This window comes from Wenzhouxiangella sp. 15190 (assembly GCF_003417465.1).
Lineage (GTDB): Bacteria > Pseudomonadota > Gammaproteobacteria > Xanthomonadales > Wenzhouxiangellaceae > Wenzhouxiangella.
This window is the reverse complement of the sequence record NZ_QVMV01000007.1, coordinates 113,196-170,866: the sequence shown is the minus strand read 5'-3', so window position 1 is coordinate 170,866 and position 57,671 is coordinate 113,196. Positions and strand designations below refer to the sequence as shown.

Here is a 57,671-nt window from a genome sequence, read left to right as displayed (position 1 = left end):
TCGATCAGCGCCGAACTGGCGCGGCTGCATGTGCCACGATCGAGTACCGCCGAGTCGCCCGAAACCCTGCGCCAGGCTCGCGACGCCCTGGTGGATTGGCTGGAGCACGCCCGCCTGAGCGGCCTGGAAGGTCTACTCTGGGGCGGGCTGACGCTGGCCGGCGCGATGGCCGGCTGGCGCCTGCTCGGACCCCGGGCGATCGAACCTTTTGGCGAACTGGTTCTGCTGGTCCTGCTGGCCGTCGGCGTACCGGCCTTCATGCTCGGTCGCTTCGTCATGCGCTTCAGGTATCTGGGCACCGCACGGACCCGTTTTCTGGAGACCGAGGCGGAGCCACCCCTGGGCTGGAGCGAGGAAGAAGTCGAAACCCGACTCGAGCGGCTCGAGCAGGAACTCGAGTCAGCCAACAGCCGGCAGGTGCAGCACAACCACGCCAGTGAGCTCCGGGAACGGCTCAACGAGGAACGCACACGGCTCGAAGAAGCGCGCGCGAAGCTGCAGGCAACCGCCGATTCCCTGGGCCTGAGGCCGGAAGCGCGGCTGGAGACGAGCTTCCTGCTCTGGGTCCGGCAACTTCACGACTGGCAACAGGCCGACCGCGCGGTGGCGCAATACCAGCACGAACTCGAACACGACCGCGCGGCCCATGCCAAGAGCCGCAACCAGGCGGCTGAACTGCTCAAGCGCTACGGCTTCGACGAAATCGAGAATCTATCGAGTCGCAACCTGGCGAGCGTGCTGCACCAGCTCGCCCCGCGCATGCGCACAAATGCCGAGCTGCACAACGAAATCCAGGGGCACCGCAATCGTCTGGGCGAACTGGAAGCCGACATCGAAATGCTGCAGCAGCGCCACGACCAGGTGTTCGAGCAAGCCGGCATCGAGCCTGGCGCCCGCGACACGCTGATTCAGCGCATCGAACAGCACGAGGAATGGCGTCAACTCGAGCAGCAGCGCCGCGATCGCTCGCTGGAAGTGTCCCGTCTCGAGCAGAAACTCGACGCCGACAAGGAACTGCTCAATCAGGCCCGGGAACAGCAGCGGGAAGCCCTGGCCCAGCGCCGCGAGGCGCTGGCCGAGAAAGCCGAGCGCCGCGACGAACTCAACCGGCATATCGCCACCATCCATACCCGGCACGAGGACCTGGTTCGCCGTCGGGAACTGCAGTCGCTGACCGGCGAATTCGAGCAACAGCGCAAAGCCCTGGCCGACGAGTTCGACCAGCACATGCTTGCCGCCGCCGGGCAGACGCTGATCGAGGACGTGCGCATCGCGCACCAGGCCGACAATGAACCGGCCGCCCTGAGGCGCGCCGCCCACTGGTTCGAGCGCTTCACCCACCACCGGTATCAACTGCGATTTCGCGGCGAACGGTTCGAGGCCTTCGATGCCCGCGCCGATCAGCCGCGCTCGCTGGCCGAGCTTTCCACCGCCACCCGCACCCAACTGCTGCTGGCCGTCAGGCTGGCCTGGATCGAGCAGGCCGAGCGCAATCGAGAACCGCTACCGGTATTCATGGACGAGGTGCTGACCACCTCCGACCCGGACCGTTACCAACTGGTCGTCCAATCGGTACAGGAGATCGCCGCCGGCGGGCGCCAGATGTTCTACCTGACGGCGCAAAGCGACGAGGCCACGGCCTGGGCGGCCTGGGTCGACAAGGGCCCACAGCCGCACACCGTCGACATGGCGGAAGTCCGCCGCGGCCAGATCGAACCGCTGAGGCTGTCCATGCCGGCCGGCGAACGCCGCAAGCGCGAAGTGCCCGAGCCGGGTAAGCGTTCTCCGGAGGATTGGGCGCGCGAGGCCGGCATCGGACCGATCAGGCCCTGGCTGGGAACGGGCATGATCGAGGTGTTCCACCTGCTTCACGACGACCTGGCGCTGGCCGCGCGCCTGATGCGTCTGGAACTGTCGCGCGTGGGCGAGCTGACGGGCTTTCTCGACAGCAGTGACGACAACGAAATGCTCAACGCCGGCGAACATGACATGCTCGAGCGTCGCTGCAACGCCGCGGCCCTGATTCTCGACGACTGGCGCACCCGCCATCACCGACCGGTGGACGCCGGCGCCCTGGCCGCCTTCGGGCAGATCACCGACACTTTCATGCCGCGGGTGCTCGACCTGCTCGAAGAAGTCGATGGCCACCCGCAGGCACTGATCGAAGGCCTGCGCCAGGGCCGCGTCAGCCGATTCCGTACCGACACGACCGACTCACTGGAACAGTGGCTTTCCGACAATCGCTATCTCGCCAGCCGAAGCGAAGCCCCCTCGATCACCGCCGCCGAACTGGCCAGCCGCACTGGCCTGAGCCCGGAAGAAGCCGCCGAATTGCGCGAGTGGATCGTCAGCGCCATCGACGATCCGCTCCCAAACAATACCTAACTAACCGGTAGCGATCGGGGCGAGGTCTGTTGTCGCGACTTCGACGCAGCCGAGGAGCGCAGGGCCAGTCGGAAAAAGCTCCGCCGATGTTTGAGCACTGGGCCGGCAGGCCCAGTGTGAGTTGAGGCGGAGCCCGACTGGCCCGAGCACCACAGGGAACTCAGCCGCGAATCGTTCGCGGCTGAGCAAGTCGCACGAGCGACAACAGGCCTCGCCCCGATCGCGGCCCTACAAATTCCTCCCATAGAACAACTCCTGCATCTCCTTGCGCATGCGCTTTTCAATGCCATTGCGCTCGCGCCTTTCGAGGTCCTCGGCGTTGATGCCGAAAAGGTAGTTGTCCAGGTCGAAGTCCTTCAGCCGCATCTTGGTGTGAAAGAGGTTTTCCTGGTAGACATTGACGTCGATCATCTCGTAGGCCTTCTTCGTGTCCCGGCTGAAGTAGTCCTGGATGGAGGTGATCTTGTGGTCGATGAAATGCTTGCGGCCGCGTACGTCACGGGTAAAACCACGCACCCGGTAATCGACCGTGACGATGTCCGATTCGAAGCTGTGGATGAGGTAGTTGAGCGCCTTCAGCGGCGAGATCACGCCGCAGGTCGCCACGTCGATGTCGGCCCGGAACGTGCAAATGCCGTCGTGTGGATGGCTTTCCGGGTAGGTGTGGACCGTGATGTGAGACTTGTCGAGATGCCCGACCACCGACTCGGGCAACGGACCCGGTACCGCCGAAGCGGCGTCGCCGGCATCGTCGACCGGCTCCTCGGCGATCAACATGGTCACGCTTGCGCCCTGGGGCTCGTAGTCCTGGCGGGCAATGTTGAGAATGTCGGCGCCGATGATGTTCGAGACGTCAGTCAGGATCTGCGTGAGTCGCTCGGCATTGTAGGCCTCGTCGATGTAGGCGATGTAGTCCTCACGCTGTCCCGCCGAGGTTGCGAAACACAGATCGTAGATATTGAAGCTGAGCGCCTTGGTCAGATTGTTGAATCCGTGCAGCTTGATGCGGCGTGAAACCATATTCTAGATATCCTGTACCCGGCGCCGTTTGAAGGGCCGCAATTATCAACCATCGACCAGCCCCGTTTCCACCCCGAAATCCGCTACACTGCCCGACAAGCCGGCACCGCGGGTTTGACGTCCGTCACGAGCCGAGGGCAGAATTGCTGACACGACACCGCGCAGCGGCCCCCAAGTCGGCGCATGAAGCGCGGTCGCTGGAAAGGGAAGCATTCATTACCAAATACCACAAGAAGACGCGATGAGAGATTTCCAGTTCTACCCGATTGACCGAGAGGCCATGGACCGCTTTCTCGCCATCTGTCAGCGCCAGCACTTCCCGGCCAAGACAACCATCATGCGACCGGGCGATGCCAGCGATACCCTGCTGTACATCATCGAGGGATCGGTATCGGTCTCCACCGAAGGCGAGGACGGTCGAGAACTCATTCTCAGCTATCTCAATCCCGGTGACTTCATCGGCGAAATGGGGCTGTTCATGAAGCCGGCGAAGCGCGAGTCGCTGGTGCGGACCCGTAGCAAGTGCGAAGTCGCCGAAGTCTCCTACGAACGTCTCCGCCAGGCCCTGGAAGGCGATTTGCGCGAGCACGCCATCGACATCCTCACGGCCATCGGCTCGAAACTGGCGCAGCGCCTGCTCTACGCCCGCCGCAAGGTTTACCACCTGGCATTTCTCGATACCCAGGGACGGGTCGCAAAAACCCTGATCGATCTGTGCAGCGAGCCGGACGCGATTTCGCACCCGGAGGGTACGCAGATCAAGATCACGCGTCAGGAACTGAGCCGGATCGTGGGTTGCTCACGGGAGATGGCCGGGCGCGTCATGAAGAACCTCGAGGAAGAGGGCATGATTCGGGCTTCCGGCAAGACGGTGGTCGTTATCGGCACTTACAAGGGTGCGCCCGGCTGATTGATGGCGGCTCGCCGCGAAACCACCTGTCGCCGGGCAGGTAGCTTTTTTACTGAATCACCCACACAACAGCGGCTGCAACCGCCGCAACGGCAACGGCCACAGCCACCCAGGGCAACCAGCTGGACTTTCCGCTTTCCGTCGAAGCGGCCTCGTCGGGATCATAGAGACGGAATTCGACGCGGCCGAAGCGGATTCGATCTCCGTTCGAAATGCCCGAACTCGAAATCTTTCGGTCATTGACGAAGGTGCCGTTGGTCGACAGCAGGTTGACGACCCGCCAGCCCGCCGAATCCTTCACAAGGCGGGCATGTTCGGAAGAGACGCTGGAATCCTCGAGGCGGAGATCGCAGTTGTCAGCCCGGCCGACAATGAGGCGTGTTGTGCTCAGCGCGAATGACTGGCCGCTGACAGCGCTGCTCACTCCGGTCAGTTCCGCACGGGAACCCGAACTCGGCTCATCGGAAGTCTCCTGGAGAAGCTGGTTGACTTCATCGCGGCTGAAGACCTGGGTGCCCTGGGGGCCTTGATCCTTGTGGCTTGATCGACCACTTTCACGACTCATGACTGTTCCCTCCGTGTCGTCACCATTCTACCCGGAGCGTCGTCCGAATGGCCACTTCCAACGCGGGCGTTGGGGATGGATCGCTTCCTGCGGTGCCGCCACCACAACGACCGACACGTTATCGTGGGCACCCGAGGCCAGGGCGTCCTGAAGCAGGGTATCGACGAGGCCCTGGGCATCGGTCTCACCCGCCGATCGCACGATGCGTTCCATCTCACCGTCTCCGAGCTCCCCCGACAGCCCGTCGGAGCAAAGAAGAATCATGTCGCCGGGCCGCCACTCGCCTTCGACGATATCGACACGCGGCGCCTCTTCACCGGCCAGTCCGAGGCAATCGGTCAACACATGCCGCTGCGGATGACGGGTTGCCTCATCGGGCGTGAGCGCACCGGAAGCGACCAGGACACCGGCAACATTATGATCGCTCGTGAGCATTTCGAAGCGGTTCTGGCGGGGAGAGATTCTGTACGCGCGGCTATCGCCGACCCAGCAGATCTCGTAATGACGCTTCTGTTCGGCCAGGGCGACAATGGTCGTACCCATGTCGTTGTATTCGGGGTTGTCGAGCTGCTCGGAACGAATCGCCTCGTGAGCCGCCAGGACCGCACCGGCCAGATCGGCACCGCTCGAGATTCGCTCGCGAACCGTATCGCGGGCAATGGTGCTGGCACGTGCACCGCCGGCATGTCCGCCCATGCCGTCTGCCACCAACCACAGACCCAGTTCATCGTCGGCCAGGACGGCATCCTGGTTTTCCCTGCGGACGCGCCCGATATCGCTGACCGAAGCCGAACGCCTGCTCCCCGTCTCTTGCGTGACGCTGCTCATTATGGCTCTATCGCGTAAAATCCCGGGGAATCACGCCCCGTACGCGGGCCGGCCCCTACCGTGTTTTTGGTCAGAATAGCTGATTTTTTCGGGCACGGCGAATCTCCCCTTAATTGGATCAGAGCTTTATTAACGGCATATCCTAATGAATCCGGCCAACAGCGTCCAAGCCAGCGAATGGCGCATCCTCAAATTCGGCGGCAGTTCAGTCGCGCGCCCCGACAACTGGCCCCACATCGTTGAGCAGGTCAGGCTGGCGACCGAGCAGGGGCTCAACGTGGCCGTGGTGGTCTCCGCACTGCGCGGCATTACCGATTTGCTGCAGGCCCATATCGAGACCGCGCAGGCAGGCAACCACGGCGAGTTGTTTGCTGAAGTCGACCGACGCCACCACGACATGCTCACCGCCTGCGGCCTGCCCGAGACGACGCTCGATAAACCGCTGGCCGACCTGCGCCATTTTCTGGCACAGGAATTCGACATCCATTCACCGGCCGACCAGGCCCGGCTGCTTGCCTTCGGAGAGGTGCTCTCCAGCCGCCTGGCGATTGCCCGACTCGGCCTGGACGATGTACCGGCGGCCTGGCTCGACAGCCGCAAGGTCCTGATTACGGACGAACCCAAGGATCGCGGCCGGCGCGCGCGCTATCTTTCCGCACGTTGCCGACCGACAGCCAATCCGGAGCTCGCCGGCGAACTCGCGCAAGAATCGCGGGTATGGGTCATGCCGGGATTCGTGGCCGCCAACCCCGCCGGCGAGACCGTGCTGCTCGGCCGCGGCGGTTCGGATACTTCGGCGACCGTACTCGCCGCGGTGCTGGGCGCGCGCCGGGTGGACATCTTCTCCGACGTGCCCGGCCTGTTTTCAGCCGATCCGCGGCGCGTGTCCGGTGCGCGGCTGCTCAAGCAGGTCGGTTTCCGCGAAGCCCAGGAGCTGGCCGCCATGGGCGCGAAGGCGCTGCATCCGGCGGCGCTGATCCCGGCCCACGAGCAGGGCATCGAGATTCACATGCGCCAGACTGGCCGGCCGGATATCGAGGGGACCGTCATCACGTCGACAGCGCAAGAGCACGGTGCACAGGTCAAGGCCATCGTGCAGCGCAAACCGATCACGCTGATTTCGCTCGAGGACATCGGCATGTGGCAGCAGGTCGGCTTTCTGGCAGCCGTCTTCGATGTCTTCCGGCAGCTCGGGCTGTCCGTCGACCAGGTCTCGACGTCGGAATCCAACGTCACACTCACCCTCGACCCCGGCGCCAACGTGGCCGACCAGGCCGTCCTGGACGAACTGGTGCGGGAGCTCGGCAAGCTGTGCCGAGTCGAAGTCCTGACCGACTGCGCCACTGTCAGCCTGGTGGGGCTGGGTATTCGCACCATCCTGCATCGGCTCGGACCGGCGCTGGAGGTCTTCGAACAACGGCGCATCTTCCAGGTCAGCCAGGCCGCCAACGACCTCAACCTCACGTTCGTGGTCGAATCGCGCCACGCCGAGCGCCTGGTACAGCAGCTTCACCAACAGGTCATCCCCGGCGGCGTCGGCGGCGACTCGGTGTTCGGACCCACCTTCGAACAACTCTTCCGCGACGAAACCGCACCGGTCTACGTTCCGCCCTGGTGGCAACATCGGCGCGACGAACTCCTGCAACTCATGGCCGGACACGGCAGCGCCTACGTCTACGATCTGCCCACAGTGCGCGAAGCCTGCCGCAGGCTCTCCGGACTGCAATCGGTCGATCGCGTGCTCTACTCCATGAAAGCCAATTCGCATCCTCAACTGCTGCGCACCGCCGTAGCCGGCGGACTAGGCGTTGAATGCGTATCCCTGGCGGAAGCCCGCCACGCCCTCGAGCAGGTGCCCGATCTCGAACCCGGCGACATGTTGTTCACGCCCAATTTCGCGCCTCGCGAGGAATACCGCCAGGCGGTCGCGATGGGCCTGCCGCTGACCGTCGACAACATGCACGTACTCGAACACTGGGGACGCGACCTGGCCGGCCAGTCGATCTTCCTGCGCCTGGACCCGGGCTCCGGGCTGGGCCACCACAAGCTGGTGCGCACCGCCGGCAGCAACTCCAAGTTCGGCATCCCGTTGAGCGAACTCGAGCGCGCACAGACCCTGTGCCGCGCCCACGACATCCGCATCCGCGGCCTGCACGCGCACACCGGCTCGGGCATCATGCATCCCGACAACTGGCACCGCAGTCTCGAGACCCTGGGCGAGGCCGCACGCCGCATCGACACCGTCGAAATCATCAATCTCGGCGGCGGCCTGGGCGTACCCGATCGGTCCGACGAACTGCCGCTGGACACGACCGCCATGGACGGCGGCCTGGCCGAACTCAAAAAGCAGTTACCCCGCTCAGTGCAGGTCTGGATCGAGCCGGGTCGCTATGTCGTCTCGCCGGCCGGCGTGCTGCTGGCGCGCGTGACACAGACCAAGGACAAGGACAGCGTGCGCTACGTCGGCGTGGCCACGGGCATGAACTCGCTCATCCGCCCGGCGCTCTACGGCGCATGGCACGAGATCGTCAATCTGAGCCGCTTCGATGAGCCCGGCAGCCACGTCTACAACGTGGTCGGCCCGATCTGCGAGTCGGGCGATATCCTGGGCCTGGACCGCCTGCTGCCGCATTCGAGCGAGGGCGACGTGCTGCTGATCGCCAACACCGGCGCCTACGGGGCGGCCATGGCCTCGCGCTACAACCTGCGCGAACCGGCCGGGGAAATCGTACTCGACTGACGCCGGCTTCAGTCGGCGGGCGTAACCAGCACGGGCATTCGCCAGTAGGTAAGCAGGCGGTCGGCCGCCGGCGAGTTCAGCCAGGCGCCGCCACGCCCGACCACCAGTTCGACGGCTCGCTCCTCGGCCAGAACTCGCAACAATTCCCCGGTACCCGTGGTCTGAAGTGCCCGCAGGCAGCACCTGGGATCTTCCTTTCCGAACAGCCTGGACAAGATCTCGGCGGCGGTCTCTCGAACCTGGGGTGCAAAAAGCGCAACCAGTTCGCGCCCACTCATTCGGGCTCGACCGGCTGCTGCCGTGAGCACCGCCCGGGCCGAATCGCCATCCTCGATAAGGACCGCGATTCGCCCTCGTTGGCGCACGGGGTCGGCGGAACAGATATGCACGGTGCCGACCGATTGACGAGCCAGCTTCATCGCTGTACCACCAAGCCTGCGCCCAAGACGTGCCGACCATCCCACTCTTCCGAGCATCAGCAGGTCTCCGGGACCGGACAATGCAAGCACCTCCTCGACCAGGTGCCCGTGTACCACGACCAGCTCCCAGGCAACGCCAGCCTGGTCGGCCGCGGTCTCGATGGTGCGGCGAATGGAAAGCGGACCACTCTCGCGCCGCCGGTTCAACAGGGTTTCGTCGATGCGCCGAATCGCACCGGAGAGCGCGCCTACCTCGTGGGCGAAGGGAAACCCCGCGCTCCGGGCGCGCTCGGGCTCCTCGACCGAAACCGCCAACAGCGGCGCCTCGTGACGGGCGGCCAGTTCCACTGCCGCTTCCAACGCGTACAGGGCATCGGGGGAGGCATCGATCAGGACGACGACACGGGAAGGCCGGAGCCCGTCGGTCCTGGCGCTATCCGTTCTCTTCCCCATCGCCTTCCCCGTTCGCATCACCCTTGCCGCGGGATTTGCGGGCAATACGTGCAAACTCTTTCAGTCGATCGGCCACCCGACGATTGAAGCTGTCTTCCGGGAAACTGCCATCCTTGTCGAGTTCCCCGGCAGCAAGACCGGTCAAAAGTTCGAGTGCCTCGTCGACGTTGTCGACCGGGTAGATCCGGAACCGACCGTCGGCCACGGCCTCACGCACTTCGGGCTTTACCATCAGGTGCTCCACGTTGGCCGCCGGCACCAGTACGCCGTGACCATCGAGCTCGCCGGCCTGGCAGCAGACGTCGAAGAAACCTTCGACCTTCTCGCTGATGCCGCCAACGGCCTGGACAAGGCCGTGCTGATTGACCGAACCGGTCACCGACAGATGTTGCCGGAGCGGCACGCCGGAAATGGCTGACAGCAACACGCAGCACTCGGCCAGGGAGGCCGAATCACCGTCGACGCCGCCATAGGACTGCTCGAAAACGATGCTACCCGAAAGGGACAACTCGCTCTCGGCCGCATAACGGCTGGCGATAAAGCGCGACAGGATCAGCACACCCTTGCTGTGAATGGGCCCGCCGAGTTCGACCTCGCGCTCGATGTCCACCACCTGCCCGTGACCGGGCCGCGCGGTTGCCGTGATGCGCGACGGGCGGCCGAAACGGAAATCGCCGAGCTGGATAACCGACAACCCGTTGATCTGGGCGACCGTTTCACCACTGGTCGAGACCATGACGGTGCCGCGGCCGATCTGCTCGAGGCTGGCCTGCCGCAGGCGCCCGGCGCGGACGTTTCGCTCATCGATGGCGCGCTGGACGTGTTCGGAAGTGACCACTTGCGACTTCGCTTCATCGGCCCAGTAACCGGCTTCCATGAGTACGTCGCGCAACACCCGGTCGTCGGCGGTGAGCTTGCGCTGGTCGTCCGCCAGGCGGCTGGCATGTTCGATCATCCGCGCCACCGCCGAGCGATCGAGTGGCGACGTTTCCGTCCTTTTGGCCAGCGAGGCGAGCATGCGCGCGTAGAGCATGTGATTGTCCTCGCTGCGCTCGATGTCATCGGCGAAATCCGCTTCCACCTTGAACAGTTCGAGGAAATCCGGATCGTAATGAGCCAGCAGGTAATACAGAAGCCGCTCGCCCACCAGCACGACCTTGACCGAAACCGGCATGTTCTCCGGCTGCAGACTTGCGGTGCTGACCAGACCGTAGAGCCGCTCAAGCGATTCGATGCGCACGTCACCGGAAAACAGGACACGCTTGATGCTTTCCCAGGCCATCGGATGCGAGAGCACCCGCCGGGCGTCGAGAATCAGGTAACCGCCGTTGGCCCGATGCAAGGCACCCGGACGAATCATCGACACGTCGGTATAAAGGGCACCGTTGCGCATCTGGTGTTCGATCCAGCCCACGAGATGATGGTGCGTGGGCAGGTCTTCGTAGATCACCGGTGCGCCCTCGGCCTCAGCATTGTCGACAAGCAGGTTGACGCGAAACCGCTCGAGCAACTCTTCGGGCGGGCCGCTGCCGCGGCGTCCACGCAGCGCTTCGGCATTTTCCACGACGTGCTCGCGGGCCGCATCGAGGTGGGCGATCACGTCGGGCTCGTGCGACCAGTGGTCCTTGAGCTCACGCACCGGCCCGCCCAGGGCGAACAGGATCATTTCCTCATTGAGCTCACGAATGCGGTTGCGAAGCTCCTTGCGCAGTGCGGGTACACGCTGGATTTCCTGCTGGAGCTTCTTCTGCAGTTCGGCCACCTTCTCTTCGATCTTCTCGCGCTCGTCATCCGGCAGCTTTTCGTATTCATCCGGCTCCAGCACCTCCCCGTCTTGCATGGGCGCCAACGTGAATCCACCGGGCGTGGAAATCAGCGCGATGCCGGACTCGTTGGCCTCCTCGCCGATGGAACTGAGACCCTTCTGCTGACGCTGCTCGAACTCGTCCTGGATGTCCTGCATCCGGCTCTGGTATTCCTCGCTTTCGAACACCGCCGCGACACCTGTACGCAATTCCTCGATGAAACCGTCCATGTCACGGCGCAGGCGCCGGCCGTCACCGGCCTTTAGACGGAGGGCGCGTGGGCAGTCCGGCTCCGAGAAGTTGTAGACATAACACCAGTCCGGCGGCGCCGGCTCGTCGGCGGCACGGTTTTCCAGGAATCGACGCACCAGGGCATGCCGGTCGACGCCGCGAGGGCCGAGCACAAACAGATTGAAGCCGTGGTTCCGGATGCCTGTGCCGAAACGCAACGCCTGGAGCAGTCGGTCTTGCCCGACCGGCTCTCCGAGTGGGTCCAGTGCATCGGTGGTTTCGAATTCAAGACTCTTCTCGGAACAACGCCGATAAACCTGGTCAACGCCGAGCGGCTCGATATCAGCCATGCACTATCCCCTGTCTCTGCTTCGAATAGGCCTACTTTAACGTCCCGGCGGCACCGGTGCGCGAAGAAAGATCAAAAACCGGGCACTGAAATTGCTGCTATATTTATTTATAGTATTGGCATGAGATATCACAGGAAGACAAAAGGCCGGGGTGCCGCGACCAACCCGAAATCCCGTTTCTCGATGCACCGAGTCGAATCCCTCGACGATGGCTGGACGCGGGAGCTGGAAGAGCTGCCCGCCCTCCGGACCACGGTAAGGGCCGAACGAGCCCGCTCGATCATCTCGCGCAACGGCTCGCCCGACGTCCCATTCGAGCAATCGATCAACCCCTATCGCGGCTGCGAGCACGGCTGCGTGTACTGCTTCGCCCGACCCTCGCACAGCTACCTGGATCTCTCCCCCGGGCTGGACTTCGAAACCCGGCTGTTTCACAAGGAAAACGCGGTCGAACTGCTCGAGGCCGAGCTCAGGAAACCCGGCTACCACTGCCGCCCGATCGTGCTCGGCATCAATACCGACGCCTACCAGCCGATCGAGCGCGAGTTGCGCCTGACCCGCCGGCTGCTGGAGCTGCTGGTCGAATACCGCCACCCGGTCAGCATCCTGACCAAGGGCGTGACCATCTTGCGCGACCTCGACGTGCTGTCCGATCTCGCCCGCGACAACCTCGTATCGGTCTCGGTCAGCATCACTACCCTGGACAACGACCTCAAGCGAACGCTCGAACCGCGCACGGCCTCGCCGAACGCAAGACTTCGAATCCTTTCGGAGTTGCGCGACATCGATATCCATCCGGGCGTGATGTTTGCGCCCGTGATTCCTGCCATCAACGACCGCGAGATCGAGGCCATCCTGAAAGCTTCGGCCGACGCCGGGGCGACAAGAGCCGGCTACGTGGTGCTGCGCCTGCCGCACGAACTCAAGGACTTGTTCCGCGAGTGGCTAGGCGCTCATTACCCGGAGCGCGCCGACCACGTCATGAGCCTGGTAAGGCAACTGCACGGCGGACATGACTACGACCCGACCTGGGGCCGGCGCCAGACGGGAGCCGGCCAGGTCGCCGAACTGATCGCCAACCGTTTCCGGGTCGCGCGCAGGCGCCACGGCCTGGACCGCGACGACCGGCCGCCGCTGAATACCGAACTGTTCCGAGCGCCCACGAGAAGCGGCGATCAGATGGGTCTATGGACGGAGTGAGCGGCTACCAGTCGATCGGCCGGCGCTTGCGAAAGAAACCGCCGGTCGGGCCGTCATCGGGCAGCGTGGCCAGCCAGATCGGGGTATCGGCGCCCTGCTGGACCGAATTCGGCGCCTGATCCCCGCCCATATCGGTGCGCACCCAGCCGGGGCAAGCGGAATTGACCTTCACTTTCTCGCCCAGGGCCTGCGCTGCCTTGACCGTCAGGGCATTGAGCCCGGCCTTGCTGATGGCGTAAGCCGGCGGGCCTTCCAGGTTCTCCGCGAAGGCGCCCCAGCCAGAGGTCATGTTGACGATGCGCCCACAACCACGCTCCTTCATGGGCACGCCCAACACCTGGATCAATTCGAATGCGGCGATAAGGTGCACCTGCAGTGAGTGGACGAAGTCGGCCAGCCCCAGCTGCTCGAAGTCGTCCTTGACCAGCACACCGGCATTGTTGACCAGGATATCGATCGGTCCGTAATGATCGGCCAGCTGGTTCGCCGTTTCACTGATCACGCCGGGCTCGCTCAGATCCAGCGCAACCCCGGTCGCCGAGCCATCGATCTGGCCGACAGCCTCCTGCGCTTTGTCGACGCTACGGGCGCCGGCCAGCACGTGGATGTCGCGTTCGGCCAGACCGCGGGCAATAGCGAGGCCAATGCCCCGATTGGCCCCGGTCACCAGTGCGGTTCGTCGCTGCTCGGTCATGCGATTCTCCAGGTTCAAGCCGCCTTTATTAACCCGGCGGCAATATAGATTGCATTCAGGGCTTCAAGAATGGCTCGAATCAAGGCGTCGCTCGCCGGGAAGGGTGATTTCCTTGGCAAGAGCGACAACGCCGAGTCGGGCCATTATTGAAGCCCCTAACTTATTGATGTTGCATGACAGGCCGCGCTGTGCCTCCCGACAGACGGCGTTAGCGAAACTTGCTGTAGGAGTGCTACAGCGGCGTTTCGCTGCCTTGCTGTCGAAAGGCACAGCGCGGCTGAATGTAATCTACATTGCCGCCGGGTTAATAGTGTCCGACCAGCGCCGACAGGTAATCGTTCGGCTCGACCAGCTCGAAGCCCGGGGTTGCGGTCACGAAATGCCGCAGCCAGTAGCTGTGACCCGAACCGTAGACGACCAACACGCGCTCACCCGGCTCCACCACCGTCATAAGCTTGGCAAAAATGCGGGCATTGCGTTCGTAGTAGCGGGCATTGAGCAGGGCCCCGGGCTGGCGGTCCGCATCGCCGACGTCGAGCATGCCGTAGTAGCCGATACCCTGCATCTGCTCGATCATCGCGGGCTGGTTGATCCAGTGCAGGGCGTTGCCGATATGTCCTTCGGCATGCAGCCGACCGACGGTCTGCACATAGGACGACCCCATGCGGTTCATCGCCTCGATGGCGGCCATCTGGTCGTTTGCCTCGGCGAACTCGGCGACCTGGTCGAAGGGATAGTAATCCTTCTCCTCGTCCTTCTCGTCGATCCCGTAGACGTGCTCATGATCCAGCCTGTGCGCCAGGCGAAAGCCGATCTGCACGCGCTCGTTGCGAGTCTCCTCGAGTACTTCCGGCTCGAATTCCGAATACGCCGCAAGCGAAAGATCCTCGCGTTGGGACACAGCCTCGACGGCGACCCGGTCGGGGCCGAAGGCGGCGAGCATCGTCGCGATATCCTCGAGCTGGCGCTGCCGCGACTCGGAAGTGACGTCGTCGACTTCAACGTTGTGCAGGTCCAGCCCGGGATTGGCGAGGTGGTAAGTACCCAGAACCATGATTTGCACATCGCGGGCAAGCGCCGAAGCAGCCACGGCCAAGAGAAGTCCCCCCAGCACGGGCATCCATGATTTTCGAATGAGTTGCATGTATAACCTCCAAAAATTCGAGTTGTGCCCATCTCATGGGCAACCTTGCCTGGTCCAGCTTGCGCGCTTCATCTTGCTTCTCGGGCCAGGCACGCCGGTCCGGGCGTACCGCTATGCCAATTCCGGCAGCCAGTGCCCGAGTCAAGATCATTGCGGATTCCCCAGATAGGGGGCGCGATTGGCTGCCACTTCAGCGACCATCTCCGCCGGCAGAGGAAGATTCCTGGCCAAGGTGCTGGCCCTCGGCTTCAACTTGCCCGGCGACACCCAGTCGCTGCCGAAAACCACGCGGTCTACACCCAACCGCTTGATTGCCCGGGCGGAGCGCCGATTGATCTTGCGAACCTGTTCGAGATATTCATCCTTGCCATTGGCGCGCGACTCAGGGATGACGGTCTCGGACATATCGAAAAGCAGACCGTCAAACGAACCATCATCGTCCTGCTCCATCGCCGCCGCAAAGGTGTCGACCACCTCTAGGGTAGCTTCATCCATACCACTCCAGCCGGCCAAATGGGCTACCTGGATCACGACATCCGGTGCGCGTGCAAGGACCTGCTCAATGAAGATGCGGGCATCGTGCGCGCCATACGCACCATTCCGGGTACGCAGATGGATAATAATCGGCTGGCCCAAATCGTTGGCCCTGGCAAAAACTCGCCCGAGCTGCACGACATGCTCCGGATTGCGGAGGTCCACGTCAGAGTTGGCCAAGTGCAGTTTCAAACCGGTGAGGTGCTCACTCTCGGCACATCGCGAGATCTCGTCGAGCGCATATTCCGCGAGTGGGTTGACGCTGTAAAACCCGGCAAGCCGTTCGGGATAGCGGGCCACCTGGCTCGCCACGTAATCGTTTTCCGCCCGGACCCGACCGTACTCGTCATCTAAATCCAGCTCCGGCATGCCGAACATGTAGGCATTGGACAGGATGGTCGCCTGCTCCAGCCCAGCACGGTCCATTGATTCGACGACTTGATCGGCCGTTACCGGGCTGGCTTCATCGGACGGTTTACCAGCCACTTCGCGAGCCTGCTGTAAAACTCTGCCGCCGTCAGCGCTGTGTATGTGCATGTGGTGGTCTGCAGCCGGCGTCGGCAAAGCAAGCGCCTGGCCGCCACAAAGCAAAATGGGAAGTAGCAAGAAATTGATGATTTTTTTCATTTCCCTGAAAGTTCCGATTGAAGCGCATGTACGAGGCTAGAGGTCAGCAATTCCCGCATCAATGCCCCAATAGTCATGCATCGAAAATCGTTGTGCTTGTGCGGTGTTCTGTTCTGCAATCAAGAACTGGAATTGGCAGCCAGTTTAGCGCTCGTCCCGCTTGTGCCCTTGAACCGCGCCTTCGATCAAGGCTATTCTCCACGGGTAGATTCCGTTTCCAATCTGTCGTCAAGAAGCAGCCAAGAGGGAGCGCTTCATGAACCAGCCTGAATCAGCCGGCCAGATGTCGGCGACTTCAACCACCATTGAATTCCGCGGCGGCAAGGCGCTGAGCGCCCTGCCCATCGTCTTCTTCATTGCCTGGGCCATTTTCCAGTCGGGCGTTCTCGCCATCGGCGACACCGCCGGACTGATCGCCGGCATGCTGATCGGCCTGATCATCGGCATGCTGTTCGTCAAGGGGCCGTGGAAAACCTACGCCGACGCCATTTTCGAAGGCATGGCACAACCGGTCGCGGTCACCGCCATCGTGGCCTGGCTGTGGGCCGGCATGTTTTCGGCCACGCTACAGGTCGGCGGCTTCGTCGACGGACTGGGCTGGCTCGCCCAGGTGACCGGCGTCGGACCGACGCTGTTTCCGGCCATCACCTTCATCCTGGCCGGCCTGCTGGCCACCGGCATCGGCACCGGCTACGGCACCGTCATCGCATTCGTGGCCCTGTTCTTCCCGGCCGGCGTCGCACTGGGAGCGGATCCGGTGTTGATGCTCGGCGCCATCCTTTCGGGGGCGGTCTTCGGCGATAACCTGGCGCCGGTTTCCGACACCACCATCGTCAGCGCCGTCACCCAGGATTCGGACGTCGGCGGCGTGGTCGCCAGCCGTTTCAAGTACGCCATTACCGCGGCAATTCTTGCCCTGATCGCCTACATCGTGGCCGCCGGCATGACGCCCGCAAGCAATATCGACGCCAGTGCGCGCGCGCTGTTCGCCGAAACCAGCAATCCCGTCGGCCTGCTCCACCTGCTATCGATGGGCACGGTGATCTTCACCGCCATCGCCGGGCGCCACATCATCGAGGCCATTTCCTGGGGCCTGATCGTGGCGGTCGTGCTCAACGTGGTCTTCGGCCTGGCGCCGGGCAGCGACATGCTGGTATTCAACGTACCCGAAGGCAGCTGGGCGGCCGAGACGTTCTCCGGCTGGCCGCTGATCGCCACGGCCGAGTCGGCCAGCGTGGGCGGCAGCATCTACGACGGCGCCTTCGGTTTCGTGACATTGAGCGTGCTGATCCTGCTGGTGATCGCCGGGGCACAGATCATGATTCGCGGCGGCGGCTTCCAGGCCATGCAGGACTGGCTGCTGCGCTCGGTGGCCAAAACCGTGCGCTCGGCCGAGCTCACCATGGTCACCGTCACCGCCGGCATCAACGCCGCCGTGACCATCAACACCGCGGCCGAGATCGCGATCGCGCCCTACATCGCCAAGATCGGCAAGAAGTTCAATATCAACGGCTACCGGCGCGCCAATATCCTCGACGCCAACACCTCGGCCCTGGGCTACATCTTCCCGTGGTCGGGTGGTGTCCTCGTCGCCTTCACCCAGATGAACGAGCTGGTCGACGTCTACCCGTGGTTCACGCAGGAAATGGTCGTCAGCCCCGTGGCCGCATGGCCGTGGGTGTTCCATGGCTGGCTGCTGGTGTTCATCTTCCTGTTCGCCGCCATCACCGGTTTCGGCCGTGAATACACCTCCGACCGCCTCAGCAAGGGAGCGAACACGATATGAGCCTGTTCAAGACCTGGAGATTCCGCAGCAACCACCCGACCTTCGAGGCGGGCGAGGAAATCAACGCCTACCTGACCACCCTCGACGCCGACACCGGCCGGGCCGAGGCGCGCATCGGCGACTCCGTCCTGGAAGTCAGTGGCGCCAAACCGGAGCAGCTCGACAAGCTCGTGATGCTCAAGGTGCAATCGTTCGATGCACAAAGCCATCGAGGGCAGGCGCAGATCATCGATTGAGGCGCAGCTGAAACGACTATGCGTGCACCTGACGACGTATGAGGCCGCCCAGCCAGGCCACGGACGCCGGGTAGTCCCGCGTCGACAAGACGAACTCCTGGCCCCGAAAGGCGGACTGTAGCTGTGTTATGCCTTGGTGGGTCTGCCAACGGCCGGGATGCTCGTGGTAGCTCAGCGCGGCGCGGCCGGGCCCCGGGTGCAGCCAGGTGGGAACGCGCCACAGCGTTGGCCGCGGAGAGCCTCGGCGCGTGAGCCTTAATGCGCGACGATAGCGACTGAAGACGCCGCTGCCCGGCAACGGTGCCTTTGTCCCAAACCCGGTCAGTCGATCGCGCGCCAGGTAGAGCACGTTGTTGCGGTTACCGTCATGGTGCAAGTGCGGATGATCCGCGGCCCAGCCTCGAATGTCATCCGGGCAATCAGCCACCGGCACCACCCGGTCGACCTGCATCCATCCCCAGATCAGATGCTGGCGCGGCGCCCGAGAGTCGAACACCAGCCGGCCGCGGTGCCAGCGGGTCTGCTGAAACAGCCCGAAGAACACGAACACGTCACCCGGCCCCACGCCCCGGTTGCGCAAATGCCCCTGGGCCGCGCCCTCCTGGCCGAATATCGGCTGCCAGGCCGGCGGCCTCGGGCGGTCGGCTGCAATCAGATCGGGATCGAGATGACCACGCGAATTGCGCCGGATACGTCCACCGGTCAGATTCGAGACGAGCGTGCCGATATCCCGCTCCTCGCCACCGATCTCGCCATAGCGCACCGGCGAAAGCGGATCGGGAATCGGCAGCGATACGATGCGCCCGTCCGGCAGGATCGGGCTGGGCACGCCGCCGGCCGTCGAATCAAAACCCTTGCGGCTGAGGATGATCTTCATCTGACTGGCCGGTACTGGATTGAATGCCATATTGGACATGCGGAAATTGTATTCAATGAAGATGCAACGAAGCTTCCAGGATTACTCCGACCGAATCCAAACGATTGCGCCATAATGGTGCGCCAGTGATTTTCACGAGGAAGCACCGTCCATGAGCAACGCCTACCAGGCGTCCGATATCGAAGTCCTCCAGGGCCTGGAGCCGGTCCGGCGCCGGCCCGGCATGTACACCGACACCACCCGGCCCAACCACCTGGTCGCCGAGGTGGTCGACAACGCCGTCGACGAGGCCCTGGCCGGCTACGCGAAGCTCATCGAGGTCGTTCTCCACGAGGACGGCTCGGTCGAGGTCACCGACGATGGCCGCGGCATGCCGGTCGACCCACACCCGGAGCACAAGCTGCCGGGCGTGGAACTGATCCTCAGCCGCCTGCACGCCGGCGGCAAGTTCTCGGGCAAGAACTACAAATTCTCCGGCGGCCTGCACGGCGTGGGCGTATCGGTGGTCAACGCCCTGTCGAAGAAGCTGGTCTGCCGCATCAAGCGCAATGGCGAGGAACACGAGATCGTCTTTGCAGGCGGCGAAACCGAAACGCCGCTGACCGTGATCAATTCGGTCGGGAAGCGCAACACCGGCACGAAAGTTCATTTCTGGCCCGACCCGCAATACTTCGACTCGCCCAACATCTCGCGCCCGCGGCTCAAGCACCTGCTCAAGGCCAAGGCCATTCTCTGCCCCGGGCTGGAAGTCCGGCTCGACGACCGTGCCAATGATGAAACCGAGACCTGGCAGTTCGAAGACGGCCTGACCGACTACCTGACCGAAAGCCTCGAGGGCCTCGAGTGCGTGCCCGAAAAGCCCTTCACGGGCGAGTTCTCCGGTGCCGACCAGGAAGCCGAGTGGGCGCTGACCTGGGTGCCCGAGGGCGAGCTGACCCAGGAGTCCTACGTCAACCTGATTCCCACGCCCGCCGGCGGCACGCATACCAACGGCCTGCGCACGGGGTTGATCGAGGCACTGCGCGAGTTCTGCGAGATCCGCAGTCTAATGCCGCGCGGCGTCAAGCTTGCGCCCGAGGATATCTGGGAACGGCTGAACTTCCTGCTGTCGATCAAGCTCGACGACCCGCAGTTCTCCGGCCAGACCAAGGAGCGGCTGAGTTCGCGTTCGGCCGCCAGCTTCGTCTCCGGCGTGGTCAAGGACGCTTTCGCGCTGTGGCTGAACAAGCACGTGACCGACGGCGAGGCGATCGCCAAGCTGGCCATCGACAACGCCCTCAAACGCCAGAAAGCGCGCAAGAAGGTCGCGCGGCGCAAGGTGACCCAGGGGCCCGCCCTGCCCGGCAAACTGGCCGACTGTGCTTCCACCGACCTGGAAGAAACCGAACTGTTTCTCGTCGAGGGCGACTCGGCCGGCGGCAGCGCCAAGCAGGCACGCAACCGAGAGTACCAGGCGATCATGCCGCTCCGGGGCAAGATCCTCAACACCTGGGAGACCGACCCGGCCCAGGTGCTGCAGTCGCAGGAAGTCCATGACCTGGCGATTGCGATCGGCGTCGATCCCAGCTCAGACGACCTGAGCAAGCTCCGTTACGGCAAGGTCATTATCCTGGCCGACGCCGACTCGGACGGCCTGCATATCGCCACCCTGCTTTCGGCCCTGTTCCTCAAGCACTTCCGCCCGCTGGTCGACGCAGGTCGCGTGTTCGTGGCCATGCCGCCGCTGTTTCGCATCGACGTCGGCAAGCAGACCCACTACGCGCTCGACCACGAAGAACGCCAGGGCATCTTCGCCCTGATCGAGGCCGAAAAGCTCAAGGGCAAGGTCACCGAAACCCGCTTCAAGGGCCTGGGCGAGATGAGCCCCCTGCAGCTGCGCGAAACCACCATCGATCCCGACACCCGCCGCCTCCTGCAATTGACCGTCGACGACCCGGCCGTAACCGACGCGCTGATGGACATGCTGCTGGGCAAGAAGCGCGCGTCAGACCGCCGTGCCTGGCTGGAGGAAAAGGGCAACCTGGCCGAGATCGAAGTCTGAGCCTTGACGAACTACTGACGCCGGATCTGATCCAATGCGGATATGAAGTCTCGGATCCGCAATCGTTCGCGCAGGCGCCTGCTGGGTTTGGCGGCCGGTTCGCTGCCGCTGTTCTGGCTGGGCGGCCTGCCCACTCGCAGTTTCGCAGGAGAGACCATGACTTCGATGCCAATGTCGTTCGAACCGCTCGATTTGGGTGACGCGCGCTGGCGCGAGATTCTCGACAACGATGAGTACCGCGTTTTGCGCCGCGAAAGCACCGAACGCGCCGGGAGCAGCCCGCTCAACGAAGAGAAACGCGCCGGCACCTACATTTGCGCCGGCTGTTTCCTGCCGCTGTTCTCCAGCGAGCACAAGTACGAGTCCGGCACCGGCTGGCCCAGTTTCTACCAGCCGATCCACCCCGACCATATCGATACCAGGAAGGACTTCCGGCTGATCTGGCCGCGCACCGAGTACCACTGCGCCCGCTGCGGCGGCCACCAGGGCCATGTCTTCGACGACGGCCCCGAGCCGACCGGACAGCGCTGGTGCAACAACGGCGCGGCGCTGGAATTCGTGCCGGAAGGTGAAGATCTTCCGGACCTGAGGAGATCATGAACCTCGCCCGCTTCCCCGCCCTGACCGCGATCATCATCGCTGGAGCGCTTTACGCCGGCTCGGCCTTCACTCAGCAAGACGACGAGCTCGAGCATGCCACCTTCGCCGGCGGTTGTTTCTGGTGCATGGAACCGCCTTACGACCAGGTCGACGGCGTCGTCGAGACGATCTCGGGGTTTAGCGGCGGACACGTCGCCGACCCCAGCTACCAGCAGGTCGTACAGGGCGGCACCGGGCATCTGGAGGTCGTCCAGGTGATCTACGACCCGAAGCAGGTCGATTACCAACAGCTGCTGGACATCTACTGGCCCAACGTCGATCCCTTCGACGGCGGCGGCCAGTTCTGCGACCGTGGCGAGAGCTATCGCCCGGCCATCTTCGTGCACGACGAGCGCCAGGAGCGGCTTGCGCGGCAGAGTCTCGAAACTCAGCAGGCGCGGTTCGACCGGCCCATCGAGGTCACCATCGAACCGTTCGAGGCCTTCTACCCGGCCGAGGACTACCACCAGAACTACTACCGGGAAAACGCCGTCCGCTACAAGTACTATCGCTGGCGCTGCGGGCGCGACGAGCGGCTCGAGGAAGTCTGGGGCGACGAGGCCGACGGCTGAAGCACTCGACTCGAAGAGCCAGAGCGCAACCGTGACTTTTGTCACACTCGATTCCCCGGCCCTTGCGGCATGATGGTCGACCAGGCGTTACAACCCTTAATTGACGGAGCATCCCCATGCAGCAACTTGCGTGTCACTGCAGACGAATTCTTTTTGCCCTGATCCTGGCCCTGCCTGTACTTGCCGCCGCCCAGGCGGTAGACATCGAGCGCGCAGCCAGCGTCGAAGGCATCACCGAGTACCGCCTCGACAACGGTATGAAGGTTCTGTTGATGCCCGATCGGAGTCGTTCCACGGCGACCATCAACATCACCTACTTCGTCGGCTCCAAGCACGAAAGCTACGGCGAGACCGGTATGGCCCACCTGCTCGAGCACATGCTGTTCTACGGCACCCCCGACCACGAGGACATCAAGGCCGAAATCTCCGAGCGCGGCGGCCAGGCCAACGGCACCACCTCGTTCGATCGCACCAATTACTTCCAGACCCTGCCAGCCGGCGAGGAGAACCTCGAGTGGGCGATCACCATGGAAGCCGACCGCATGGTCAACTCGACCATCTCCGCAGAGGATCTGGAGTCGGAAATGACGGTGGTGCGCAACGAGTTCGAGATCGGCGAAACCAACCCGATCGGCGTACTGTTCCAGCGCGTACTAGCCGCCGCCTACCAGTGGCACGGCTATGGCCGCTCGACCATCGGCGCGCGCGCCGATATCGAGAACGTGCCGGTCGAGCGCCTGCAGGACTTCTACCGTCGCTACTACCAGCCCGACAATGCCGTGCTCATCCTGTCGGGCAATTACGACACTGACCGCGCACTCGAACTCATCAATCGGGAGTTCGGGCAGATCGCAGCGCCGGAGCGCACCGGCGACATGAAGCTCTGGCCGACCTACACCCGCGAACCCGTACAGGACGGCCAGCGCACGGTCACCGTGCGGCGTTCGGGCGAATTCCAGGCCCTGCTCGGCAGCTGGCACGTGCCCGCGGCCTCGCACGAGGACTTCGCCGCCGTCCAGGTACTGGCGCATCTGCTCGGTGACTCGCCTTCGGGTCGCCTGCACAAGGCCCTGGTGGACAACAAGCTGGCCAGCCAGGTGGGCGCCTTCTCCCGCGCGCTCGGCGAACCCTCGTTCCTGGCCCTGTTCGCCCAGGTCGACAAGGAACAGGATCTGGACGAAACCCGCCGCGAAATGCTGGCGGCTGTAGAGGCCCTCGAGGAATCGCCGCCCACGCAGGAGGAAGTCGATCGGGCCATCAACGCCCTGACCCGCAACATCGAGCAGACGCTCAACGATACCAATCGTGTGGGCATCCAGCTCAGCGAGTGGGAAGCCGCCGGCGACTGGCGCCTGATGTTTCTCAACCGCGACCGCATCGAGGCGGTCACCGTCGCCGACGTCATTCGCGTCGCCAACCGTTATCTCACACGCGACAACCGCACCATCGGCCAATTCATTCCCGAAAGCGAACCCGAACGCGCCGTGATCCCGGCCGAGCCCGATCCGCAAGTCCTGCTGGCCGACTACACCGGCCGCGAGGACCGCGAAGCGGGCGAGGCCTTCGATCCCACGCCCGAGAATATCGAGGATCGCGTCGTGCGTTTCGAGCTGGCCAACGGCGCGAAAGTCGCCCTGCTGCCCAAAGAGACACGCGGCGACCGCGTCCAGGGGCAGATCTCCATGCGCCTGGGCACGCTCGAATCACTCTCTGGTCTCGGCGGCGTACCGGCCTTCACGGGCAGCATGCTCATGCGCGGCACCGCCAATCGCACGCGCCAGGAAATCCGCGACCGGGTCAATGCCCTGCAATCGAGCTTGAGCGTCAGTGGCAGCAATCTGGTGAATGCCCGGATGGAAACCCGGCGCGACAATCTCGACGAGATACTCGACATCGTCGCCGACGTGCTGCAGAACCCGAGCTTCGACGATTCCGAGATCGATGAACTGCGTCGCCAGCAGCTCACGCAGCTCGACCAGCAGCGCGATCAGCCGATCGCCGTTGCATCGCGCATGCTCAACCGCCACAACACGCCGTTGCCGCCGGAGCATCCCGACTACGTGCCCGACTTCGATGAATCCGAGGCTCGCCTGCGTGCCATCGAGCGCGAGCAGCTGGTCAATTTCCATGCCGCCCACTACGGCTTCGGCCCGGGCACGACAATCAGCCTGGTCGGGGATTTCGATCCGCAGGCAGTACGCGAACGCCTCGAAGTCCTGTTCAACGACTTCACGCCCGAAATCGGATTCGAACGCATCGCGCGCGACTATCGCGACATCGAACCAGCCAGCATGGAATACCAGCTCGACGACAAGGCCAATGCCGGCCTGATCGGAGGCCACCCGATCCGGATGCGTGACGACCACCCCGACTATCCGGCCGTCTCCCTGGCCGGTCATCTGCTCGGCGGCGGTTTCCTGAGCTCGCGCCTGGCCGATCGCATCCGCGATACCGAGGGCCTGAGCTACGGCGTGGGCGGCGGGTTCAACGCCCACAGCATCGACGAGCGCGGCAGCTTCTTCGTCTACGCCATGTATGCGCCGGAAAACCGGAAGCGGCTGGTCGAAGTGTTGTTCGAGGAATTCGACGACGCCGTCGAGAACGGCTTCGGTGAAGAGGAAGTGGCCCAGGGTCGCCGCGGCTACCTTCAGCAGCTCGAGCTGAAACGCAGCGAGGACGCCCAGTTGATGTCACTGCTCAACAATTACCTCTACCTCGATCGCGACATGTATCACCGCGCCGAGTTCGAGCAGGCCGTCAGCGAGCTCACCGCCGAGGACGTGACCGAGGCCGTACGCGAGCATCTCCGGCCGGATCGGCTCAGCCATGTCGTGGCCGGTGATTTCGAAGACGAATCTGAAGACGAACCGACGTCCGACGCGGACAATTGACCCCGGCCCCGCCGGTGCCCGCTCCTCCAGCAGGCGCCGGCGGGGTATGATGCGCGGCATCATGTTTCGCCGCACGATTCTTCCGCGCCTGATCTACGGCGTTTATCGCATCTGGAGCGCGACCTGGCGGTTGCGTCGCCACGAACCGCGGGCTCTGACCGAACGCCTCGAGAGCGGGCAACCCTTCGTGGTCGCCATGTGGCACGGCGACGAACTGGGCCTCGTGTGCTTCGGCCGCTTCTACCATCTCGCCGTGATGGCATCCCGGAGCAAGGACGGCGAACTGCTCGATTACGTCCTGCGCAAGTCCGGCTTCGCCACGACCCGGGGCTCTTCCAGCCGCGGCGGCTCGCGCGCCCTGCGTGGCCTGATGCGCCTGGCACGCCAGGGCTGGTCGCCGGTGATTGCCGTCGACGGACCGCGCGGGCCGGTGCACAAGGCCAAACCCGGTGTGCTGGAGCTCGCCCGGGTCACCGGCCTGCCGGTCTTTCCCTGCGCCATGGCTTGCAGCCGGCATATTCCGCTGCACCGGTCCTGGGACCTGACGGACCTGCCGATCCCGTTCGCGAAGGTTCTCATCTACTGGGGTGACCCGATCGTCGTCGACCGCGAAGGCGACGCCCGTTCGCCACAGATGACGCAATACCTCGAAGATGCCATCAACCGCTGCCGGCGCGAATCGCGGGAAATGCTGCCGGACATTGATTGACCGGCCATGGGGCGCCTGTTTCTCCAATCGCAATGGCGGCTTCTGCGCCTGGGCGCACACGCGCTCTGGCCACCGGCCAACGGCATGGGGCGTCGTTCGCTTCGCCGTGCCCTGATCATTCTGGCGCTCATCCCCGGACTATTCCTGCTCAATCTCTATCACTGGCTCGGCCTGGCGCTCGACGAGATCCTGTTTCGCGGCTACCGGAAGGTATCGGTGGAGCGACCGCTGTTCGTCGTGGGCGTACCCCGCAGCGGCACGACCTTTCTTCACGGTGTGCTGGCCGAAGACGAACGCACCACCACTTTTTCGACCTGGGAGTGCTTCTTCGCCCTGTCGGTGACGTGGCGCAAACTGTGGCGCGGGGTCGGCCGCCTCGACGCGGGCGTGGGCCGCCCTCTGGGCCGGCTGGTCGGCTTCCTCATCCGCCGACTGACGGGCGGCTTCGAGGACACCCACCCGGTGCGCCTCGACCAGCCCGAGGAAGATTTCTTCTGCCTGCTGCCGCCGATGACCTGTTTCGTGCTGGTCGTGCTGTTTCCGGACAGTCCGGACCTGTGGCGCATGGCCCGGCTTGATATCGATGACGATGCCCACTTTCGGCGAAGACAGCTCGACTACTACCACCGCGCCGTTCAACGTCACCTGTATGTACACGGGCAGGAACACCGTTTCCTGTCGAAGAACGCATCCTTCGCCGGCATGGTCGGCAGCCTGTCGCAAACCTTTCCCGATGCTCGATTCATCGTCTGCCTGCGCGAACCCGAACGCGCGCTTTCCTCGCAACTGAGCACCCTGTCCGACTCACTGCGGTTGTTCGCCAGCGATGGCGCGCCGCAGCGCTTTAACGAGCATTTCGTCGAACTGTTCGCCTTCTACTTCGACAACCTGTTCGAGCAGGCCGAGCGCCTGCCGGCCGAGCGTATCGTCCTGCTCAACAACGTCGAAATCCGGTCGCATCTTGAAGCGGCCGTCACGCAGACCCTGGATCGGCTCCAGCTCGACCCCGCTCCGTCGTTTGCAAAAAGGCTGCAAGACCGTGCGCACGAGTCGCGGCAGCACCGCTCAGCGCACAAACACGAGCTCAGCGACAGCAACCTGGACCCGGCATGGCTGAAAGAGCGGTTTGCCGATATCCTTGCCCGTCATGACTTCAGCCGTGACCGATTCGCCTCCCGTGACTGACGCCCGCCGACTGCGCGTGCTGATCTGCTGCGACGCGGCGATCGAGCGCAACGGCGTGGGTTCCTACTACGGCGACCTGATCGAGCAAATCAGCGACTCGGTCGAAGCCATCGAACTGATCGCACCCGAGCACGGCCCGAAACCCCTGGTGAGCTTTCCGTTGCCGGGCGACAGAACCCAGCGCGCCGCGCTTCCGGCCGGCTGGCGAATGGCCCGCGTCTTCGACGAGCTCGAACCCCATGTCGTCATCATCGCCACGCCCGGCCCCTACGGCATGACCGGGGCCCGCCTGGCGCGACGCCGCGGCATTCCGTTCATCTACGGCTTTCACACGCATTTCGAGGCGCTCAGCGAACTCTACTGGGGCCGGCTGATGACGGCCGTGGCCACCCGCTACCTTGAATCGCGCAACCGCAAGCTGTTTGAACGCGCCGCCCTGACGCTGGCCCATTCCGACAGCATGGTGGCGCTTGCCAGGAAGCTGGGCGCGCGCCGTGCCGAACTGGCGGCCACCCTGTTGCCCGGGCGCTTCGACCGCTCGCCGGAACCGAAGTCCGGCCCGGTGGAAAGGATCATCTTCGTCGGCCGCCTGGCCGCCGAAAAACGCATCGATCGCCTGCTCGATGCCGCGGCCAGGCGTCCCGGCCTCACGTTCGGCTTCGCCGGCCAGGGCCCGCTCACCGAGACTGTCGCAGCCGCCGCGCGCGATTACGAAAACATCCGCCACCTTGGCTGGGTCCGGCGAGAATCGATACCGGACTTGCTGGCCGAACACGACGCACTGGTCCTGCCGTCGGACGTCGAATCCTTTGGCACGGTGGCGCTGGAAGCCATCGCCTGCGCCCGGCCCGCGCTGGTTTCGACGCACTGCGGCATCGGCGAATGGCCACAACTCGATCCGGTGCTGTATCGCTTCGACCCGGACGAGCCCGACGCCATGGTGCATGCCCTGGATGCCCTGATCGAATTGCCGGAGGAAGCGCGGCGCGCGCGGGCCGAACAAGGCGTGGCCGCCTACGCCGCCATCCGTGACGAAGGGCGGCGGGCGTGGCTCGAGACCCTTGTCGAGGTGGCCCGTGCGGCCTGATATCTCCATACACGACGTCATGCCCGAAACCCTCGACCGGGTGGCCGAGCAGCTCGACCTCATCGAGCGTCACTGTCCGGGCCCGGTGACGCTGCTGGTCGTGCCCGGTAAGGAATGGACAGATTCGGACCTGGATCGCTTGCGTGCCTGGGCAGCGGATGGTCATCCGCTCGCCGGCCACGGCTGGACACACCGCGCACGCCACATCCGCGGACTCAAACACCGCCTGCACAGCCTGTTCATCTCGCGCGACTGTGCCGAGCACCTGGCCTTGTCTCCCTCCGAAATCGTCGACCTGATGACGCGCAACCGACAGTGGTTCACTGACCACCACCTGCCGGCACCGGAACTCTACGTGCCCCCGGCCTGGGCGCTCGGCCCGGTGAGCGCGACGGAGCTACGCCCGACGGGATTCGAGCGGGTGGAAACGATCAGCGGCCATCTGGACCTTGCCACGGGCCGATTCCAGCGCAGCGCCCTGATCGGCTTCGAGGCCGCCAGCGCCTGGCAGATGCCGGCGCTGAAGATTTCCAATGCACTCAACCGACTGCTGGCCGTTCGGTGGCCGCTTCGTATCGCACTGCACCCCAACGACCACCGGCTACCCCTGGCCGCCGACCTTCACCGATGGCTGATACGCTCAGCAAGTTTCAATGACTGATGGCCGCGGCGCGGCGTCAATCCACTCGCCAGGGTTCGGGTTCGTGAAAATAGAAGCCCTGCGCGTATTGCACGCCCAATTCTTCAAGCCGCTCGAGTATCTCGCGACTGCTGACATGCTCGGCCACCGTGGGGATGCCAATAATCTCCCCGACTCGGTGAATCGCCTCAACCATGGCCAGGTCGATACGTCCTTCGGCAATGTCCTTGACCAGTTCACCGTCGATCTTCAGGTAGTCCACCGGCAGTGTCTTGAGATAGCCGAAGGACGAAAGGCCGCTACCAAAATCGTCGAGCATCACCTTGATACCCAGCGCACGTACCGAGCGCATGAACTCGAGCGCCCGCTCCAGGCTGAGGATGGCGCTGCTTTCGGTGACCTCGAAAGCAATGGCCCGGGGTGGAACGCCCGTCCGCTGCAACTCATCGGCGACGAATTCAGAGAATGACGACTCTCCCAGGGAGCTTCCGGAAAGATTGATCGAGTAACGCTGGCCTTCCCGGTGCCGGCCCGCGTCAATTCTCCGGCAAATACCTTCGAGGACGTGCGACACCACCCAGCGGTCAATCGACGACATCATGTTGTAACGTTCGGCACCCGGGATGAAGCGGGCGGGGGGAACCACTTCACCCCATCGATCCTTCATGCGAAGCAGAATCTCGCAGTGTTCTTCATCGGAATCCCTTTGCAGGGATTCGATTCGCTGGTAGTAGAGTTCGAAACGATTCTCGCGCAGCGCGTCGGTAATTTCCGCCGCAGCATCGATTTCCAACTGGTGCCGGCTCAGGTGGGAGTCATCAAAGTGATAGACCTGCAGGCGGTTGCGGCCCTGGTTCTTGGCAGAATAGCAAGCTTGGTCGGCCGCCATGAGAATTTCGGCGACGCCGGAATGTGCGGAAACATCCACCACTCTGATGGAGATTCCGATGGTGAACGAACGCCCTTCCCAGGCAAAAGCGAAATCGTTGACCATCCGGAGAACTTTCTGACTGACCTCCTCGGCCTTCGGAAGAGAGCAGCCATGCAGAATCAGGCCGAACTCGTCACCACCCAGTCGTGCCAGCGTATCCGAGCTTCGCGCCAGGCTCTTCAAGGCGGCACCAAGCTGCCGCAGCAGTTCATCGCCCGCATGATGACCGCAGGTATCGTTGACCACCTTGAACTGATCGAGATCCATATAGAGCAATGCATGCGAGTCACCCATTGACTCGCGTCGCGCCAACAACTCGCCCAGCACTTGCTCGAATTTACGCCGGTTGTAGAGTCCGGTCAGCTCGTCATGTGCGGCCTGGTAGGCCATTTCCTGGTTGATCCGGTGGCGTTCGCTGACATCTGTCATCGTCCCGATCATGCGGTAGGCCTTGCCTTCATCGTCGGCCAGGAACGTGCCATTGTCTTCGGCGTGGAAATACTCACCCGCCCCGGTGCAAAAGCGGTACTCGACGTGATAGGGGCTGCCCTCCTTCTCGGCCTTTTCCAGCAGGGTCACCGCTGCGTCACGATCATCGGGGTGAATGCGATCCATCCACTCGTCGATATTGACAGTTTCGAGCTCTTCAGGCGTCTGGCCAGTCACGCGCTGTATCGCCCCCGACCACTGAATCACGCCCGTGTGCAGATCATAGTCGTAAATGAGCTGCCCGATGCTCTCGGCCATCAGGCGGTATCGCTCCTCGCTCTCACGCAGTGCCGCCTCGGCATGAACCCGCTGCGTCACGTCCCGGACCAGGCCGCGGAAACCGGCCGGCTCCCCATTGCCGGAACGGAGCAGGGAAACGGAAGCCTCGAGATGGAGATTCGAACCGTCCCTGGCCTGGGCTTCCCAGGAGAACCCAGGAACTGAGTTGCCGCTTTCGTAGACCTCGTTGAAGATCTCGTAAACGCGTTCTGTAGTCTCGGCGGATGTGAAGTCCCGGAAGGTGATCGCCCTGAATTCACCCGCCTCGTAGCCAAGCATCCGTGGAAGCGCTTCGTTGAAGAACAGAAAATTTCCAGCCAGATCGACTTCGAAGTATCCATCTTCGATGGTATCGATGATGCTGCGGTACTTGTCTTCACTCTGCCGAAGCATCTCTTCTTGCAGCTTCTGTTGAGTGATATCCCGGTAAATACCGTAAACCGCGGCTTGCCCCTCTCCCACCATGACCGGGTGACCGAGAATCGATACGTAGATCATGCTGCCGTCCTTCCGGAAGCGCATGGTCTCCACCTGAATCGACTCGTGGTCCAGGACAGCGCGGGTCAGATTGCTGGCCTCCTCGCTCAGAGATGCGTCGACGATCAGGCTGTTGACCGACCGACCGACAACTTCCTCCTTGGCGTAGCCGAACATCTCCAGGAATCGTGAATTGACCCGAACGACGCGATCTCGGTTATCGAGGAGGACAATTCCTTCGGGAGAGCTTTCAAACAACCTTCGAAAAAGCGCCTGCTCCAATTCAGGATCGGCGCCTTCAGCCCGAAGCGCACTGAAGATGTCGTGGTTGGCAATGGAGTCCGTCATTTCGGTAACCTGGTCGTCAGTATCGACGCCACCGATCACCCCCTCCCCCGAAAAGATGGCACTTTGATGCATCATCATAGCCGCTAACGGGCAGTCTGCGCCAATCCCGACCAACTGGCAACTGGAAAACTACACCGCCACCCACCCTTGCGAATTGCTCCCTAGGAACGTGGACGATCGACTAAACTGCGTAATCATGAAAATCGCAAGCTGGAACCTCAACTCGCTCAAGGTGCGCCTGCCGCAGGTGCTGGACTGGATGGAACACCAGCGCCCGGACGTGCTCGGACTGCAGGAAACCAAGCTGACCGACGAGAACTTCCCGGTCGAGGCCATCGAGGAAGCCGGTTATCACGTCGCCTACGCCGGCCAGCCCACCTACAACGGCGTCGCGCTGATCGCCCGCGAACAGCCTCTGGACGTGATCACCGAAATTCCGGGTTTCCCCGATGAGCAAAGGCGCGTGATCGCCGGCACCGTCGGCAACGTGCGCGTCATCAATCTCTACGTGGTCAACGGCAAGGAAGTCGGCTCCGACAAGTACGACTACAAGCTCGCCTGGCTGGAGGCGGTACGCAAATGGATCGCCGACGAGCTAACCCGCCATGACAAGCTGGTGGTGATGGGCGACTTCAATATCGCCCCCGATGATCGCGACGTGCACGACCCCGAAGCCTGGCACGAGAAGATCCTCTGCTCGACGCCCGAGCGCGAAGCGCTCAAGGCCATGCTCGATCTCGGCCTGCACGACAGCTTCCGCCTGTTCGAGCAGCCTGAAGCCACATTCTCATGGTGGGACTACCGCGCGGCGGCCTTTCGCCGAGGCCTGGGCCTGCGCATCGACCTGGTGCTTTGCTCCGACGCCCTGAAGATGGCCTGCACCACCAGTTATGTCGACAAGGAACCGCGCAAGAACGAACGGCCCAGCGATCATGCACCCGTGGTGGCCGAGTTTTCTCTTTGACGGGCAACCGAGAGACATCACACCCGGGTGGTGCTAGACTTTTCGCACTGCCTCCGGCGGTTACCCGAAAAGATAATCGAAAAAAGGGGGAACATCAGCATGACGTTTCGTATCGTACCGGCACTGCTGCCGGTCCTCGCCGCCGCTACGCTCGCGGGTAGCGCCCAGGCTGCCACGCTTCACCAGATCGACTTCCACTTCGAAATGACCCGCAACGGTCAGCCCGTGCCGCACTCGGAACAAGGCACGAGCAGGGCTTCACCGTCCGACATCACTGAGGCGGTGAGCTTCATGGTTTCGGCAGAAACGACACAAGAGTTCCCGAGTTTTACCATCACGGGGACGAGCTTTATGAGCGGCGTTTGGGAGGTTCAGCCTGAAGCAGGTGAATCCGAGGGCGACCCCGTTTGTTATCAGTACAGCCACGTCGCTGAAATTTCGGCCGAGAGTTCGGGTCAGGCAACGGCGGGGGTCATCATCGGCGGCGGCGACCTCTCCGCCGATGCACAGGCAGACGAGGATGCCGGAACCTTTAGCTACGACGTCAACGTGGCCGGGGCCGGCGGGATCGATGTAGAAGGTGTCAACGTACTTTCTTTCGGTCCAACGGAAATCGCCAGTGGCGAGGCAGCAGATTTTTCCGACTCCGGTACTTTTCTGACCGCCATTGGTGAATCCTTCTCACTCCAGGGGTCCATGGCGGCCGCTGGGGCGGGTGTGCATCCGGGCAGCGCGGTGGTGCAGGCTGCATCGGAATTCAATATCGCCGAGACCGAGCTGGCGGATTGCTTCCCGGCGGTCGACCTGTCCCCGAATCCGGTCAATTTCAACGATCAGGAGGTGGGCATGAACAGCGATCCCCTGAGTGTCACGCTTGAAAACACCGGCCATGCCGACCTCGACGTCGGCAGCATCACCTCGCCCACCGCGCCATTCGCCGCGGCCGGCGGCACCTGCGGAAATGCACCGTTCACGCTGACCCCGGGCGCCACCTGCACGCTCGACTACAGCTTCAGCCCCACCACGACCGGAGCCGCCTCCCAGTCGATCACGTTGGACAGCAACGCCCTGGATGCACCGCATCAACTCGAGCTGCAAGGCAACGGCACCCAGGCGGAAACCGTCCTCAGCCTCGGCGATGTCGATTTCGGGGAGCACGCATTCGGCACTTCGAGTGAAACCCGGTCGATCGCGATCAGCAATGGCGGAGACGCCGATCTGGTCATCGACGGCATCGACAATCCCGAACCGCCGTTCGAGATCACCGGCGGCAGCTGTCACCCGCTACCGGCCACAATCACACCCGGGGAAAGCTGCACGATCGAGGCAAGGATGACGCCGACATCATGGTCCGGATCGTTCACTGGCGAGATTCTGATCTTCAGCAATTCGCCTTCCAGTCCGGATCGTGTCGGCCTGCGCGGCACCAGTCCGGCGCCGCTTCCGGTGCCCACGCTGGGCCTTCCCGCCGCAGTGCTTCTGATCCTGTCGATCCTTGCGATCACACGGCGATCGAATCGACAGCACGCAAGCGGCTAACCCGGGCGAAAACGCCGAACCGCACCCCCACAGGCGGCCGGTGATCAAGCGGCGGTGGTGGCAGAACTCTAACCGCCGCCGCGCGTCTGGCAGGATTACTGGCCAGTTCTCGTAGACAGAGCAAGCCCGAAAAATCGAACAGGCCAACACGGCGTCAGTCGCAATTGCTGACGCCGTCATACGCACGGCGCTCTGATTGCGCCGACGCCAAGCCTGATTCAAAGGAGACAAAGTGCCACGACCCGTCCAGACGATCCGCACCGCACGACCCGCAATCCTGACGCTCCTGTTTCTCTTGCTCTCGAGCGCTTTCACCGCCACCGCTTCGGCCCAGGCTTTTGCCTTCACTGTTACCAGTACCGACGATGACGGTGATGCAGACCTCAATGACGGCGCCTGCGTGGATCAGTCCGGCGAGTGCACCCTGCGCGCCGCGATCGAGCAGGCCAACGCCCTGATTGGCGGCACAGCGATCATTGACTTCGACCTCAGCGGCGCACCGCCGTTCATCATCGACTCCCACGCCGGCTCTCTGCATATCCAGCGCGACGACGTGCTGATCGACGGAAGCAGCCAGTCGACTGCCCCCAACCCGGAGATCGAAATCAGGGGGCCGGGAATTACCGGCTCGAGTCATGACGGATTTCATATTGAAGGCGACAACAACGAGATTCGAGGTCTCTCGATCATCGAATTCGATGGCGACGGCATTTTTATCGACGGCAGCGTCAACATCGTGACCGAAAACCTCATCGGGGTCGACACGGCGGGCAATCGGGCCGGCAACGGCGGCAACGGCATTCGCTTGACTGAAGGCAGCAGTTACAATCGAATCGGCGAGCCGGGCCAAGGCAATGTCATCTCCGACAATTCCCAGCGAGGCATTGCCATCGGCCTCGGCGGAGCCGACATGAACACCATCCAGTCGAACATTATCGGCGCCGCCCCGGACGGCAAGACCGCAATGGGCAACTTCATGGAAGGAATACTCGTCAATCAGGGCAACGGCAATATCATCGGCGGCGATCGCACCCAGAACGAAGGCAACCTGATCGTCGACAACGGTCGGCGCGGCATTCTTGCCACGTCCTCGGACGAAACCAGCATCCGGGGCAACCTGGTCGGCGTCAATGCCGACGGCGACGCCATGGGCAACGACGGACCGGGGATCGAGGTAAGGTGGACAAACCTGAGTCAGGTTGGCGAAGCGCCGCCGGAAGAAATGGGTAATGTGGTGGCCGACAACAACGGGGCCGGCGTCCTGCTGGAGGGCTCGGGATCCACCGGCAACATCATCGCGGCAAATGAACTCGGCGGCATTGACCTCAGCGGCGGCCCCCTGATCATCCACGCCAATGACGGACCGGGCATGGTCGATCATGGCACAAAGACCACCATCGGCGGCAACGGCTCTGATGACGGCAACCAGTTCTGGTCCCGGGGCATGGAATTGCACGGCAAAGATGGTTTCGCGAGCAACAACAACATCACCGCCTGCGACAACACCGGCATCTACATCACCGGCTCGGAATACGGCATCGGCAGCTCGTCAGCGTTGACCCAGAACATCATCAACGCATGCGACGGCCCGGCAATCTCGATCGTCGGCAGTGGCGCGATCGAGAACCGTATCGAGCGCAACAGTATGCAAAACAATGATGGTCCCGGAATCGACCTGGGTAACGACGGAGTCGACGAAAACGATCCCGGCGACGACGATACCGGACCGAACAACCGCCAGAATTCCCCCGAGCTGATCACTGCCGATTACGACTTTGAACAGGATGAACTGACTGTCACCTTCAAGGTCGACAGCACGACGGGCAATTCGGCTTACGATCTGAAAATCGATTTCTACCGGGACAATAGTTCAACCACCGAACGCCAGAGCCTCGGCTGGCTCGGATCGGCGCTTTACGAGAACACTGACGCTCAGTCCGAGGTGACCGTTACCGTCTCGGGACTACCCACGATCTACCAAGAGGGCGAAGTCATCGCCACTGCGACCGACGCTGACGGCAATACCTCGGAGTTTTCCAATGCCCTGCGCTACGGGGGGATCTTCGATGATCGATTCGAGCAGGATTGATCGCCCGGAGCACCCAGGCGATACGCCGTCTCAGCCCAGTATCGCCTGCGCTCCGCCTTCCAGATTGTAGACCTGCGTGTATCCCTGCTTGCGATAGTGCTCGGCATACTGCTGCGAGGTCTGGCCGACGTTACACACGAACACCAGCGGCTGGTTGGGATCGCCGTCCTTGAGCTTGGCCATGAGGTCGGCATCGAGGGGCTCGGCGAAGTCGATCGGCTTTTCGGCGCGGTCGGCCTCGTTGCGGGTATCGATCACCAGGATACGTTCGCCTGAATTGATCCGTTCCTGAAGTTCGGCCGGCGTCATCTGCTTGACCGGCGCCGGGGCGCCCGGCAGGTCGAGCTTGAGGCCCTCACCCTGGACGGTTTCCACCCAGTCGACGGTCGCACCCTTGGCGCGCTGAGCGCTGGCGAGGTCCATCAGCACGGTGATGCCGTTCGACTCGGTCTCGATTTCGGTACCCTGCTTCGGCCCGACCTGGAACTGGGCATCCCAGCCCGAATCGATGGCAAAGTGCAGATGGTTGCCCGGATAGGCCTCGAGAAACTCACGGATCTTCTCGGCCGCCTTGTCGGTGATGGTGATCTCCGGCGGGGTGCGATCGGGCTTTTCCAGCCCGAACATTTCGTGCAGCTCGCCGGTGTTGAACATCTCGCCGATGATGTCGTTGCCGCCGACCAGTTCGCCATCGATATACAGCTGCGGAATGGTCGGCCAGTCGCCGTAGGCCTTGATGCCTTCGCGGATGCTTTCATCCTCGAGTACGTTGTAGCTGGCGTAGTCACCTTCCAGCAACTGGTCGAGAATACCGGCGGTGCGGGCCGAAAACCCGCATTGCGGCATTTTCGGCGTGCCCTTCATGTAGAGCACCACGCGGTGGGAGGCAATCTGCGATTCGATCTTTTCGCGTACGGCGGAGTCTAGAGACATGCGTGCAAGATCCTGCTTGAGTGAGTTTCGATATTGATTGTTGGGCTTTCAGAGGCCACTATCAAGGCAAATGCGGTAATCCCGACGCATCAGAACATCGAACACGGTATCCTATTGGGTTCCCCGAACATACGCTGACGTATGCCCCCTGGCGGGGCAACGTGGCCGGAGACTTGCTTGAAGACACTGCATCATCCTGATTTCGAAAAAGATTCCTGTGGATTCGGGCTGATCGCCCGGCTGGATGATGCCGCCCGTCACGATACCGTGGCCGATGCGGTCCAGGCCCTCGTGCGCCTGACGCACCGTGGGGCGGTGGCGCCCGACGGCAAGACCGGCGACGGCTGCGGTCTGCTGCTGAAGATGCCGACCGCATTCCTGCGGGCGGTCGCCGAGGAGGAAGGAATCGAGCTGGGCGAGCGATTCGCCGTCGGCACGATCTTTCTCGACCATCACGACGAGCGAACCGCCGACCAGCGGGCCGTCCTTGAAAACGAAATCAAGGCCCGCGGGCTGGCTGTGGCCGGATGGCGGCGCGTGCCGGTCGACCCGGAAGCTTGCGGGGAAACCGCCCGCGCGACACTGCCGCGCATCGAGCAGATATTTGCAACCCCGCCCGATACCGTCGACGACGATGACTTCGAACGTCGGCTCTTGCTGGCACGCCGTCGCTGTGAGCAGTCCTCCGGCGACAAGCCGGACTACATCGCCAGCCTGTCGGCCCGGACGATCAGCTACAAGGGCATGGTCATGCCCGAATACCTGGCCACCTTCTACCCGGACCTGGCCGACGAGCGCATGGCCACTTCGGTGGCGGTATTCCACCAGCGATTCTCGACCAATACCCTGCCGAAATGGTCGCTGGCGCAGCCGTTTCGGATGCTGGCGCACAACGGCGAGATCAACACCATCCGTGGCAACCGCCACTGGACGCGGGCCAGGCGCAAGCTGCTGGCCTCACCGCTGCTGACCGAACTGGGCGAGATCGACCCGCCGGTGGGCATGCAGGGTTCGGATTCCAGCTCGCTCGACAACATGCTCGAACTGCTGGTTGCCGGCGGCATGAATATGCCCCAGGCGGTGCGCATCCTGATTCCGCCGGCCTGGCAAACCGACGACAACCTCGACGCCGACCTCAGGGCCTTCCACGAATTCTTCGCCTTCCACCAGGAGGCCTGGGATGGCCCGGCCGGCTTGGTGATGTGCGACGGCCGGCACGCGGTGTGCGCGCTCGACCGCAACGGGCTGAGGCCCGCACGCTGGACGAAGACCACCGACAATCGCCTGATCGTCGCTTCCGAGACCGGCGTGGTCGACGTGCCGATCGAACAGGTCGCCGCGCGTGGTCGCCTGGGGCCGGGACAGATCCTGGTCGCGGACCTGGCCACCGGCGAGCTGCTCGATCATCGCGGCGTCGACGAGCAGCTCAAGAATCTGCATCCATGGCAGGACTGGCTGAAATCGGGCGTGAAGTATCTCGACTCGGAGCTGGTCGACGTGCACATGGCCGCCGAGCCTTTCGATACAGACACCCTGGCCAGCTACCAGAAGATGTTCAATTTCTCGCGCGAGGAGCGGCGCGAGGTCGTGGCGGTACTGGCCAACACCCAGGCCGAGGCGGTGGGCTCGATGGGCGACGACACGCCCATGCCCGTTCTCTCGACCAAGGTACGCTCGCTGTTCGACTGCTTCCGCCAGCAGTTCGCCCAGGTGACCAATCCCGCGATCGACAGCCTGCGCGAGAAGATCGTGATGTCGCTCGAGACCGGTATCGGCCGCAAGGGCAATGTATTCGAGCCCGGTCCCGAACTCGCCGATCGCGTGGTGCTCAACTCGCCGGTGCTGTCGCAGAGAAAGCTTCGGCAGCTGGTCAATACGCCGCAATTCGGGCTGTCCTCGGAGTTTCTGGACCTCAACGTGCCGGCCGACCAGCCGCTCGACGAGGCATTGCGCGATCTGTGCCGCCAGGCCGAGGAAGCGGTCGAAAACGGCACCCTGATCCTGCTGATCTCGGACCGTTATCTCAAGAAGGACCATCTCCCGATCCACGCCCTGCTGGCCACCGGCGCGATCCATCATCACCTGCTCGAGACGGGCCAGCGCCCGCTGTGCAACCTGATCGTTGAAACCGCCACGGCCCGGGACCCGCATCACTTCGCCTGCCTGATCGGCTTCGGCGCAACGGCCGTCTATCCCTATCTCGTCTATCAGACCCTGCAGGCGATGGCCAACGCCGGCGAATTCGAGCATCCCCGGGATGAAGCCCTGCAACTCGGCCGCGCCTACCGCCGCGGCATCCGCAAGGGCCTCTACAAGATTCTGTCGAAGATGGGGATCTCGACCGTCGGCTCCTACCGCGGCGCGCAATTGTTCGAGATCGTCGGCCTGGCCGACGAGGTGGTCGATCTGTGTTTCCCCGGCGCGGTCAGCCGTATCCAGGGTGCGACCTTCACCGACCTGCACGACGACCAGCGCAAACTCGCGCGCTGGGCCTGGGAGAAACGCGTGCCGATCGAGCACGGCGGCCTCTACCGCTACGTCGACCACGGCGAGTATCACGCCTGGAATCCCGACGTGGTCACCGCCCTGCACCGCGCCACCCAGAACACCGATCGCGCCGCCTGGGATGAATACACCCACCTGGTCAACAGTCGCGAGCCGGCGACCCTGCGCGACCTGCTCAGGATCACCAGCCCCAATGAGTCGATCGAACTCGACGCGGTCGAGCCCGTCGAGTCGATCTTCAAGCGCTTCGATTCGGCCGGCATGAGCCTCGGCGCCCTGTCACCGGAGGCGCACGAAGCCATCGCGATCGCCATGAACCGGATCGGGGCGCGCTCGAACTCCGGCGAAGGCGGCGAGGATCCGCTGCGCTACGGCACCGAAAAGCGCTCCAAGATCAAGCAGATCGCCTCGGGCCGTTTCGGCGTGACGCCGGAGTATTTGATCAACGCCGAGGTCATCCAGATCAAGATCGCCCAGGGCGCCAAGCCCGGCGAGGGCGGCCAGCTACCCGGCCACAAGGTCGACAAACTGATCGCCCGGCTGCGCTATGCCACGCCCGGCGTGGGCCTGATCTCGCCACCCCCGCACCACGATATCTATTCCATCGAGGATCTGGCGCAGCTGATCTTCGACCTCAAGCAGGTCAATCCGAAAGCACTGGTCTCGGTCAAGCTCGTCTCCGAGCCGGGCATCGGCACGGTCGCCGCCGGCGTGGTCAAGGCCTATGCCGACTTGATCACCGTCTCCGGCTACGACGGCGGTACCGGCGCGAGTCCGCTGACTTCGGTGAAATACGCCGGCGCGCCCTGGGAGCTGGGCCTGTCGGAAGTCCGCCAGGTCCTGATGGCCAACGACCTCAGGGGCCAGGTGCGCATCCAGGCCGACGGCGGCCTCAAGACCGCCGTGGACGTGGTCAAGGCCGCCATCCTGGGGGCCGAGAGCTTCGGCTTCGGCACGGCGCCGATGATCGCCATCGGCTGCAAGTACCTGCGCATCTGCCATCTCAACAACTGCGCCACGGGTGTGGCCACGCAGCACGAGGTGCTGCGCAAGAAGCATTTCATCGGCCTGCCCGAGATGGTGGTCAACTTCTTCCGCTTCATCGCCGAGGACGTCAGGGCCATCCTGGCCGAACTGGGCGTGACGAAACTGGAGGACCTGATCGGCCGCACCGAGTACCTGGAACGCATCGAGGGGCTGACCGAGCGACAGAACCGTCTCGATCTCTCGCCGCTGCTGGCCGAAACCGGCCTGGAATCCGGCGCCGAGCGCTTCTGTGTCGCCGAACGCAACCCGCCGCACGACAAGGGCGAGCTGGCGCGGAGAATCGAGGACGATACCGCCGAGGCGGTCAAAAACCAGGCGGGCGGGCGTTTCGAATACGCCATCCGCAACAGTGATCGTTCGATCGGCGCACGCCTTTCCGGCTTTATCGCCCGCCATCACGGTAATCAGGGCATGGCCGATTCGCCCCTCAACCTGGATTTCACCGGTACGGCCGGGCAGAGTTTCGGCGCCTTCAATGCCGGCGGCCTCGAACTGACGCTCACCGGCGAGGCCAACGATTACGTCGGCAAGGGCATGACCGGGGGGCGCATCGTGCTGCGGGTGCCTTCAGGCATCCAATACACCGCCTGCGAAACACCCGTCATGGGCAACACCTGCCTGTACGGCGCCACCGGCGGCGAACTGTTCGCCGAAGGCACCGCCGGCGAGCGCTTCGCCGTACGCAACTCAGGCTGCGTGGCCGTCATCGAGGGCGCCGGCGACCACTGCTGCGAATACATGACCGGTGGCATGGTGGTGGTGCTGGGCAGGACCGGCATCAACTTCGGCGCCGGCATGACCGGCGGTTTCGCCTACGTGCTCGATCTCGACCGCGGCTTCGTCGATCGCTACAACCACGAACTGATCGATATCCACCACATCGCGCCCGAAAGCATGGAAAACCACGTCCATCACCTTCGCAACCTGATCATGCGCCACCAGGAACTGACCGGTAGCCGGCACGCCGCCGAAGTCCTCGACGATTTCCGTCGCATGCTGCCCAAGTTCTGGCTGGTCAAGCCCAAGGCCGCCGACCTCGACGACCTGATCGCCTCACTCAGGAACGCAGCATGATGGTCATGTGTGTGTGTAAAAACATCTGTAACCACGGAATACACGGAAGAACACGGAATGTATATAAGTTTGGTCGAGGCGGGCCACTAGCTGAACGCGAAACTTGGGTCATAAAAACAGTTTCCTTGTTGCCTGATCTCTTTCCGTGTCATTCCGTGCCTTCCGTGGTTCCAGAAAAACTGAGCCAAAGTCAGCCCCTATCCCTATGAAAAAGCCGAGCAACCTGCATTTTCTCGAAAGCCCGCGCACCAACCCGGAAGAGGTGCCGATCCCGATTCGCGTACGCGAGTGGGGCGAGATTTACGGGCAGTACGACGAAGACGGCGCCGAAGACCAGTCGGCGCGCTGCATCGACTGCGGCAACCCCTATTGCGAGTGGAAGTGCCCGGTGCACAACTACATTCCCGACTGGCTGCGCCTGGTCCGCCAAGGGCGCCTGTTCGAGGCGGCCGACCTGTGTCACCAGACCAATGCCCTGCCGGAAATGTGCGGCCGGATCTGCCCGCAGGATCGTCTGTGCGAGGGCGCCTGCACGCTCAACGACGGCCTGGGCGCGGTCACCATCGGCTCGGTCGAGAAATACATCACCGACGAAGCCGTCAAGCAGGGCTGGCGACCGGATCTGTCCCACGTTCAGCCCACGGGCAGGAAAGTCGCGGTCATCGGCGCCGGGCCAGCCGGCCTGGGCTGCGCCGACCGCCTGGTGCGCCACGGCGTCGAGGCGCATGTCTTCGACAAGTACCCGCGCATCGGCGGCCTGCTGACTTACGGCATCCCGCCCTTCAAGCTCGAAAAGCACGTGGTCGAAACGCGCCGGGAAATCATGGAAGGCATGGGCATTCACTTTCATCTCGGCCAGGAAGTGGGCAAGGACATTTCGCTCGATGAACTGCTCGATCAATACGATGCCGTCTTTCTCGGGATGGGCACCTACAAGTACGTCGACGGCCGCCTGGAAAACCAGGACCTGCCCGGCGTGATTGCTTCCCTGCCCTACCTGATCGGCAACATCGGACAGGTGCTCGAAGAACCGATGGAAGGCTTCGACTACGTCAACCTCAAGGATCGGCGCGTGGTCGTGCTCGGCGGTGGCGATACCGCCATGGACTGCGTGCGCACCGCCATCCGCCAGGGCGCGCGCGAAGTCACCTGCGCCTACCGCCGCGACGAACAGAACATGCCCGGCAGCCGGCGCGAAGTGAAGAACGCCAAGGACGAAGGCGTGAACTTCCTGTTCAACCGCCAGCCGGTGGGCATCGTCGGTGATGACAAGGCCGAAGGCGTCAAACTCGTCGAGACACAGCTCGGCGAGCCCGACGAAGCCGGCCGCCGCCGCCCCGAACCCGTTCCCGGCAGCGAACAGGTCATCGAAGCCGACACGGTCATCATCGCCTTCGGCTTCCGTCCCAATCCTCCGGAATGGCTTACGTCCGCCGGTGTGGAAACGCACGATGACGGCCGCCTGGTCGTGGCAGCCAACGGCCGCGGCGAATACCAGACTTCCCATGAAAAGATCTATGCCGGCGGCGACATGGTGCGCGGCGCCGACCTGGTCGTCACCGCCGTCTACGAGGGTCGCGAAGCCGCCCAGAGCATCCTCGACAACCTGGGCGTCGAAGCACCCACGGCCCAGCACGAGACGGCTGCCGCGGTGGCGGGTTAGAAAGGCTAACCGCCGCCCTCCCGGGATTCGTCACCGTTGTTCCCGTTGCCGTTGTCCTTGTCCTCGAGGACCGGATCATCGGCTCGGTCGCCCGGCGCATCGACGGGAATCGGTTCGTCCTCCCAGGCTTCGGCGTCGGGCTCTTCGTCGAGATACTGGCGCAGCCGGTGCTGGCGTGAACGTTCATTCTCGAACTGGATTTCCAGGGTGAAGGTCAGGCGCCAGTCGCTGCGGCGTTCGCCGGTATCGAAGTCCTTGGGCCAGGCATGGGCCGGCTCGATCTCGTAGTAGAGCCAGTGACGCAGGAACTGTCGGCGATAGCGCAATGCGACGAAGTATTCTTCCGTCTCGAATTCCGGTTCGGTATAACCCCAGGCGCCGACCTCGGCCCGAATCGCGCTCTTCATGTCAAGCTGTTGAAACGAAACCAGGCCGGTGCGCCAATCGATGCCGTCCGACTTCTCTGACCAGGTACCACGCCCGCTCCAGCGAAGCAGGCGATTACGATCCGGCAGCCACTCCCAGTCCAGCCTTGTGGTCAATCCCAGGCCTTCCTCGCGTTCCCAGAAAGCCGATTGCGTGAAGCGCCCGAGGGTCCGGTCGGTCAACCCCCGAATGTATCGGTAACGGCCCCGCAAGCGGGGGTTGAGCGAGCCACTGCTGACGCGGACGGTACCGTCGACATCGAAACGGCTGCGCGCATGTTCGCTGGCGAGGAATCGCAGGCCGAGCCGGGTCTGATTCTCGGGATCGTCGAACGCGCCCGCCGGATCCGTATAGTCTCCTTCCAGATCCTCGTCGCGCGCGACCAACAACCGGACCCGCTCTGACAGGCGCGGCAGGATGACGTTGGCGCGCACCCCGACCCGATACTGCCAGCCCTCGTGCTCATCCCAGCGCACGGCGTTGCGCAAGCGCACGAAGCTGCCGACGGGGTTTTCTTCCAGGGTGCGCGGATCGCCGAAGAACCCGTCGAACCAGGCCGCCGGTTCGCACAGGCGCTGGTTGAGATACGAGTGGGTCAGGTCCAGCCAGCCTTCAGGCCTGCCCTCCTCATCGCGGCAGGACATTTCCATCAGGCGTTGCTGTCGGGCCTGGCGTTCGGCACGTTGCTCGTCGGCCGCGCTCTCCTCGACCTGCTTGTCTTCGTCCTGATTCTCCGTGGCTTTCGAGGTTTCATCGCCGGCATGCACCGCGGCGGACACCACCGCCACCAGGGCCGCCAGGAGAAGGAATGGATCACGCCATTTCATGACACAATCCTAATCGAATATTGTCCACCCGCACGCACAAGACCCGGACACGATTGCATGCTTGGCATCATACGACAACTCCGCGATTTCGCGTACCGGTCAGCAACGATGGCGCCGGCATGAATGAACCGACCGCACGCACCAGACCGTATGCAAATCTGGGCCCGGAAGTCGTGCTCGATGCCGTCGAAGCGCTGGGGTTGCGAGCCGACTGGCGGCTGCTGGCGCTCAACAGCTTCGAGAACCGGGTCTGGCAGGTCGGTCTCGAAGACGCCGAGCCAGTCGTGGTCAAGTTCTACCGACCCGAACGCTGGAGCGACGAGGCGATCGAGGAAGAACACGCCTTTTCCATCGAGCTGGCCGACGCGGGCCTGTCCGTGGTCGCCCCCGTGTCGATCCAGGGGCGCACGCTGCATCGACACGAGGGTTTTCGCCTGGCCGTCTTTCCACGCCGCGGTGGGCATGCGCCTGAACCCGCTCACGAGCCCACCCTGCGCACACTCGGCCGTGCTCTGGGACGAATGCATGCCGTCGGTGCGGCCGGACGGTTCCGGCACCGACCGGAATTGACCATCGCTGACCGGGGCCGCGAGCCGGTCGACTGGCTGGTCGAGAACCGCTGGCTGCCGCCGCATCTGGAAGAAGCATTTTCGAGTCTGGCCGAACACCTGCTCGAAGGTATATCCGCGACCTTCGAGCGCGCCGGCGACTACCGAAGAATCCGCCTGCACGGCGACTGCCATCCGGGCAATATCCTCTGGCGCGACGAGCATGCGCATTTCGTCGATCTCGACGACTGCCTGACCGGCCCGGCCATCCAGGATCTGTGGATGCTGATTTCCGGCGATCGCGCCGAACGCGAGCAGCAGCTGGGCTGGCTAATCGAGGAATACAAGGTATTTAACGACTTCGACCCGCGTGAACTGCATCTGGTCGAAGCGTTGCGCACCCTTCGAATGATCTACTATCAGGCCTGGCTGGCCCGGCGTTGGGACGATCCCGCCTTTCCGGCCGCCTTTCCATGGTTCGGCGACGACCGTCACTGGGAAACCGTTATCGGCCAGTTGCGCGAGCAACTCGCGGAACTATCCGAACCGCCATTGAACCTCGAACATGCCTGACGCGCCGCTTCCGGTTGACCGGGATGCCTTCGAGTCCGCCGCCCTGGGCCTGCGTGAACAAGGCTGGTGGATCGGCAGGGACGCGCTCGACCGAGAGCTCGTCGACGAACTTCGCGCCGACCTGCAGGAACTCATGGAAGCCGACCGTCTGCACCGGGCCGGCATCGGCCGCGAACAGGACTATCACCTCGACCGCGACATTCGAAGCGATCGTGTTTTCTGGCTGACGCGCCGGAGACCGGCACAGGCTCGCTTTCTCGAGCGTATGGAACAACTGCGCCTGTCGCTCAACCGCGAGCTGTTTCTGGGCCTGTTCGAGTTCGAGGCCCACTATGCGCACTACCCGCCCGGCGGGCTGTACCGAAAACACCTCGACAGTTTCCGGGGTGCGGCCAACCGTATCGTCTCGGCCGTGACCTATCTGACCGAAAGCTGGCAACCGGGCGACGGCGGCGAACTCGTGGTCTACTCGGAGGATGGCGAGACGGTATCGGCCACGATCGAACCGCGCGCCGGCACGTTCGTGATGTTTCTCAGTGAGGAAATTCCCCACGAGGTTCTGACCTCCCGTACCGACCGCACCAGCATTGCCGGCTGGTTCCGGCTCAACACGTCGATCGGCGGCACCATCGACCCGGCACGTTGACCGCGCCGGAGCAGTTTTACCCGGGTCTTACTAATTGACCGACCGGTCAGTCAATGCTAGCATTAGCTTGAAATGAACGAGTCCATCGCCACAAGAGATCCGGATCTCACCCAAGCCCGAATCCTGGACGCGGCTTTCGACCTGTTCGTCGACAAGGGCTTCGCGGCCGTGAGCATGCGCGAGCTGGCCGAGCGATCGGGCGTGACCAAGAGCCTGATCCACCATCATTTCGGAACCAAGGAAGGACTGTGGGACGCCGTCAAGGAAGCGGCTTTCGCGCGTTACTACGAGGGGCAGAAAGACGAGCTCGAAGGCGCGGACTCACCCGACCCGGAGCTGCTGAAAAACGGCGTGACTCGCTACTTCCGGTTTCTCCAGGAAAATCCGCAGGTCGTGCGGCTGTTCACCTGGATGCACCTCGAGGGCGACACAACCTGCAACGAAATGGACGCCGAACTGGTCGAACTGGGCGCCCGCCGCGTGCGCGAGGCCCAGGACGCCGGGCTGCTCCGCTCCGACGTCAATCCGACCCACGTCGTCACGGTGTTCATTAATGCCTGTTCGCAGTGGTTCGAGGTGCGACCGCAGCACAAGAACTGGGAGGGCATCGGCAGCGACGACGAATACCTCGACGATTTCCTGAAAATCTTCATGGACGGCCTGGCTCCGCGAGCGACCGGGCCGGAGACCGACGGCAACTGAGGCCAAACGATCATGTTCCCTGCACCGCTTTCACATGCCCAATTAACTGACCGGCCGGCCAGTTTATTGGTCAACGCCAACCGCATTTTACTTCTGCCGGTCCTTATCATGGTCCTGGCGGTTGCCACGGCCTGTTCCGATGAACCAGCCACGCAGGCACCGGCGCCCGAACCGGGTCAACCCGTTCGTATCGCCACCGTCAGCGAGAGCAAGCCGCCCGTGCGGCTGCGCTTGCCGGGTGTCACCCGCGCGATCGAACGTGCCGACCTGGCCTTCTTGCACAGCGGCCACCTGGCCGAACGCCTGGTCAATCGCGGCGAAGCCATCAGTGCCGGCCAGCCCCTGGCCATACTGCACAACCCCGCGCTGATGCCCGGTGTCACCGCCGCGGCCGCGCGGGTGAACGAACTCGAAGAACAACTGCAGCAACTTCAGCGCGAAACCCGCCGCCTGGAAAACCTGCACGAGCGCGGCCTGGTGGCAACCGACGAACTCGACCGCGTACGCGCCCGGCGCAATGCCGCCCGCCAGGCACGGGAACAGGCGCAAGCCAGGCTCGATGAAGCCCGCGATCAGCTGGACGAAGCCACGCTGCGAGCGCCATTTTCCGGCCGGGTCGTGGCCCTTCCGGTCGAACCCGGCCAGTTCGTCAGTGCCGGGCAGCCTGTCGTTTCGGTCAGCGCACCCGAGCGCCTCGAGGTCACCGTCGACCTGTCGGCTCGGCAGGCACGGGCTCTAACCGTGGAGGAATCCGTGCGCGTGCGCCGACTCGAAGGTGGAACGCCCCACAGCGGAACGATTCGAGAAATCGGCCTGCCGGCACCGGGCCGGCCGGCTACGGCGGTCATCGACCTGACTGATACCGCCTGGCCAGAATGGTCGCCCGGACAGGCCGTGCACGTCGAGTTGTCCTGGACCGGCGACGACCGGCTCAGCATACCGCTCGACGCCCTCATCGATACCGGTGACGGTCTGCCGCACGTATTCCGATTGCGCGATGACCATGCCGACCTGGTCACCGTCATTCCCGGTGAACTCGACGGCGGTCAGGTCCGGGTCGAAGGTGAACTCGAAACCGGCGACGAGGTGATCGTCGCCGGCCACGGCCAGCTGCTCGACGGAGAAAGGGTTCGGGTACTGAGATGAAACTGATGCACGGTGCCCTGAACCGTCGGCGCCTGATTCTGACCGGCGTGGTGATGCTCTCACTCATCGGCCTGGCCGCCTGGTTGGGCATGGACCGGCAGGAGGATCCCTTCTTCCCATTCCGCTACGGCAACGTCCAGGTCGCATGGCCGGGGGCCGAACCGGCCGAGATCGAGCGTCTCGTGCTCGACCCGCTTGAAGAGGAAATCGCCGGCGTCGAGGAAGTCAACATGATTCGCGGTACCGCCAGACTGGGCTTCGCCCACGTGATCATCGGCATGCACCAGCACGTCTACGACACCGACGCGGTCTGGGACCGCATCCGCGTCGCCGTCGAGCGAGCCGAACGACGATTCCCCGACGGCGCCGGCCAGGCCGCCATCGAGGACCGCTCGATGGAAACACACGGCATCGTGCTGGCGGTAACCGGCTCCCGGGACCTGCTCGAACTGCTCGATGCCGCCCGCGGACTTAAGCGCGACCTGTTCCGTATTCCCGACGTCGGGCGGATCGATCTGATCGCCGACCCGGGCGAACAACTCATAATCCGACTCGACGATGCCAACACCATGGCGGCCGGCATCGATCTCCCGTCCCTGGCCGAGCAGATCGCCGAACGCAACCGTGTCATGCCCGGCGGCACCCTGGCCAGCGGCGGCCGTAGCCTGGTGGTTCGCCCCTTGACGGATTTCGCGGATCTCGAGGCGTTGGCCGACACGCCCATTCGCACTCAAACCGGGCAGATCTTACCCCTGAGCGAAATCGCCAGCATCGAGTTGGGGCCGGAGGAGCCGGCTGTCCAGCGCATGTGGTTCAACGGCGAGCCCGCGATCGGTCTTGGCATCGTTATCCCCGAAAACCGGCTCAACGCCGTGCACTTCGGTCGCAAGGCGCGCGACATCATCGACGAGTTGCGCCCGGACTACGCGCCGCTGGAGATCCGCGAGATGTTCTACCAGCCCCGCTGGGTCGAGCAGCGCCTGGCGGAATTGGGCCGCTCGCTGCTGATCGGCGTAGCGGTCGTCGCTCTCGTACTGCTGCTGACGATGGGGCCGCGACTGGGCCTCGTCGTATCCACCCTTCTGCCGGTCGTCACCCTCAGCGGCCTGGCCATCTACGCCATGGGCGGCGGTGTGCTTCACCAGATGGCCATCGCCGGCATGCTGATCGCCCTGGGCATGCTGGTCGATAACGCCATCGTGATGGTCGAGAACCTGCAGTGGCATCTCGACCGAGGCAAAGGCCGAACCCAGGCGGCCGTGACCTCGGTCACCGAACTGGCGGGTCCGCTGGCTGCGGCTACCGGCACCACCCTGGCGGCTTTCACGCCGCTGTTGCTATCGAGCGGCGACACGGCCGATTTCACACGCGCCATCCCGATCATGGTGATGCTGATTCTCGTGGTGAGCTATCTCTATGCCGTGCTGGTCACCCCCACGGTCGCCGCAGTCATCCTCAAACCCGGCGAAGGTCATACCTCGGCGGGACTGGGAAACCTGGGTCGTCGTCTCGGTAGCATGGCCGTCCGGCGTCCCTGGCCGGTGATGGGAATCACGGCTTTGCTCATCGTCGGTGCCTTGAGCATCAGCGGCTTCATGCAGCGCGACTTCTTTCCCAGTACCGATCGCAACCAGCTCATCGTCGACCTCTACTTTGCCGAAGGCACGCGGCTCGAGCACACGGCACTGAAAGCCAGCGACCTGGCCGCTTCAATGGAAGCCCTGCCCCAGGTCCGGGCCGTGCACCACTTCGCCGGCTTCAGCGGGCCGCGCTTCTTCTACAACCTGATCGAGATTCCGCGTTCGCCGCATCTGGCACGCCTGGTGGTCGTCACCGAGGATGACTCGCAACTGCCCGATGTGATGGACTGGATCGACCGCCACGTTCCCGACCGCATTCCGGATGCCCAGGTGGTCGCCCACCGCCTGGGCCAGGGACCACCGGTGGACGCACCCGTCGAAGTGCGGCTCTACGGCGAGGATTCCGCCGAGCTCGCGCGCGCCAGCCGGCAGGTCATGGCCGCGGTGCGCGCCACACCGGGCGCGCGCGACGTGCGCCACAAGCTCGGCGACGGCATGCCGACACTGACCTTCGCCATCGACGATGCCGAAGCGGCCCGCCACGGCGTCAATCGCTCCGATATCGCCGGTGTGCTCAGCCAGGCCAGTTTCGGACGGCAGATATCGACCTGGCGGGCCGGCCGGGAACCAGTGCCGATTCGGCTGCGCAGCCCCGATGGCGAGGCACTGCCGGAGCGCGCCCTCGCCGGACTGCAGGTCCCCACCGCCGCCGGTCCCGTCCCGCTCGACCAGTTCGTCGACATCGAACTCGGCCTGGAACCGGCCGTCATTCTCCACCGCGACCTGCAGCGAATGACCTCCGTGCTCGCCGAGACAACGGAAGGCGCGACCTACAACGAAGTCGTGGCCGAATTGCAACCCAGGCTCGATGAGCTCGACCTCCCTGACGGCGTCCGCATGGAACAGGGCGGGTCCGCGGCCGAGGCCGACACCGCCAACAGTGCATTGTTCAGTTCACTGCCCATCGGCCTCGTCTTGCTGGTCGGCTTCCTGCTGTGGCAGTTCAACTCCTTCCGACTGGTCGCACTGGTTCTTCTGACCGTTCCAATGGCGGCCATCGGTGTCGTACCCGGCCTCATCCTTACCGGCCAGCCCTTCAGCTTCACCGCCACCCTGGGTGTCGTCGCGCTGATCGGCATCGTGGTCAACAATGCCATCGTGCTCATCGACGTCATCCAGACCAACCAGGCCGAGGGCCTGACCGTCGAGCAAGCGATCTCGGGTGCCGTGGGGCGTCGTATCCGTCCCATTCTCCTGACCACGGCCACCACCATCGTCGGCCTGCTGCCGCTGACCTTCACGCAGTCGACGCTGTGGCCGCCAATGGCCTGGGCGATCATCTCCGGCTTGCTGGCCGCGACCTTGCTGACCCTGGTGGTGATTCCGGCGGCCTACCGGCTCAGTCAGCCCCGGGGCAGGCCCGTCTCTTCCAGCTGAATCGAAGCGAATCAGTGGCTACTCGACGTAGCTGAGCGAACGCTGAATGTCGCTGATCAGGTTGGTCATCCAGCTGTTGAAGTTGCCGTGGATGCGCTCTTCGCCGTCGACGACCTCGTATTCCAAATTTCGGGAGTCAGCGTATTCGAGCGAGACAGAATCGGCATCGTAACGAATGTCGACACGGGCGAAGTGACTGCGCACATTGAGATCGGCAACGATATGACCGTCGCTGCGCTCGGCCACCGCCCAGCCGCGATTTCGCATGGCGTCCAGAATGGCCTCCTCCACGTCGGAGACGGAAGCGGCCTGCGGCACGCTGATCTGGCGCGGGCTGTCCAGCACCGGAGCGGTTGCGCAGCCGGCCAGCCACAACGCGGCAACCAGGGTGATCATGAAGGTCCGTTTGAACATGAGCGTCCTCCCGAATTTGGCTTGTTGAAGAATGGCGTTCCTACACTTTACGAATTTCCCGGCGCGAATGCGCCAGCTCGGCCCTATCCGGCCGATAACCACCGGGAGCGCTTGCCCGCAACGGAAACAGCGCCTAGAATATGCGGTCTTCGGGCGATTAGCTCAGTGGGAGAGCACTGTCTTCACACGGCAGGGGTCGCTGGTTCAAGTCCAGCATCGCCCACCACCGAACCTCGACGGGGCCGTTCTTGACGGCCCCGTTTTTCGTTATGCCCCCCTTTACGTGAAAGTACCGTACGTGCAATTGCGTAATGACCGCTCACCCTCCGCCGCCTAGGATGTCGTCACGCTTCGACGACCGTCCGCAAGGAGGACACATAAAGTGTTGACATCGACCCTGCAATCCATCAGGAACCGCCTCGACGGCGCCGGCCTCTGGCTGGCCCCGCTGGGGCTGCGCCTTCTGCTGGCCTACGAATTCCTCAGTGCCGGCCAGCAGAAACTTGGCGCCGGCCTGGGTGAAGCGCCCGGCTGGTTCGCCAACCAGAACTTCCCGTTCCCGTTCGGGATTCTCCCGGCCGACTTGAACTGGCTACTGGTGGCCCTGGGCGAACTGGTCGCCGGCCTGGCCCTGGTCTTCGGCCTGTTCACGCGATTCTTCGCGTTCGTCCTGATCATCATCACGACGGTGGCCATCGCAGCCGTGCACTGGCCGGAATCCTGGGCCACTCTCGGCCAGCTGTGGGAGGGCTATTCGGTCTCGCGGGTCATGGACGACGGCGAGTTCCGCGGCAATTTCCGCATTCCGCTGCTTTTCCTCGCCATGCTGCTTCTGCTGTTGTTCTCGGGTCCCGGAAAGCTGAGCCTTGATCACCTCATCGTGCATCTGACCGGCAACCGGGAACGATTGGAACCCACCGCAGATACCACGGCCTTCGCACTCGCTGCCCTGATCCTTGCCGTGATCACGTTCTGGTTGATCCCTTCCTGGGGCATCGTGCTTGCACTCGTCGCCATCGCTCTGTTCATCCGTGCCAGAATCACGAAACAACCCGGAACGAATGGCTACGGCTGATGCATTCGGAGGCATCCCCGAAAACCGAGCGCGCTCGCGCACCCTGCGTCTTCGTCACCGACGACGACGACTCCGTGCGCGAAGCGATTGCCTTCCTGCTCGGTTCCGAAGGCCTGGACTACATGCTGTGTGCTTCGGCCGACGAATTGCTCGATAACGTCACGCCCGGCCACCGCGGCTGCATCCTGCTCGACGTCCGCATGCCGGGCCTCGACGGACTCCAGGCACAGAAAAAACTCAACGAGCGCGGTATCCGTCTGCCGGTCATCTTCATATCCGGCCACGCGGATGTCAGTACGGCGGTGAGAGCCGTCCAGGCCGGGGCACTGGATTTCGTCGAAAAACCGTTCGACGACGAACTGCTGATCGAAAAGATCCGCAACGCCACCGACCTCGATCGCGAGGAATGGGAAAACGAAGTCGAGCGCGACGAGATTGAGCAGCGAGTGCTGTCACTCACGCCCCGCGAACGCCAAGTCGTGGAAGGCATCCTGGAGGGCAAACTCAACAAGATCATCGCCGACGACCTCGACATCAGCGTGCGCACCGTCGAAATCCACCGCGCCAATGCGCTGGAGAAAATCGGAGCGAGAAACAGTTCGGAAATGATCCGGATGGTGCTCTCGAGCCACAGCTACCGGGACTGGCTGCTATAGCCGTCCAAGCCCAGCGGTCACCCTCGAAAGTCAGTTCTCGATGGCTTCGGCGACGCGGTGGATTGGCAGGCTGAAACAGAAAGTCGCGCCCGGACCCGGGGTCTCCTCGACCCATACTTTCCCCTTGTGACGATCGAGTACCGAGCGGCACAGTGACAGGCCGATTCCCAGGCCCTGTTTGCGCGTGCTGACGAAAGGATCGAACAGGCGCTCGCGCAGATCCTCATCGACCCCCTTGCCGGTATCACTGACGCAAACCACCACGTTGTCACCTTCGGCACTGGCCTGCACCGTCAGTTCACGTTGCGGATGGTCGCTTTCGTTGATCGCTTCGATCCCGTTGCGCACCAGGTTGAAGATGACCTGCTGGATGAGCACCGAATCGACGCGAACGGTGGGCAGATCCTCCGCCGCCGCAATCCGAAGGTGGACATGGTGGTGCCGCGCTTCGGTTTCGAGCAGCACGCGGCACTCTCTGACCAAGTGCGCGGCGGGTATCGGGTGCGGCTTCATCTCGCCGCGTTGAATGAACGTGCGCAACTTGCTCACCACCTCTCGCGCATGTTCGGCGCTGGTCAGCGAGTTGCTCATCGCCTTGTGGAGATCGTCCTCTGACAACCGACCCTGCTCGAGCATGCGCAGGCAGGTCCGGCAATAGGTCATGATGGCCGTTAGCGGCTGATTGACCTCATGCGCCAACGCCGAGGCCAGTTCACCCATGGAACCCAGTCGCGAGACATGCGCCAGTTCCGTCAGGTGCTGTCTGGCACGGGCCTCACTGTCGCGCAGGGCCCGTTCGGCCTGCAGACGTTCGATTTCGGCACCGGCACGCGCGGCGATGATGCGAAACATCGACTCGACGACAGCGTCCTCGGCCATGGGCTTGCGGCCATAGACCGCTATATGGCCCAGGGTTCGGCCGTCACTGGGTGCGAGCACTGGAATACCGATGAAGCTCTCCATGCCGCCTTCCTCGGCCGCCCACTCTGGAAACCGCCTCGACAGGTCATCCGGATAGAAACAGAAGGCCCCTCCGTGGATGACTTCCTCACAGGGCGTGCCGACCAGATCGAATTCGATGTTCTCGGTAATGTCCTCGCCTTCCCAGAAGGCCAGGGTACGAACATGATTCTCGGGGTATTCGAGACATTCGGTCGCCAGCGCAGCATTGACGTCGAGACTCTGCGCGAATCGGGTCACCAGCGCGCGGAAATAGTCGCCGCCGGTCAGCGGGGCCGTGACCTCGTTGATCATCTCGACCATCTGCTCGATCCGCCAGCGCGAGTCTTCACCAGAAATTCTAGTAGCCGGACAGGTAGCCTGGTTCTCGGTGGCCGGACTCTCCATTGATAGGCTCTCTTTTCAGGTTGCACGCGCCTGAAATTTCGGCAGCAACTCGATCAATTCGTTCCCTTCCAGAAACGCCGGGCGGCTGCCATGCGTCGGGGGAGCGGTTACCGAAATGTAGGGGCGCCGTGCGCAGCCAGGCAAATACCACCTGTGACAGTGAAGACGCCTACGCCTATGATAGGCGCAGTTCAACGCAAGACGAGCCGCCATGGAATGGCTGAGTTGGGAACTACTGATCTGGCCGGGCTGGGTGCTGGCCGTACTGCTGGTGATAGTCGGGCTTGCCGGCACCATTCTGCCAATTCTTCCCGGCGTGCCGATCATCATGCTGGGTCTGGTGTTGATGGCCTGGCTCGACGGTTTCGAACGGGTCGGCTGGGGCACACTCCTGTGGCTGACCGCCCTGACCCTGCTTTCGGTACTGATCGACTTCATCGCCACGGCCGAGGGCGCACGACGCTTCGGAGCGGGTCGCTACGCCATCCTGGGCGCAACGCTGGGTCTGTTCATTGGCCTGTTCTTCGGCCTTCCCGGCATCCTGTTCGGACCCTTCCTGGGCGCCGTACTCGGCCACCTCGTCGGGAAAGCCAACCTGGATGCCTCGCTTCGCGCCGGCGTCGGTGCCGGCATCGGCGTCATGGTCGGCACCGCAGCCGGTGCGGCCATTGGTGCCTTGATAGTGGTTTGGTTCGCCCTGGCCTGGTGGTTGTAAGGGGTTCAGTGTCTTAGACGAACGAACTCACGCACAGGCTGATCAGCCCACCCGAGAAGATGCCCAGCGCGAGCACGGCCACACCATTGACAGTCAGCACGGCGCGGAAATCCACCGGGGCGGCTACCGGCTCAGTGTCGTCGGGCTCGTCGAAGTACATCAACTTGACCACACGCAGGTAATAGAACGCTCCGATCACGGCCATTACGACCGCCAGGATCGACAGCCAGGTAAAGCCGGCGGAGAGTGTCGCGGCGATGACCTGCCACTTGGCGAAGAAACCGACGAAGACCGGGATACCCGCCAGCGAAAACATCAGCATCAACATCATCAGAGCGTGCCAGGGGTTGCGCTTGGCCAGGCCCTTGAGATCGTCCAGGTTTTCTGCTTCGGCGCCCTTGTTCGACAACAGGATCAGGACGGCGAAGGCGCCTGCGGACATGATGGCGTAGACAATGGCGTAAAACATGGCCGCGGCATAACCCTGCTGCGTGGCCGGCAGCATGCCGAGCAGCACGAAACCCATGTGAGAGATGGTGGAGTAGGCCAGCATGCGCTTGATGTTGGTCTGGGCGATGGCGACCACGTTACCCAGGATCATCGACAGGGCGGCCAGGACGATCAGCATGCCCTGCCAGTCGGCGTGCAGTTCGATCAGGCCGTTGTCGAGCAGGCGGATGGCCAGCGCCACGGCGGCCAGCTTGGGTATCGAGCTGAGGAAGAGCGTGATCGGCAGCGGCGCACCGTGATAAACGTCGGGTATCCACATATGCAAGGGAACGGCACCCAGTTTGAAGGCAATGCCGAGCACGATGAAGACCAGGCCAACGGTCAGCAGCATGCTCTCGCCCATACCCGAAGCCAATGCGGCGCTCACGTCATTGAGATCCAGGCTGCCGGTGGCCCCGAAGATCAGGCTCATGCCGAACAACAGAAAGCCCGAGGCCAATGAGCCCAGAACGAAGTACTTCACGGCGGCCTCGGAACCCTGCATGGAATTTCGGTCGATCGCCACCAGCGCATAGCTCGCCAGGGTCAGCAGTTCGAGGCCCAGGTAGACGGTGAGAAGGGAACCGGCCGAAATCAGCACCATGGTACCCAGCAGCGCGAACAGGCTGAGGGTATAGAACTCCCCCTTGAACAAGTCGAACTGCCGCAGGTAGTGCTTGGCGTAGACAAATACACCAATCAGGATCAGGTAACTGAATACTTTCAGTACATCGCCGAAACGATCACGAATGAAAGTGTCGCTGAAACCATAGATCACTTCACCGGGCGCCATCATCAGGCGCAGACTCAGGATGGTGGCAAATACCAGCGTGATCACCGCCAGTGTATGCGTCAGCCCGCGGCGCTCATCGGAAATGAACAGATCGGCCAGCAACACCACGCAGGCCATGCTGAGCACGAAGATCTCGGGTAGCGCCAGTTGCAGTTCGGCAAGGGTCATATCTTTTTCACTTGTCTGCTTCTAATGGTCCACAGATGAATGTGTGCTCATCCGTGGACGAAATTAACCGAGTTTCGATTGCATGATGTGCTCGACCAGATTCTGGACCGAGGGCTCCATCAGTTCGATCAGCGGATAGGGCCACAGTCCCAGGCCCAGCGTGAAGACCGCCAGAACCGTCAGCATGAACCACTCGCGACCCTCCAAGTCCTTGAGCGAGGCGACATTGTCATTGGCCACCTCGCCGTAGAAAACGCGCTTGACCAGCCACAGGCTGTAGGCCGCGCCGAGAATCAGCGTGACCGCCGCCGCGAAGGCGAACCAGAAGCTGGCATGGAAGGCCGCCAGGATGACCATGAATTCGCCGACGAAGCCGGACGTGCCCGGCAGGCCGGAGTTGGCCATGAAGAACAGCACGGCGAACATGGCAAACCACGGCATGGTGTTGGCCACCCCGCCGTAGGCTGAAATCTCACGGCTGTGGACCCGATCATAAAGAACACCGACGGCGAGGAACATCGCGCCGGAAATGAAACCGTGCGAAATCATCTGCACCATGGCACCCGAAATACCCAGCCCGGCACCGGTCAGTTCGCCGGTATTGCGCGCGATAGCGAAGGCCAGGAACATGCCGAGCGTGACAAAGCCCATATGCGAAATCGAGCTGTAGGCGATCAGCTTTTTCATGTCGCTTTGCGCCAGCGCCACAAAGCCGATGTAGACGATGGCGATCAGCGACAACGCGATCACCAGCCAGTCCAGGTGGGCGGCGGCATCCGGCGTGATCGGGAGCGCAAACCGTAGCAAGCCGTAGCCGCCGATTTTGAGCATGACCGCGGCCAGAACAACCGAGCCGCCGGTAGGAGCCTCGACGTGGGCATCCGGCAGCCAGGTATGGACCGGCCACATCGGCACCTTGACGGCGAATGCGATCAGGAAGGCCAGGAAGACCAGGATCTGGGCCGTCAGGCCGAACTGGTGTTGCTGCAGGTCCGCCACGGCAAAGCTGCCGGAATCAAGATAGAGCCACAGCAACGCGATGAGCATGAACACCGAACCGAAGAAGGTGAACAGGAAGAACTTGACCGTGGCGTAGATCCGATTTGGCCCGCCCCAGATACCGATGATGAGGAACATCGGCACCAGGATGGCTTCGAAGAAGACGTAGAACAGCAGCGCGTCGAGTGCGGCGAACATGCCGGTCATCAGGGCATGCAACATCA

At 63.2% G+C, this 57,671-nt stretch carries 43 protein-coding genes and 1 tRNA gene (2 of these 44 cut by a window edge); 28 read left to right on the top strand and 16 right to left on the bottom strand.

Annotation, left to right across the window (positions count from 1 at the left end; genetic code table 11):
- A protein-coding gene (locus DZK26_RS01930; protein WP_116897224.1) for an AAA family ATPase crosses the window boundary here: on the top strand, nucleotides 1–2,385 show its 3' portion. The gene continues 1,062 nt to the left of window position 1, outside the view; only the last 2,385 of its 3,447 coding nucleotides appear in the window; its start codon lies beyond the left edge, outside the window; the stop codon is at nucleotides 2,383–2,385.
- Between the two features lie 228 nt (nucleotides 2,386–2,613).
- Here the strand turns inward: DZK26_RS01930 and speD are convergent, their stop codons facing one another.
- Nucleotides 2,614–3,405 carry an adenosylmethionine decarboxylase gene (speD, locus tag DZK26_RS01925; RefSeq protein ID WP_116897223.1) on the bottom strand — a complete coding sequence of 264 codons (792 nt, stop codon included), beginning with the start codon at nucleotides 3,403–3,405 and terminating at the stop codon, nucleotides 2,614–2,616.
- A 241-nt stretch (nucleotides 3,406–3,646) separates the two neighbouring features.
- On the opposite strand from speD, the gene crp reads away from it, so the two are divergent.
- Nucleotides 3,647–4,315 (top strand): cAMP-activated global transcriptional regulator CRP, encoded by a 669-nt coding sequence (gene crp, locus DZK26_RS01920; protein WP_220337019.1) that lies wholly within the window; start codon nucleotides 3,647–3,649, stop codon nucleotides 4,313–4,315.
- A gap of 49 nt (nucleotides 4,316–4,364) precedes the next feature.
- Here the strand turns inward: crp and DZK26_RS01915 are convergent, their stop codons facing one another.
- Both DZK26_RS01915 and DZK26_RS01910 read right to left on the bottom strand, forming a co-directional pair.
- Complete coding sequence (locus DZK26_RS01915) at nucleotides 4,365–4,880, bottom strand: FHA domain-containing protein (protein ID WP_116897222.1); 516 nt, start codon at nucleotides 4,878–4,880, stop codon at nucleotides 4,365–4,367.
- Nucleotides 4,881–4,907: 27 nt separating this feature from the next.
- Complete coding sequence (locus DZK26_RS01910; protein WP_116897221.1) at nucleotides 4,908–5,708, bottom strand: PP2C family serine/threonine-protein phosphatase; 801 nt, start codon at nucleotides 5,706–5,708, stop codon at nucleotides 4,908–4,910.
- A 145-nt stretch (nucleotides 5,709–5,853) separates the two neighbouring features.
- Here DZK26_RS01910 and DZK26_RS01905 point away from each other — a divergent pair, with 145 nt between their 5' ends.
- Complete coding sequence (locus DZK26_RS01905) at nucleotides 5,854–8,448, top strand: bifunctional aspartate kinase/diaminopimelate decarboxylase (RefSeq protein ID WP_116897220.1); 2,595 nt, start codon at nucleotides 5,854–5,856, stop codon at nucleotides 8,446–8,448.
- Between the two features lie 8 nt (nucleotides 8,449–8,456).
- Here the strand turns inward: DZK26_RS01905 and DZK26_RS01900 are convergent, their stop codons facing one another.
- Nucleotides 8,457–9,320: a universal stress protein gene (locus tag DZK26_RS01900; RefSeq protein WP_181918269.1), complete on the bottom strand. Its 864-nt coding sequence runs from the start codon at nucleotides 9,318–9,320 to the stop codon at nucleotides 8,457–8,459.
- Nucleotides 9,301–11,706: a Lon protease family protein gene (locus tag DZK26_RS01895; RefSeq protein WP_116897218.1), complete on the bottom strand. Its 2,406-nt coding sequence runs from the start codon at nucleotides 11,704–11,706 to the stop codon at nucleotides 9,301–9,303. The genes DZK26_RS01900 and DZK26_RS01895 overlap by 20 nt, the downstream gene beginning before the upstream one ends.
- Nucleotides 11,707–11,826: 120 nt before the next feature.
- Here DZK26_RS01895 and DZK26_RS01890 point away from each other — a divergent pair, with 120 nt between their 5' ends.
- Complete coding sequence (locus DZK26_RS01890; protein ID WP_116897217.1) at nucleotides 11,827–12,906, top strand: PA0069 family radical SAM protein; 1,080 nt, start codon at nucleotides 11,827–11,829, stop codon at nucleotides 12,904–12,906.
- A 4-nt stretch (nucleotides 12,907–12,910) separates the two neighbouring features.
- On the opposite strand, the gene DZK26_RS01885 is transcribed toward DZK26_RS01890, so the two are convergent.
- The 3 genes from DZK26_RS01885 to DZK26_RS01875 form a co-directional block, all read right to left on the bottom strand.
- A complete protein-coding gene (locus DZK26_RS01885; RefSeq protein ID WP_116897300.1) occupies nucleotides 12,911–13,600 on the bottom strand; it encodes an SDR family NAD(P)-dependent oxidoreductase in 690 nt (229 codons plus the stop codon).
- A 304-nt stretch (nucleotides 13,601–13,904) separates the two neighbouring features.
- On the bottom strand, nucleotides 13,905–14,744 hold the full coding sequence (locus DZK26_RS01880) for a DUF5694 domain-containing protein (RefSeq protein ID WP_147306593.1): 840 nt from the start codon (nucleotides 14,742–14,744) through the stop codon (nucleotides 13,905–13,907).
- Nucleotides 14,745–14,891: 147 nt separating this feature from the next.
- Nucleotides 14,892–15,905, bottom strand: a complete 1,014-nt coding sequence (locus DZK26_RS01875; protein ID WP_116897215.1) for an amidohydrolase family protein — start codon at nucleotides 15,903–15,905, stop codon at nucleotides 14,892–14,894.
- A gap of 256 nt (nucleotides 15,906–16,161) precedes the next feature.
- On the opposite strand from DZK26_RS01875, the gene DZK26_RS01870 reads away from it, so the two are divergent.
- Nucleotides 16,162–17,691 (top strand): Na+/H+ antiporter NhaC family protein, encoded by a 1,530-nt coding sequence (locus tag DZK26_RS01870; protein ID WP_116897214.1) that lies wholly within the window; start codon nucleotides 16,162–16,164, stop codon nucleotides 17,689–17,691.
- Nucleotides 17,688–17,927, top strand: coding sequence for a hypothetical protein (locus DZK26_RS01865; protein ID WP_116897213.1), 240 nt, complete (start codon nucleotides 17,688–17,690; stop codon nucleotides 17,925–17,927). The genes DZK26_RS01870 and DZK26_RS01865 overlap by 4 nt, the downstream gene beginning before the upstream one ends.
- A gap of 16 nt (nucleotides 17,928–17,943) precedes the next feature.
- Here the strand turns inward: DZK26_RS01865 and DZK26_RS01860 are convergent, their stop codons facing one another.
- The gene (locus DZK26_RS01860; RefSeq protein ID WP_116897299.1) at nucleotides 17,944–18,804 is read right to left on the bottom strand and encodes a hypothetical protein; all 861 of its coding nucleotides are present in this window, start codon (nucleotides 18,802–18,804) and stop codon (nucleotides 17,944–17,946) included.
- 151 nt (nucleotides 18,805–18,955) lie between these two features.
- Here DZK26_RS01860 and parE point away from each other — a divergent pair, with 151 nt between their 5' ends.
- The 8 genes from parE (at nucleotide 18,956) to DZK26_RS01820 (ending at nucleotide 28,589) form a co-directional block, all read left to right on the top strand.
- On the top strand, nucleotides 18,956–20,845 hold the full coding sequence (gene parE / locus DZK26_RS01855; protein ID WP_116897212.1) for a DNA topoisomerase IV subunit B: 1,890 nt from the start codon (nucleotides 18,956–18,958) through the stop codon (nucleotides 20,843–20,845).
- Between the two features lie 42 nt (nucleotides 20,846–20,887).
- Nucleotides 20,888–21,445, top strand: coding sequence for a peptide-methionine (R)-S-oxide reductase MsrB (msrB, locus tag DZK26_RS01850; protein ID WP_116897211.1), 558 nt, complete (start codon nucleotides 20,888–20,890; stop codon nucleotides 21,443–21,445).
- The gene (msrA, locus tag DZK26_RS01845) at nucleotides 21,442–22,056 is read left to right on the top strand and encodes a peptide-methionine (S)-S-oxide reductase MsrA (protein ID WP_116897210.1); all 615 of its coding nucleotides are present in this window, start codon (nucleotides 21,442–21,444) and stop codon (nucleotides 22,054–22,056) included. Before msrB ends, msrA begins: the two co-directional genes overlap by 4 nt.
- Before the next feature lie 116 nt (nucleotides 22,057–22,172).
- Complete coding sequence (locus DZK26_RS01840; protein WP_116897209.1) at nucleotides 22,173–24,947, top strand: pitrilysin family protein; 2,775 nt, start codon at nucleotides 22,173–22,175, stop codon at nucleotides 24,945–24,947.
- Nucleotides 24,948–24,993: 46 nt separating this feature from the next.
- Nucleotides 24,994–25,656 (top strand): lysophospholipid acyltransferase family protein, encoded by a 663-nt coding sequence (locus DZK26_RS01835; protein ID WP_181918268.1) that lies wholly within the window; start codon nucleotides 24,994–24,996, stop codon nucleotides 25,654–25,656.
- A gap of 6 nt (nucleotides 25,657–25,662) precedes the next feature.
- Entirely contained in the window at nucleotides 25,663–26,841 is a 1,179-nt protein-coding gene (locus DZK26_RS01830; RefSeq protein WP_116897207.1) for a sulfotransferase, read from the top strand.
- Nucleotides 26,834–27,928: a glycosyltransferase gene (locus tag DZK26_RS01825; protein WP_181918267.1), complete on the top strand. Its 1,095-nt coding sequence runs from the start codon at nucleotides 26,834–26,836 to the stop codon at nucleotides 27,926–27,928. The genes DZK26_RS01830 and DZK26_RS01825 overlap by 8 nt, the downstream gene beginning before the upstream one ends.
- Complete coding sequence (locus DZK26_RS01820) at nucleotides 27,870–28,589, top strand: polysaccharide deacetylase family protein (protein ID WP_258918353.1); 720 nt, start codon at nucleotides 27,870–27,872, stop codon at nucleotides 28,587–28,589. Before DZK26_RS01825 ends, DZK26_RS01820 begins: the two co-directional genes overlap by 59 nt.
- A 16-nt stretch (nucleotides 28,590–28,605) precedes the next feature.
- Here the strand turns inward: DZK26_RS01820 and DZK26_RS01815 are convergent, their stop codons facing one another.
- Nucleotides 28,606–31,170 carry a PAS domain S-box protein gene (locus DZK26_RS01815; protein WP_116897204.1) on the bottom strand — a complete coding sequence of 855 codons (2,565 nt, stop codon included), beginning with the start codon at nucleotides 31,168–31,170 and terminating at the stop codon, nucleotides 28,606–28,608.
- Between the two features lie 118 nt (nucleotides 31,171–31,288).
- On the opposite strand from DZK26_RS01815, the gene xth reads away from it, so the two are divergent.
- From xth to DZK26_RS01800, 3 genes are all read left to right on the top strand, one after another.
- Complete coding sequence (xth, locus tag DZK26_RS01810) at nucleotides 31,289–32,056, top strand: exodeoxyribonuclease III (RefSeq protein ID WP_116897203.1); 768 nt, start codon at nucleotides 31,289–31,291, stop codon at nucleotides 32,054–32,056.
- 204 nt (nucleotides 32,057–32,260) lie between these two features.
- The gene (locus DZK26_RS01805; RefSeq protein WP_181918265.1) at nucleotides 32,261–33,595 is read left to right on the top strand and encodes a choice-of-anchor D domain-containing protein; all 1,335 of its coding nucleotides are present in this window, start codon (nucleotides 32,261–32,263) and stop codon (nucleotides 33,593–33,595) included.
- Nucleotides 33,596–33,827: 232 nt separating this feature from the next.
- Nucleotides 33,828–35,684, top strand: coding sequence for a right-handed parallel beta-helix repeat-containing protein (locus tag DZK26_RS01800; protein WP_116897201.1), 1,857 nt, complete (start codon nucleotides 33,828–33,830; stop codon nucleotides 35,682–35,684).
- A gap of 30 nt (nucleotides 35,685–35,714) precedes the next feature.
- Here DZK26_RS01800 and grxD read toward each other — a convergent pair whose 3' ends face one another.
- Nucleotides 35,715–36,617: a Grx4 family monothiol glutaredoxin gene (gene grxD / locus DZK26_RS14640; protein WP_116897200.1), complete on the bottom strand. Its 903-nt coding sequence runs from the start codon at nucleotides 36,615–36,617 to the stop codon at nucleotides 35,715–35,717.
- Between the two features lie 141 nt (nucleotides 36,618–36,758).
- Here grxD and gltB point away from each other — a divergent pair, with 141 nt between their 5' ends.
- Both gltB and DZK26_RS01785 read left to right on the top strand, forming a co-directional pair.
- Complete coding sequence (gene gltB, locus DZK26_RS01790; RefSeq protein ID WP_116897199.1) at nucleotides 36,759–41,243, top strand: glutamate synthase large subunit; 4,485 nt, start codon at nucleotides 36,759–36,761, stop codon at nucleotides 41,241–41,243.
- A 205-nt stretch (nucleotides 41,244–41,448) separates the two neighbouring features.
- Nucleotides 41,449–42,906, top strand: coding sequence for an FAD-dependent oxidoreductase (locus tag DZK26_RS01785; RefSeq protein ID WP_116897198.1), 1,458 nt, complete (start codon nucleotides 41,449–41,451; stop codon nucleotides 42,904–42,906).
- Between the two features lie 5 nt (nucleotides 42,907–42,911).
- Here DZK26_RS01785 and DZK26_RS01780 read toward each other — a convergent pair whose 3' ends face one another.
- Nucleotides 42,912–44,159, bottom strand: a complete 1,248-nt coding sequence (locus DZK26_RS01780; protein WP_116897197.1) for a hypothetical protein — start codon at nucleotides 44,157–44,159, stop codon at nucleotides 42,912–42,914.
- Nucleotides 44,160–44,278: 119 nt separating this feature from the next.
- Between DZK26_RS01780 and DZK26_RS01775 the strand changes: the two genes are divergently transcribed.
- From DZK26_RS01775 to DZK26_RS01755, 5 genes are all read left to right on the top strand, one after another.
- Nucleotides 44,279–45,280, top strand: coding sequence for a serine/threonine protein kinase (locus tag DZK26_RS01775; protein ID WP_116897196.1), 1,002 nt, complete (start codon nucleotides 44,279–44,281; stop codon nucleotides 45,278–45,280).
- Nucleotides 45,273–45,926 (top strand): 2OG-Fe(II) oxygenase, encoded by a 654-nt coding sequence (locus DZK26_RS01770; protein WP_116897195.1) that lies wholly within the window; start codon nucleotides 45,273–45,275, stop codon nucleotides 45,924–45,926. The genes DZK26_RS01775 and DZK26_RS01770 overlap by 8 nt, the downstream gene beginning before the upstream one ends.
- Nucleotides 45,927–45,998: 72 nt before the next feature.
- Nucleotides 45,999–46,628 (top strand): TetR/AcrR family transcriptional regulator, encoded by a 630-nt coding sequence (locus tag DZK26_RS01765; RefSeq protein ID WP_116897194.1) that lies wholly within the window; start codon nucleotides 45,999–46,001, stop codon nucleotides 46,626–46,628.
- 12 nt (nucleotides 46,629–46,640) lie between these two features.
- On the top strand, nucleotides 46,641–47,774 hold the full coding sequence (locus DZK26_RS01760) for an efflux RND transporter periplasmic adaptor subunit (protein WP_116897193.1): 1,134 nt from the start codon (nucleotides 46,641–46,643) through the stop codon (nucleotides 47,772–47,774).
- Nucleotides 47,775–47,779: 5 nt separating this feature from the next.
- Nucleotides 47,780–50,791, top strand: coding sequence for an efflux RND transporter permease subunit (locus DZK26_RS01755; protein ID WP_181918264.1), 3,012 nt, complete (start codon nucleotides 47,780–47,782; stop codon nucleotides 50,789–50,791).
- Nucleotides 50,792–50,809: 18 nt separating this feature from the next.
- Here the strand turns inward: DZK26_RS01755 and DZK26_RS01750 are convergent, their stop codons facing one another.
- Nucleotides 50,810–51,205: a hypothetical protein gene (locus DZK26_RS01750; protein ID WP_116897191.1), complete on the bottom strand. Its 396-nt coding sequence runs from the start codon at nucleotides 51,203–51,205 to the stop codon at nucleotides 50,810–50,812.
- 151 nt (nucleotides 51,206–51,356) lie between these two features.
- On the opposite strand from DZK26_RS01750, the gene DZK26_RS01745 reads away from it, so the two are divergent.
- The 3 genes from DZK26_RS01745 to DZK26_RS01735 all read left to right on the top strand — a co-directional run bounded on the left by DZK26_RS01745 (nucleotide 51,357) and on the right by DZK26_RS01735 (nucleotide 52,936).
- Nucleotides 51,357–51,431 (top strand) — tRNA-Val (locus tag DZK26_RS01745).
- Nucleotides 51,432–51,587: 156 nt separating this feature from the next.
- On the top strand, nucleotides 51,588–52,280 hold the full coding sequence (locus DZK26_RS01740; RefSeq protein WP_116897190.1) for a DoxX family protein: 693 nt from the start codon (nucleotides 51,588–51,590) through the stop codon (nucleotides 52,278–52,280).
- Complete coding sequence (locus tag DZK26_RS01735; RefSeq protein ID WP_116897189.1) at nucleotides 52,280–52,936, top strand: response regulator transcription factor; 657 nt, start codon at nucleotides 52,280–52,282, stop codon at nucleotides 52,934–52,936. Before DZK26_RS01740 ends, DZK26_RS01735 begins: the two co-directional genes overlap by 1 nt.
- A 30-nt stretch (nucleotides 52,937–52,966) precedes the next feature.
- On the opposite strand, the gene DZK26_RS01730 is transcribed toward DZK26_RS01735, so the two are convergent.
- Nucleotides 52,967–54,283 carry a sensor histidine kinase gene (locus tag DZK26_RS01730; protein ID WP_116897188.1) on the bottom strand — a complete coding sequence of 439 codons (1,317 nt, stop codon included), beginning with the start codon at nucleotides 54,281–54,283 and terminating at the stop codon, nucleotides 52,967–52,969.
- Between the two features lie 211 nt (nucleotides 54,284–54,494).
- Between DZK26_RS01730 and DZK26_RS01725 the strand changes: the two genes are divergently transcribed.
- The gene (locus DZK26_RS01725) at nucleotides 54,495–54,998 is read left to right on the top strand and encodes a DUF456 domain-containing protein (protein ID WP_116897187.1); all 504 of its coding nucleotides are present in this window, start codon (nucleotides 54,495–54,497) and stop codon (nucleotides 54,996–54,998) included.
- Nucleotides 54,999–55,011: 13 nt separating this feature from the next.
- Here the strand turns inward: DZK26_RS01725 and nuoN are convergent, their stop codons facing one another.
- Both nuoN and DZK26_RS01715 read right to left on the bottom strand, forming a co-directional pair.
- Nucleotides 55,012–56,448 carry an NADH-quinone oxidoreductase subunit NuoN gene (gene nuoN, locus DZK26_RS01720; protein WP_116897186.1) on the bottom strand — a complete coding sequence of 479 codons (1,437 nt, stop codon included), beginning with the start codon at nucleotides 56,446–56,448 and terminating at the stop codon, nucleotides 55,012–55,014.
- Nucleotides 56,449–56,511: 63 nt separating this feature from the next.
- On the bottom strand, nucleotides 56,512–57,671 hold the 3' portion of the coding sequence (locus tag DZK26_RS01715; RefSeq protein WP_116897185.1) for an NADH-quinone oxidoreductase subunit M. The gene runs 352 nt beyond the window's last position; the window shows 1,160 of its 1,512 coding nt (coding positions 353–1,512); its start codon lies off the right edge, out of view; the stop codon is at nucleotides 56,512–56,514.

Bases quoted from the DNA above. Each gene is read 5' to 3' on its own strand.
- DZK26_RS01765 (WP_116897194.1), top strand. From the start codon at position 45,999: ATGAACGAGTCCATCGCCACAAGAGATCCGGATCTCACCCAAGCCCGA.
- gltB (WP_116897199.1), top strand. From the start codon at position 36,759: ATGCCCCCTGGCGGGGCAACGTGGCCGGAGACTTGCTTGAAGACACTG.
- DZK26_RS01860 (WP_116897299.1), bottom strand. From the start codon at position 18,804: ATGAAGATCATCCTCAGCCGCAAGGGTTTTGATTCGACGGCCGGCGGC.
- DZK26_RS01760 (WP_116897193.1), top strand. From the start codon at position 46,641: ATGTTCCCTGCACCGCTTTCACATGCCCAATTAACTGACCGGCCGGCC.
- parE (WP_116897212.1), top strand. From the start codon at position 18,956: ATGAGCAACGCCTACCAGGCGTCCGATATCGAAGTCCTCCAGGGCCTG.
- DZK26_RS01750 (WP_116897191.1), bottom strand. From the start codon at position 51,205: ATGTTCAAACGGACCTTCATGATCACCCTGGTTGCCGCGTTGTGGCTG.
- DZK26_RS01905 (WP_116897220.1), top strand. From the start codon at position 5,854: ATGAATCCGGCCAACAGCGTCCAAGCCAGCGAATGGCGCATCCTCAAA.
- DZK26_RS01835 (WP_181918268.1), top strand. From the start codon at position 24,994: ATGATGCGCGGCATCATGTTTCGCCGCACGATTCTTCCGCGCCTGATC.
- DZK26_RS01885 (WP_116897300.1), bottom strand. From the start codon at position 13,600: ATGACCGAGCAGCGACGAACCGCACTGGTGACCGGGGCCAATCGGGGC.
- msrA (WP_116897210.1), top strand. From the start codon at position 21,442: ATGAACCTCGCCCGCTTCCCCGCCCTGACCGCGATCATCATCGCTGGA.
- crp (WP_220337019.1), top strand. From the start codon at position 3,647: ATGAGAGATTTCCAGTTCTACCCGATTGACCGAGAGGCCATGGACCGC.
- DZK26_RS01900 (WP_181918269.1), bottom strand. From the start codon at position 9,320: ATGGGGAAGAGAACGGATAGCGCCAGGACCGACGGGCTCCGGCCTTCC.
- DZK26_RS01755 (WP_181918264.1), top strand. From the start codon at position 47,780: ATGCACGGTGCCCTGAACCGTCGGCGCCTGATTCTGACCGGCGTGGTG.
- nuoN (WP_116897186.1), bottom strand. From the start codon at position 56,448: ATGACCCTTGCCGAACTGCAACTGGCGCTACCCGAGATCTTCGTGCTC.
- msrB (WP_116897211.1), top strand. From the start codon at position 20,888: ATGAAGTCTCGGATCCGCAATCGTTCGCGCAGGCGCCTGCTGGGTTTG.
- DZK26_RS01915 (WP_116897222.1), bottom strand. From the start codon at position 4,880: ATGAGTCGTGAAAGTGGTCGATCAAGCCACAAGGATCAAGGCCCCCAG.
- speD (WP_116897223.1), bottom strand. From the start codon at position 3,405: ATGGTTTCACGCCGCATCAAGCTGCACGGATTCAACAATCTGACCAAG.
- DZK26_RS01815 (WP_116897204.1), bottom strand. From the start codon at position 31,170: ATGATGATGCATCAAAGTGCCATCTTTTCGGGGGAGGGGGTGATCGGT.
- DZK26_RS01735 (WP_116897189.1), top strand. From the start codon at position 52,280: ATGCATTCGGAGGCATCCCCGAAAACCGAGCGCGCTCGCGCACCCTGC.
- DZK26_RS01870 (WP_116897214.1), top strand. From the start codon at position 16,162: ATGAACCAGCCTGAATCAGCCGGCCAGATGTCGGCGACTTCAACCACC.
- DZK26_RS01840 (WP_116897209.1), top strand. From the start codon at position 22,173: ATGCAGCAACTTGCGTGTCACTGCAGACGAATTCTTTTTGCCCTGATC.
- DZK26_RS01775 (WP_116897196.1), top strand. From the start codon at position 44,279: ATGAATGAACCGACCGCACGCACCAGACCGTATGCAAATCTGGGCCCG.
- DZK26_RS01865 (WP_116897213.1), top strand. From the start codon at position 17,688: ATGAGCCTGTTCAAGACCTGGAGATTCCGCAGCAACCACCCGACCTTC.
- DZK26_RS01805 (WP_181918265.1), top strand. From the start codon at position 32,261: ATGACCCGCAACGGTCAGCCCGTGCCGCACTCGGAACAAGGCACGAGC.
- DZK26_RS01730 (WP_116897188.1), bottom strand. From the start codon at position 54,283: ATGGAGAGTCCGGCCACCGAGAACCAGGCTACCTGTCCGGCTACTAGA.
- DZK26_RS01875 (WP_116897215.1), bottom strand. From the start codon at position 15,905: ATGAAAAAAATCATCAATTTCTTGCTACTTCCCATTTTGCTTTGTGGC.
- xth (WP_116897203.1), top strand. From the start codon at position 31,289: ATGAAAATCGCAAGCTGGAACCTCAACTCGCTCAAGGTGCGCCTGCCG.
- DZK26_RS01895 (WP_116897218.1), bottom strand. From the start codon at position 11,706: ATGGCTGATATCGAGCCGCTCGGCGTTGACCAGGTTTATCGGCGTTGT.
- DZK26_RS01785 (WP_116897198.1), top strand. From the start codon at position 41,449: ATGAAAAAGCCGAGCAACCTGCATTTTCTCGAAAGCCCGCGCACCAAC.
- DZK26_RS01890 (WP_116897217.1), top strand. From the start codon at position 11,827: ATGAGATATCACAGGAAGACAAAAGGCCGGGGTGCCGCGACCAACCCG.
- DZK26_RS01770 (WP_116897195.1), top strand. From the start codon at position 45,273: ATGCCTGACGCGCCGCTTCCGGTTGACCGGGATGCCTTCGAGTCCGCC.
- DZK26_RS01780 (WP_116897197.1), bottom strand. From the start codon at position 44,159: ATGAAATGGCGTGATCCATTCCTTCTCCTGGCGGCCCTGGTGGCGGTG.
- DZK26_RS01880 (WP_147306593.1), bottom strand. From the start codon at position 14,744: ATGCAACTCATTCGAAAATCATGGATGCCCGTGCTGGGGGGACTTCTC.
- DZK26_RS01910 (WP_116897221.1), bottom strand. From the start codon at position 5,708: ATGAGCAGCGTCACGCAAGAGACGGGGAGCAGGCGTTCGGCTTCGGTC.
- DZK26_RS01725 (WP_116897187.1), top strand. From the start codon at position 54,495: ATGGAATGGCTGAGTTGGGAACTACTGATCTGGCCGGGCTGGGTGCTG.
- DZK26_RS01830 (WP_116897207.1), top strand. From the start codon at position 25,663: ATGGGGCGCCTGTTTCTCCAATCGCAATGGCGGCTTCTGCGCCTGGGC.
- grxD (WP_116897200.1), bottom strand. From the start codon at position 36,617: ATGTCTCTAGACTCCGCCGTACGCGAAAAGATCGAATCGCAGATTGCC.